We start from the raw sequence: 57671 nt of genomic DNA, 5'->3' as shown, positions 1-57671 counted from the left end.
GAGCAATTGTATTAATTGTAAAAGTAGCTTTCGGCTCGCCACAAAATTCAAATGTACTAGCAGAATTGCTCGAACCATTCTTGATAATACTTGAGGATGTAAGAGTAACCTCTCGTTTGGCATACTCAGTACCATTTTTACAACTCATAGCTAACACGCTACCAGTACTTGCTTGATTGCCTTGCAAGAGGGAATGAGTTATTGATAAATTTACTCCGCTACCACCAAGAAAAACAGCTCCACCTTTTGGAGCTTGAGAGTTTAAAATTTGAGAATTTAATAATGTAACATTACCACCCGCATAAATAGCCCCACCTTGATTTGAAGCTATACCATTTTCTATAATAATATTTTGCAGGAATAGAGCTTTTTGATTTTCCGCTGTGTTAAATATACGCGACTTGCCCGCAGCATTAATACGTGTTTTAAGTTCTGGTAGAGCAGGATAGTCATTTGTTAAAACATTCTTTTCTGACCAAATTTTATCTTCTTCACGTTCACCATAGCCATAAATAGAAATATTAGCATTGGGCACCAATTCTTTATTTAAAGTATAAGTTCCAGCTTTTAACTGAATTACCTGATCAGTATCGAGGCTAAATACAGTACACCCATAAGCGGATTTACGAGTTTCTGCAACTTTAATAGCTTCTCTTAATGAACATGCGTTCGTATTTTCACCATCTTCATCAGCAAAAGTTGTGACCTCAATTCTTTTATTTGTGGTATCAGCAAAAAGTGGCATATTTGCAAGCACAGCTAACGCTAATAATGCCTTCTTATAATTTTTCATAGTCTCATCCCTGATTATGACTTGAAACGGCGTAAAGCAATTAAACCTAATAAACCTAAAATAAAGGCCCCACCAACACTACCTCCACCTCCGGTACTGACAGATTTGTCTTCAATTCCAGATAAAGGATCCTGAACAATTCTTGTCGGGATAGTGATATATTGAAACTCTACGCCTTCATTAAATCGAGACACACTCGTAACAACCTGAATACTAAAAATATCCGCGCCATGCCAGTTCCCATTTGGCGTATAAATTACATTTCCATTTTGATCTAAAGTTATACTGCCTTTAGAAACTGGTGTGTCTGTACTTTGTTTAATTCTAAGGCATCCCGGTTGCCATTCTTTTCCATCAGCTCGCTCGCCAAACAATCGCTTACACGTAGCTGGAGTCACTAAATCTGCTTCACTTAGAGAACCAAGAATATTAAATTTTGCAACTTGGCCATATCTAATATCTTGACCTACTGAGGATATCTCAGTATCTAAAATATATTCAATCGCGCCAAGATCACATAGCTCATCATAACCGCTACGTTTTTTCCCACGTTGATCAACACTTTCACAGCTTGCTAATCCGACTGAAGTGCCGTCACTATATAAACGACCTTTATTAATAATTAAGGAGTCAGCTAAAGTATTATAACTTTCTAAAAGTCGAGGCTTAAAAAAACCTAAAAAACTATCTTTAGGAGTGTTAAAAGGACAAAATAAACCTTCTTTCGCTGTTACATCGCATACTCCCTCATCTGTACTACCTGCTATTAATTTTTCATTAGCAGGATAAAGAATATTAGGGAGCTTAGAGGTCGCATTTCTATTACATTCTGTTGTCACCAAATTACTTTGTATAATTGCTTTATCGGCACTAGTAGCCTGGCAGTTGATCGTATTTCCAACTAAAACACTATTTGAAATAGAAGCATTACCTTGGGGAGCATCTAGAAATAATCCTTTATCATTTTTAATCATCGTAATGTTATTAACAAACATCCCATCTTGAACATTTGCAATAAAACCTACTTTATTATGAAAAAAAGTACTGTTACTCAGACCGGTAGAACGCTGGCTTAAATATCCCCCTGTACTTTCATCATCAAATTTATTTGCACTGAAGAAAAGTGATCCAGCAGCAGAACTAACTTCATTGTCTCGAATCACAGACTGCGTGATCAAATACAAAGGCTGCTCACTATAAATTACTCCACCTTGTGTTGCTTTATTATTTTGAATAAGAGTATTGGTAATTGTGACGAACCCATAGGTCTGGCCACTTTTCGTGACCAATCCTCTATTATAAATTGCTCCCCCTTGAGCTGCGTATCCATCAATTAAACGAGAGTTTTGAATTTTCAATATTTCATGATTATCAATCAAACCACCAGTGACGGCTTTAAATTTTAAACCCGCACCTTGTAAATTAAGATCAGTTAGCGAAACAGAAATTGATGCTTTTTCAATACTTTCATCATCAATTTTAAATAACTGATCAGTACCAATCATTTTTATTGTAGCGTTATGCGAACCTGGTTGATCGGTATCAACTAGCGTAGAATCATTTTTAGCAGTACTAATTGTCAGAGGAGCTGTTATCTTTATTTTTTCATTAAGTGTGTACTCTTTATCTCTTTGCAAAATAATATTATTTGAGTCACCACTAGCACAGCCACGATAACCATCTTTTACAGACGCAACAACCTTAGAATCGCTTGAATTAAGTTTATTTAAAAGTTCGACAGCCTCGCGTAATGAACAGACCGTGTTATCGACGTCTTCATCAGTTGTAGTTGTGACTTGAATATCGGCAGAATAAGCGTGTCCAGCAGCAGCCAATAAAGCAAAAGCAATGCTCCGTTTGAGCATACCCATCTCCTTACATCTTTTTTCATTTTTCTTTGTCAATATTGCAAAATTTCCGCTTTTGCAATCGCATCCTTTGTGCGTACTTTGTCACAGGAAGTAGAATTTCTCAAGACATTTTGGTCGGTCTCTAGAGTCATTTTTGAGCTAGATTACAAAAAGCTTCGTAGACCTAAAAAAGTTTTTTAAATACAAAAAATTGTCGTATTAAAAAATTAAAAAAGAATTTATAAGTTATAAATATAGCTTTTCTGAAATGAAAAAAACTTATGTAGGGAAAGCCATTTTTTAAATTGTATGAGTTTAATTTAAGCAAAACAGCAAATTTAAGCTAGAAACTCTACTGTTGATACTCATCAATCAAAGCATAAATTTGTCTTAAAGTCGCATTAGAAAGTTTTGTTTTTTCACCTTTGAGTAGTTTTTCTAACTGAGCAACAGTTTGCAGTAAAAGAGATGCTTGGTGAGGACCATGTAATAATAAGTAATCAACAATTTGTTGGTCAAAGTGAATACCCCGTCTAGCCATTACAGATGTCACCAAGGCATAGCGGTCTGCATATAGACTTCCACTTGGCACTTTTACACTAACGGCTTGTGTAAGTCGTGATTGTAGGTCTGGTAATTCCAGCTTTAATTCAATCGGTGCTACACGCGACGAAAACACCAGTTGTCCTTCGTGATTATTCATTAAATGAAAAACAGCTTTCTGCCAGTGAGGCACACCACTAATCGATTCAATATCATCCAAAGCAACAAGATCATAATGTTCTAAAGAGGTAATTGCCTCAATAGGTGCATCAAGCAGTTCGAGCAAAGATACTTTAATAGCAGATTTGCCTATTTCTAAATAAGAATCACAAATTGCAGAAAGTAAATGACTCTTCCCCGTCCCCGCTCCACCGTAAATATAGAACCTACTCACCAGACCAGCATGTAGTTGACGCACGGCATCGACTACATGCCCCCAACCCGGTCCCGAAAAATCACTGATTCGGGCATCAAGTTGAGGTTCTATATCCAGTTGGAGTTGACGCATATATTGAATTAACCTTGAAATTATTTCTGGTTAGGAGATTTTAGTTCATCTGTATCTTGCTGTGTTTTAACTTCAAGATCAAGCTTAGTGCTTTCGGTTTGTACATGAATTTGCTCAATATCGCCATGTTGGATCACTAATGTAGATGGTGGAGCGTAAAGTGAGCTTCTTTCGTAATTCTCTCTTAAATGCTTCAACAACACTACAATAACCGCAGCAACAGGCAATGCAATTAACATTCCCAAGAAACCTGCAAGTTGTGCACCTGCCAATACTGCAAAAACAACTGCTACAGGAGATAAGCCAATTTTATCACCCAGTAGGAATGGCTGTAAGATATAGCCTTCTACCGCTTGACCAATCATAAAGACGATACCAACCAGTAATAGATGCATCCAATCCAAGCCAAACTGGAACAGGCTGGCAATAACAGCGGCAATAATACCTACGGCAAAACCTAAATAAGGAATAATACTAGCAAGCCCTGCCACCATACCAATAATCAGGCCAACTTCCAAACCGATGAGCTGTAAACCAACTGCATACACTACGCCAAGCAATAGCATGACAAGAAACTGACCTTTAACAAATGCCCCTAAAACGCTATGGCATTCACCAACGATCTGTAAAGTAGTTGCTTCATATGGACGTGGGATGAGACGGCGTAAGTTTTGTAACATACGTTCCCAATCAAGCAAGAAATAGAAAGCAATGATTGGAATTAAAACCACTGTTCCACCAATCTGAATAAAATTCAAACCAGATTGAGCCAGTTTTAATAACACTGCCTGAATGCTGTCTGCGCTATAGTTTGTTTGGACATATTCCATGACAGCTTTAGACAACTGCTCTGTGTCAATTTCCATTTGCTGGACATTAAATGTCGAAGACACCCAAGGTAAAAAGGTAGCATTAATCCAGTGAATACCTGCTGGAATACTATCTCGGGCATAAACTAATTGTTTCCAAATCAGTGGAACTAAATACCAGAGTGCAATAGTTAAGGTTACACCTATTCCGACGAATACCACGCTAATTGCTAACCAGCGAGGCAATTTCATTTTTACCAGCACATCAACAAGTGGACTGAATAAATAAGCCAGGAAAAAAGCACCGATAAAAGGAATGACTACAGGCTTGAGTAAGTACAACACCCATACCAGCAATACAATACCTGCGAGTAAAAAAATACGGCGCAGTATACGATCTTGCATAAAATCTAGCCTTTTTTGATTTAATCGTTATAAATGAAAAAATATTTTTATTAAAGATAGCATTTTCGAGCATAAATAACATAAGAGTTTCGTATATTCAGGTTATAATCTGCCGCCAATGCGGAGACTTCATTTATGAGCAACTCAACTTCTACCCCAAATACCGGTTTAAGCTACAAAGATGCGGGTGTCGACATTGAAGCGGGCGACGCACTGGTCGATCGTATCAAGTCAGTCGCTAAACGTACAAGTCGTCCTGAAGTAATGGGCGGGCTTGGTGGCTTTGGTGCACTATGCAAAATTCCTAAAGGTTATGAAGAGCCTGTTTTAGTTTCTGGAACCGATGGTGTAGGAACTAAATTACGTTTGGCCCTTAATCTCAATCGTCATGACACAATCGGCCAAGACCTTGTGGCTATGTGTGTAAATGACCTTTTAGTTTGTGGCGCAGAACCATTATTCTTCCTTGATTATTACGCGACTGGTCACTTAAATGTTGACGTTGCTGCAAATGTTGTTACTGGTATTGGTAAAGGTTGTGAGCTTGCAGGTTGCGCACTTGTAGGTGGTGAAACCGCAGAAATGCCAGGCATGTACGAAGGCGAAGATTACGACCTTGCTGGTTTTGCAGTTGGTGTTGTTGAGCAAAGCAAAATTATTGATGGCTCTAAAGTAAAGTCTGGTGACGTACTTATTGGTGTTGCATCAAGTGGTGCTCACTCCAATGGTTACTCATTACTACGTAAAATTTTAGACGTTAAAAACGTTGATTTAACTCAAACGATTGATGGTCGCCCGCTTGCTGATGTAGCAATGGAACCAACTCGTATTTATGTAAAACCAGTTCTTGAACTCTGCAAACAAGTTGATGTTCATGCTATGGCGCACATTACTGGTGGTGGTTTACCAGGTAACTTACCTCGTGTATTGCCAAATGGTGCACAAGCAGTTATTGATGAATCTTCTTGGGAATGGCCTGAATTGTTCCAACTTCTACAACGTGAAGGCAATGTAGAACGCTTTGAAATGTACCGTACATTTAACTGTGGCGTAGGTATGGTTATTGCTGTTGATGCAAATGATGCTGAAAAAACAATTGAAGTACTTAATGCTCAAGGTGAAAAAGCTTGGAAAATTGGATATATCCAAGAAAATGCTGAGTCAGTGGAAGGTGCAGACGAAAAAATTCGTGTGATCTTTGCATGATAAAAATTGCTGTTCTAGTCTCTGGGAATGGCAGTAATTTACAGGCCTTGATAGATGCAAATCTATCAGGGCAAATTGTAGGTGTACTGTCTAATAAAGCAGATGCTTATGCCCTAGAGCGTGCTCAAAAAGCCAATATTGCTACCGCTGTTATCTCCCATAAAGACTTTCCAACGCGCGAAGTGTTTGATGAGGCAATGCATCAGCAACTCTTAGCTTGGGAAGTAGATGTAGTTATTTTAGCTGGCTTCATGCGTATCTTAACACCAACCTTTGTCAACAAATGGCAAGGGAAAATGCTGAATATACATCCCTCGCTTCTTCCAGCTTACAAAGGTGTGAATACTCATCAACGTGTTTTAAACACAGGTGATCGTTTGCATGGTTGTACCGTACACTTTGTAACTGCTGAACTGGATTCTGGTCAATCTATTGCCCAATCAGCTATATCAGTTAAAGAACATGATACTGTCGCTTCGTTAGCAGATCGAGTGCACACACTTGAGCACTTTATCTACCCACAAGTTGCAGAGTGGCTGTGTAACGGTCAACTTACATGGAAAGATGGGCAAGCCTATTTCCGTAATCAAGTTCTAAAAGACCCTATTCGTTTTGCAAGTTGGTAAAGTATTTTACTAACAAGCAAAAATAAAAAAGGACATGCTGGCATGTCCTTTTTTATAAGCTTTAAATTAATTTAATTAATGATGAATCAATTTCTTTATAGAATTTACTGTATCAATAGGATGCTCTAGAGGGAACATATGACCCCCTTCAACCACAGTAAATGGGATTCCCATTTTTCGCTTTGCCATTTGAGGAAAGCCTCTTTTTAAGAAATCACTTCCTTTACCCACAACTAAATGCACAGGCATCTTAGGTTTTGGCATAGGCAGCCACCACCAAGAAGGATTTTTACGGAAAATTGCAACTTCATCTTCACGAGAAATCGTTAAAGTTACTCCACCGCGAATCGAATCTTCTTTCAAAGCATAATCAATATAAGCCTGAAAACAATCTTCATCAAAATCTTTATAAAATCCTTTAGGACGAAGTAACTCAGCCGCCTGCTCTCTCGACTCCCAATGTTCACGGCGACGTGCAGATAAGCCCGCCGGTGTCATCGCATCAACCAATTTAGGGCGAAATAACTTTGCCATATGAAAAGCAAACGAATATCGCCCTAAAATAAGAGGCGGATCTAACATAATGACTTGAGAAAACAGTTCAGGACGTCGAAAAGATGCCATCAATGTTAAAACCGAACCAAGAGAATGGCCTAATCCGATGACTTTACGTCCTTTCGCCTGACGCACAATACTATCAATAACTTGATCAACCAAAGCAGGCCAATGGTTAGTCACAGGATAACGTTTGTCAGGACCAATGAGTGGAACATAAATTACGTCATACTCATCTTTTAATTGATCAAACAATTTTTGATACACCATAGATGGCACACCATTGGCATGCGCAAAGTGTATAACCGGTTTCATTGACATACCGTTATCCTAAAAATACAGATTTATTGTAATTTTGCGCTTTGACTAGTCTGCACTTCTTGAGCAATAGATTCACTTACTCCTTGCCCGATTTGTGCCCCCATACGACCCAAAATGGATTGTAGTGGGTTACGCTCAATTGTGTAGTCAACTTTATTATCAAGGTTTAGTTCACGCATCAAGCTCGTAATATTACCTGAACGGTCAGCAACACCTAATTGAATTGCTTGTTCACCCGTCCAGAATAAGCCAGAAAAAATAGCTGGATCATTCGATTTTAAACGCTTACCACGGCCTTCTTTCACTGCGGTAATAAAGTGAGTATGAACATTATCAAGAACAGATTGAATATGTTGCTTTTGAGCAGGATCAATCGGTTTTGTCATACTTAAAATGTCTTTATTCGTTCCGGCAGTTAAAGTGCGGTCTTCAATACCGAGCTTCTGAGCTAAACCAGTAATGCCATAGTTAGGCATGATTACACCAATTGAGCCCACTAAACTTGATGGGTTGACAATAATCTCATCCGCAGCAGAAGCGATATAGTACGCACCCGATGCCCCCATATCACCAATAACGGCATAAACTTTCTTATCAGGGTGCTGTTTTTTCAAATAACGAATTTCCTGCCAGATTTCATCAGACTGAACTGGAGAACCGCCAGGTGAGTTAATGTTAAGTGCAACAGCCTTACTATTTGAGGCTTCAAAAGCACGTTTAAGCGCTTTATTCGTATCTTCACTATTTACCGCTTGATTACTCGAAGCATCAATTGTTCCAATAATATCCACCACTGCCAAATGAGCACTACTGCTACTTACAGCAGAGCCTTCTTTGCTGGTTGAACAGCCTTTGCCCATGAGTACAATAATGAATAATAGATAAATAAAAGTTAATGTTTTAAAGAAGATACCCCAACGACGACTACGGCGTTGCTCTTCTACTGAAGCAAGTACAGCCTTCTCAAGAATTTGCCATTCTGGTCCATTTTGTTTAGGGATTATAGGTTCATTTTGTGGTTTTGGTGGCCAATCGGACATAAAATTCCAATCCAAATCAATCTAAAATGATGTCATTATATACGTTGATTTGATAAAAACTGTCTAAATTATATGATTTCATTTATAATATTTTTATCTTTTTTTACTTGTTGCCTCCTTTTTACCGCGATAGATGACCAAACTAGATGTAAAAAGCATGAACTATTACTTACTCAAAACTTTTAGCCGTCAACCCATTCAATTTGGACGTTTTATTGCCCGTATGTTGGCAGGGTTAGTCAATACTTTAAAAATTACTAGAACATCAAAAAGTATAGAACTTAACTTACAAATTGCACTTCCCCACTTAACACCACAGCAACGAATAGATATTACACAACAAGCTATTCGTAACGAGTTAACCTCATACTTCGAGTTTTTAAGTATTTGGGGCTCATCAAATAGTAAGAATATTTCAAGAATTCACCATATTGAGGGTGAACATTACTTTCATGAAGCACTGGCAGCAAAAAAAGGTGTGGTATTGATTGTTCCACATTTTGGTACATGGGAAATCATGAATGCTTGGTGTGCCCAGTTCACTTCCATGACTATTTTATACAAGCCTGTAAAAAATGAAGATGCAGACCGTTTTGTTCGAGAAGCACGTAGTCGTGAACAAGCCAACTTGGTACCTACCGATGAGACTGGTGTTCGACAAATTTTTAAAGCACTAAAACAAGGCGAAACCACTGTAATTTTACCCGACCATACACCTAATGTTGGTGGGGATATGATCAATTATTTTGGTGTACCACTTGCCTCAAGTAATTTAAGTGCCAAGCTCATCCAAAAAACAAAAGCCAAAGCATTATTTCTTTATGCGATTCGTAATGAACACGACGGTTTTACAATGCATATTGAGCCTATGGATGAGAAAATTTACGAAGGTAGTGCCGATGATGGAACCTTTGTTATTCATCAAGCCATTGAGCAACTGATCCAACATTATCCAGAACACTATCACTGGAGTTATAAACGTTTTAAAGCAAATCCAGCTTTAGATAATATTTACAATATTGATCCAAATGAAGCACTTCAAATTGTAGATAGACTTAAAGCAGAAGCTTCACAAATTCCTGTGAAGCCAAGTACGCTCGAAACGTCGAGTGTATAAAACCATCTCTTGATTGCGAGATACAAAGCTTAATGTTCCTTGCTCAACTGTGCTTTTAAACGGAATATTAAGTTCTTGTACTCTCGCTAAAACCTCTTTGCTTGGATGACCATAACGATTATTAAAGCCAGCAGAAGCAACAACAAGCTTGGGGTTTAACGTCGCCAAGAAGTCGTAAGCCGAACTATGTTTACTTCCATGATGACCTAATACCAAAACATCTACCTTTAAATCAGGATACTCTTTCATGAGTTGATATTCTGCTTCCAACCCTGCATCGCCCATGATTAAATAATTTTGATAGCCATTTATCTGTTTTAAATGAATATAAATCACACAAGAATATTGATTTTGATTTGAAGAAACTAAGTTTAAATCTTTTTCTTTAGGCCAAAGAATTTCAATATCTAATTGTGGATATTGAAATTTTTGCCCTTGATGACAATAAGTAAATGGTTCTCTAATTTGCTCTTTCCATAATTCATTTGATATGACTTGTTTAATAGGAAAAGTCTGAGCAATAGAAGGAAATGCTCCGCTATGATCTTGATCAAGATGAGATAGTACGACGTGATCCAGTTGCTTAATTCCCTTTTGACGTAAATATGGAATTACCACATTTTGACCAATACTAAAAGCCTTCTCATCATAAGAACCACCCGTATCAATTAACCATGTCTGCTCTGGATGTTGTAGAAAAATCGCTTGTCCTTGGCCTACGTCTATAATATTTAATTGAACTTGCTGGGACGACTTATCTGGAATGATCAAGGGTAAACAGCATATTAGCCCCCAAGATTTGGGTAAAACCCCACGCGGTAAAAATAAGATAATAATAACGAAGCTAAGGCACACTAAATCAAGTGGTGTGAGGCTAAAACCTTGTAATGGTAGAGATAACTTTTCTAAAAGATTAAAACATGACAGTACTATACTAACCAGGACATCACTAATTTGAAAAAGTAAATTTCCGAATGAGTTAAAAATAAGCCATACACAAGCTGCAAAAATATTTAAAGGAACAATCACTCCTCCGAGTAAAGGAACTGCAATAATATTTGTAAAAGGAGCAACCCATGAAATCTGTTGAAAGAAAATCAACATTAGAGGACATAAGGCAATAAATATTTTGCCTTGAGATTCAATTAAAATTTTACTGAAAAGAATGATTCTAGATAACAGACTAGTTGAAACAACATTTGGAGCCTGCTCTATAGTTTGATAAATCCGTAATAAAATAAAGCAAGAACCATAAGACAGCCAAAAACCTGCGGATAAAACACTGAAGGGATCGAAAAGTAAAAGTAGACTTGCACTATAAACCAAGAGTGAAAATGGTTTAACAGGCACTTTAATCAATACCAAAGAAGCAAATAAAAATACTGAGAGTAAAGTTCTTAAGGCAGGAATTTCAAAACCAACAAATGCCGTATAAATCAAAACACCGAAACATAATGGAATCATGGTCCAAATTTGTTTAGGTTGACGCAAATAAAGCTGCGGATAATAACGTCTTATTAATTGATGTAATACCCAAGACAACATGATAGCAAAAATGAGTACATGAGGCCCTGAAATGGCTAACAGATGAGAGACTCCTAATTCTTTAAATTGATTTTTAATCTCATCATTTAAGAGACTTTCGTCCCCTGTTAACAAAGCTAATAACAGACCTTTATTTTGCAAAGGAGATTGTTTTAACATTAATCTAAATGTTAGGCGCAACTTTTCTACATTTAACTTTTGTCTGTTAAAGAATTTTTGTTGCTCTTTTAAATGATGTTGATAACCCAACTGATAAATTTCATCGGAGCTTAAAGGCTCAATATGCTGAACACTAAAAGCGGACATTATATTTCGTTGAATGAACCATTGTTCTTGGTCAAAAACACCAGCCACTGCGTAACTATGAGCAGGTTTGGTTTTGCCAGAAATTCGATAATAATGACCTAATTGTAATTTTGGCTCATCTATAGCTGAGATTACTTTTTGATTTTTTAAATATAATAGCCAATTGACGGGATGTAGGGACTGCCCTAGTACCTGAACGGGTTGTTGTGTTTTATCTTCTTTTTCTTCACTTATACGATCGACATACACGATAATATCTAAAGATTTAAGCTGCATTTGTCGCAGTTCTAATCTTTCATTTAAGGCATGCTGAGCATATTGATATCCTATAGTAAAAAGACTAATAGCACAGACTAGACAGTAAATAGCTTTTAATATGGGGCGATTTAAGAATAAATTTCTCTTAAAAATATAAAGAATAAAGCCGATAACAAGCAAGACTTTACCTAACCACCCATATTGCATTATTAAAGGGATATCTATCCCCATAAATACAATACCCCCAATCCACCCCATTAAAATAAGTTTTAACATTCAAGTCATATCGTTATCTTTTTAGGGGCAAAATTAAAGCCCAACTCAGTGGGCTTTAACAATGTGATTTAATGACAATTTTTAAGAACCACTCACCCATAGTCCATCTTGCATATGCAAAATAGAATCAGCAGCCTGAGCTAAATGCTCATCATGGGTCACAATTAACATCGCCATGTTGAGTTCTTTCTTCAGATCGGTCAGTAACTCAAAAATACCTAGAGCTGTTTTACGGTCTAAATTACCTGTAGGTTCATCAGCCAGAACAACCGCAGGTTTAGTGACTAAAGCACGCGCTAAAGCCACACGTTGGCGCTCACCACCCGAAAGCTCCCCTGGCTTATGATCCATACGATGAGATAACCCAACTCGATCAAGTAAATATTCAGCTTGCGCTTTTACAGATTTAAATTGGCTATCTGCACGAAGCATTAAAGGCATCGCGACATTTTCAAGCGCAGAAAACTCAGGTAATAAATGATGAAATTGATAAACAAAACCGAGGTATTGGTTGCGCTGAAAACCACGTTCAGCTTCACCTAAATTATCAAAACGCTGACCATTTAAAAATACTTGCCCTTGAGTTGGCTGCTCTAAACCACCTAGTACATGAAGCAAAGTACTTTTACCAGAACCACTCGCACCAACAATCGAAACAAACTGCCCTGCTTCAACTTGTAAAGAAAGACCTTTAATGACTTCAACTTTAGATTTACCGTCATCAAAATGTTTATATATTTCTTTCGCTTCTAAAACAATTTTACTCATAGCGCAGAGCCTCGGCAGGTTGAACTTTGGCAGCACGAAGCGCCGGATAAATAGTCGCCAAGAAGCTTAAAAGTAAAGAAACAATCACGATAATCGTCACATCTTGCCATCTCAAATAAGAAGGAAGGTAATGTACAAAGTAAGCATCAAATAGATTTAAGCCCAACACATTGTTAAACCATGAAATGATATCGCTAATGGTTAAAGCTAAAATTACACCTAAAACCGTACCTGCAACTGTACCAATCACCCCAATCACGGTACCTTGAACCATAAATATTTTAGTGATCATCGACGGCGAAGCACCTAATGTACGCAAAATTGCGATATCAGATTTTTTATCAGTCACCACCATGACCAATGATGAAACAATATTAAATGCTGCAACCACAATAATAAGGACAAGCAATAAACCGACTAGAGTTTTTTCCATTTGAATGGCATTAAATAAATTACCATGCGTATAGGTCCAGTTCGTAGCATAGAAATTGTTTGGTAAACTTTTTACTAAGTCGTCAGCAACTTGTGGCGCTGCAAAAATATCATCTAGTTTTAAACGGACACCTTGGGCACCATCTGGTAAGCGTAATAAGGTTGAAGCATCGTATAGGGCGATATAACCCACCATAGAGTCGACTTCAGCGCCTACACTAAAAATACCAACCACTTTAAAACGCTTGAAACGAGGTACAACACCTGCTGGAGATGGCGTTGCTTCTGGTAAAACCAATGTCACGCTGTCATTTAGACGTAAGCCCAATGAATCAGCCATATCTTTACCAAGCACAATACCAAATTCACCCTTTTTAAGTGAATCTAAACTCCCGGCAACAATATGATTTTGAATAATAGAGACATTCTTTTCATATTTTGGGTCAATACCCGTCACCATAATACCAGCGACTTGCCCTTGCGCAGTTAACATACCTTGCAATTGTGTAAAAGGTGCAACCCCTGTTACATGTGGATGATGTTCAACTCGCTTCACGAGTTCAGGCCAATCCGTGAGGATTTGTGTAGATGAAACTGTTGCTTGCGGCACCATTCCTAACACACGGTTTTTCAATTCGCGATCGAAACCGTTCATGACAGAAAGTACTGTAATCAGCACAGCGACACCTAGTGTCAAACCGACCATCGAAACCAATGCAATAAAAGAAATAAAATGATTACTACGTCTTGCGCGAGTATATCTCAACCCTATATACAGTGAGATTGGTTTAAACATACCTTCTAAATCCAAGGTCATTGATGGAAAATATAAGATGTTGATGGCAAATTGCACCCACATCTACTATTTGGCCATACCGTTAGATGCTGTATTAAGGTTTAAAAATCAGTAAGTTCTGACTTATCCTTAATAATCCTAATATTATATTGCTGCGCTATTTTCTACTAGTTAAGTTGGGAGATCAATTTGATCGTGCATTTCGCTACGAATTAGAACAATTTAATGAATAAGCTCAACAAATTACCCAAATCTTCTCCTATTTAGACTTCATATGTTGAGCAAAATTCCGGTTTGCCTGAATGTCTTTATAGAAATATAAAAAGAGTCCAGACAAGATAATGAAAGCGCCTACAAAAACCATAATTGAAAGTTGTTCATGGTTTAAAGCAGCCCCAATCATCATCGCTAACATAGGTGTAATAACCGTTGTTAAAGATAAAGTTGTTGCCTGAATATTTTGTATAAGTTTGAAATAACAGAACATGGCAACGAGTGATGCCATAAGTACCGTATAAATTAAGGCAAATAAAGATTTGGCTTCTGGCAAATGTGTTGGTGCATATTGCCAAATAAATGGAATAAAACAACTAGCAAAAATAGAAGACACTAAAATAGAGCCTGTTGCCTGAGCCATCGGCTGGATCTGTGCATTAACTTTCTTGACCCAGAAAATTGAAAATGAATAAACAAATACACTGATCAGCATAAGAACAATACCAAACGGGTGTACATGCTGATTCGCACCGCTCAGACAAATAATAGCTAACCCACAGACCGCAATTGCCATACCCAACCATTGCAGCTTATAAAGTTGTTGGCCAAAAGCAAACCGACCAATAAGCCCCGCCATAATCGGTGCTAAGCCAAACATAAGCGCAATCATGCCTGAACTTAAATATTGGGTCGCGGCATAAGTGAAAATTTGAGAACCAATTAAGCTAAAAGATCCGGCAATGTAGCTATGAACTGCTTGTCGATGCGTTGGAAAAGGTGTTCTCAAAATTAGTAATATGATGACAGCCAAAGGCAATGCAATAAAAAAGCGTAATAACAATGCCCACATCAGATGTAGATCAGACACACTCCAGACAATTGCCAACGGAGTTGTTGCCCAGATAAACACTAACAAGGCATAGGTTAGAGCCAAATTGGTTTGCGATGGCATGCGATGCTCACTTAGCTGTTTTACGTTTTTGCTTTAAAATCGTTTGATCTAATGAACTTGAAAATTCACGTTTATCTCGTTCGGAAATAGGAGGCGGTCCACCAGTTTGCACACCTGCACCACGGAGCGTATCCATGAAATCACGTAGATGTAAACGCGCTTTAACATTCGCCGTTGTATAGACTTCACCACGGGGATGAATAGCAACTCCACCTTTCTCGATCACCTGAGCTGCCAGTGGAATATCCTGCGTAATGACAATGTCATTTTCAACCATACGATCAACTATTTCTTTATCTGCCTGATCGGCACCACTTAAAACCTGTATTGATTTAATACGAACAGAAGGCGTAATCCCAACATTTTGATTGGCTACAAAAATGACTTCTAATTGATAACGATCTGATGCACGTAAAATCACTTCACGTAAAATTTTCGGTAAGGCGTCTGCGTCTACCCATAGCTTAAATGGCAGCACGTTATTCTCTATTTCCACTAAAAATATTAGTCTAACAGATGCTTTTCTAAGGTGAGTAAAAATAACGATTAAACTGATTTTTAATTTCAACATTTAAATTTTTTATAAGTTAAACGTACTTTTAACTTATAAATAGAAACGTTGCTTCCCATTAAATGACTAAATACGCGCTTTTACAAGAGAATTTACATATGGTGACTTGAAAAATAGCAAACACCCTCGATTTAATATAACAAGTAATGTGAACCCAACAGCATCGTGCTTATGAAAAATCAAAACAGTCCAGAAGTTATTAAAGTAAATGACCAAAATTTTGGTAGTCATGGAGAACATTGGAATCTATTGACCTCCCATCCCGAAACAGATGTACCAAAATGGTTAGGACTGGCACTTGATGCACCTGTAATGCCAATGGGTTTGTGTGAACATGAAGAAGACATGGATCAATCTTTTTGGCTCATTCAAGGTCCACAAGACCAAAAAGTTACCATCAATCAAATTATTGCTGTTGAAAATCAAAAACCTCGCGCGCTTAAAACAGCCTTCCCAAGTTTTGAAAGTCCATATCAATATAATGCGAAAATTGAACGCATCATTACTTGCGACTCTGCTACACAAGCCGTGTTAAGTTTAAGATTAAATAAAAATACAACTGTTTATGCATTTGATAATTTATTTAGTGTTAACTACTGTCAATATGATAAAAATCAAAACTATCAAGTCCAATTTAATGCATGGGCTTATGAATTAGAACCTGTTCCAGCAGGTGAAAAAATCATTGTTGATGACCCCGCTTCTATTAAACATCACCGTGCATTAAATGCAATTTTAACTGAACATAATGGTGTTGCTCCTGAAAACTTACAGGAACTCATTAATGAATGGCAACCAAAAACTCCAGAAGATCAAGAACCTGTAACCGTTGATTTTTCTAAAATGGTCGCTTATTTATATGGCGAAAATCTTGGTCAAGAAGATGAAGCATGGTTCCAAGGTAATATTGTTGGTAAAACTTCTATGACATTTATGGGGGCAGAATATACCCTTTATGATGTCACTTTGGTTTTAGAAGATGATCTTCCTGCCATATTAGTGCGCATTGCGACCAAAAACGATTTGTATAAAAACTTTAATATTGGTGAATATATTCGCGGTAATATCTGGATTCAGGCGACTATTTGTGCTAAAAAGGGTGAAACTAATTGAATTTCACTAATATTTTAATAATTAGGTTATTGAATGAAGATTATACCCGAACAAACTACCAGCCTCATTCAATCCAGTAGCCTGCGCGTAAAGGTCGATACTGGTGCGTTTTGCTTTTTTGTCTTGGGTATGTTCTTAGCTGCCCTATTCATGCACCAGTTTGGTTTAGTGCCTTTTTAATTTATAACTTATTCAATAAATAAAGCCCTCATTTGAGGGCTTTATTTATTTGATTTGCTTAACCATTACGCTTTGCAAAATCATCCATAAAGTTGATTAAAGCCTGTACGCCTTCTAATGGTACGGCATTATAAATACTTGCACGCATACCGCCGACAGAACGGTGGCCAGCTAAATTTAACAAGTGATTAGCTTCCGCTTCTTTTAAGAATTGCTTTTCTAAAGCTTCGTCTGCCAAGGTAAACGGTACATTCATAATTGAACGGTTTGGAATTGCGATCGGGTTATTGTAGAAATCACTTGAGTCGATATAACCATATAACAACTGAGCTTTTTCAAGGTTCACTTTATGAATAGCCTCTACCCCACCCTGCTCTAGCAACCATTCAAATACCAAACCAGACAAGTACCAAGCGTAAGTCGATGGTGTATTTACCATAGAACCATTTTTGGCTTGGTCACCATATTTTAAAATACTTGGAATTTCTGGTTTAGCTTGATCAAGTAAGTCATCACGAATAATGACAATTGTTAAACCAGCAGGACCAATATTTTTTTGTGCGCCAGCATAGATTAAACCAAACTTGGTGACATCTAATGGAGCAGATAAAATACTTGATGAATAGTCACAAACAAGTGGCGCTTTTACCTCAGGAATTCCTGCGAACTGTAAGCCGCCAATCGTTTCATTATCCGCATAATGTACATATGCTGCATCATCAGATAAGTTCCATTCGCTTTGTTCAGAAATTGCGAACTTGCCATCTACTTTAATGCCAGCTTCTACAACATTAATATCGCCATAACGTTTTGCTTCTTTTAACGCTTTTTCAGACCAGATGCCGGTGTGAATATAATCGGCTTTACTGTTCTTACCTAAAAGGTTTAAAGGAATAGCAGAAAATTGTAATGACGCACCGCCTTGTAAAAACAGTACTTTATAGTTTTCTGGAATGTTCATTAACTTGCGTAAATCTGCTTCAGCTTTTTCAGCCACAGCAACATAGTCAGCACTACGGTGACTCATTTCCATGATGGATAGACCTTTACCCTGCCAATCCAACAATTCTTGTTGAGCTTTTTCTAAAACGGCAGTAGGTAATGCAGCAGGACCAGCACAGAAATTGTACGCGCGCATGATTTTTCCCTTGTATAAAGTCAAACACAATAAAAATGGCATTTAACCACAGATTGCTTAAGCTTGCAGCAGCTTCTCAAGTAAATATTTCAATGCTGTACTGTATTTAGCTTTATTTTTTCAATTATTGTTGTCGTTATTTCTTTAGTTTTAATAATCAGCTTCCTCATTTAAAAAAATTTTTAAGCAAAAAGATCAACTTGACTTGTGATTATAATTTCACATACCTTGATAGCTATTACAAAAAAATATTGGCTTAGTAAATTCAATAATTAAAGGAGCTAAAAACCACTATGTTTTTATACAAATGTATAATAAACAAGATGATAATTGAATTTAATAACAAGAAATTTAAACTATAAGGGATGCCAAAAATTGTTATTTAAAATGCCAACACACCGATATAGACATTCTATTTTTCCATTTTCATTTAAACCAAAACATCTTGCTTTGGCTTTAGGCTTTTTTTTCACTAATCATTTATATGCCGGAAGCTTAAGTTATGCTGAAGCAGAACAACAAGCTTTAAAAAGTTCATACAGTACTCAAGCCAACCAAGCATTACAGCAAGCATCTCAATTAGAAGCTGAAGCAGTAAAGGGCCTCGGATTACCTAGAGTTGATTTGAATGTCAGAGCCTACGCTTTTCATAGTGAAACAGATGTACCTCTTGGGGCTTTTAAACAAAAACTTGAAAATGATTTAAGCCAAGGACTAAATGACAAACTTTCACAGTGGAGCAATGTCATTCCATCAGATGTGCTGGGACAAGTTCAAGAAGGTGCAAACCAAACCATACATGATGGTATAAATCGCTTTCCTGATTATGCGAATCTGACTATCGAAGATCAGGTGGTACGCCCTTCGATTTCAGTCGTAATGCCACTCTATACAGGCGGCTTAACCAGCAGCGCTAAAAAAATAGCTAATATACAAGCACAGCGCTCTGAGCTTTCAAGCCAACAACAGCAGGATATACAGCGATTTGAAGTAGTACAAAGTTACTTTAATGTGCAATTACAGCAGCAGCTGGTCGCAAGTAGCTTATTTAACTTTAATGCGATGCAAAAACATTACAGCAATGCCCTAAAGCTGGAACAACAAGGATTTATTAGTAAAGGGCAACGCATGCAGTTTGAAGTCGCTCGTAATAATGCAGAACGTACTTTACAAAATACTCAAGCTAACTTAAACGCCAGCCGGTTTAGCCTTAATAACCTTTTACATCAACAAAATAATGTAGATTTAAGTACACCTTTATTTGTAAATAACACTCCAAGCCAGTCTCTAGAATCACTTTTAACCAGTTATTCACAAAAATCTAGCCTTGTACAAAAAATGCAGATGGATACTCAACTGGCTAATGTCAATATTCAAGCTCAACAAGCCGCAAAAAAACCAAGTCTATTTGCATTTGGTGAATATGCGCTTGATGAAAATGAAAACTGGATTGTCGGTGTAATGGCAAAATACAACCTATTCTCTGGGATAGATAAAAATAAGAATATTCACGCCGCCGAATTAAAGCGTTACGCTTCAGAGCTCATGACTGAACGAACTAAACAAGAGATTGAAGCACTTTTGAATAAATCATATAACGAGCTTAACTCTGCTCAACAAAGTCATCAGCTTTTACAAAGAAACGTAAATGCTGCTCAAGAAAACCTACGTATTCAAGAACTTTCTTTTCGTGAAGGAATGGGTACAGCAACCCAAGTGATTGATGCACAAAATGCATTAAGTGCGTTAAAAACTGAAATGGCTTTAAATGCTTATAAATATGTCATGTCACTCGCAACTTTACTGCAAAGTCATGGCTCAATTGACCAGTTTAAAGCTTACGTTAATCAACCACATACCGACTATATTCGTTAAGGGGAGTATAAAATGAATCAAGACTCAGCTCATTCAGAACAAGATTCTCCTGTTGCGGATACAGCAGAAACCACCCAAGTTAAAAAAGATGATCAAGTTAGTGACCATCAAGAATCAAGTACAAATAAAAATGACGCCAATCCTCCTAAAAATTCCAAAATTAAACTGTTTATTGGTTTGATCATCATTGCCTTATTAGGTTTAATTATTTTTGGTTTGTGGAAAAGCTATCAACCGAAACCTATTGAACTACAAGGCCGTGTTGAAGCTGAAACTATTCACGTAAGTACAAAAGTCCCGAGTCGTATTGAAGAAATTTATGTACAAGAAGGCCAGAAAATTTCCAAAGGCCAACCCCTTGTTCGTTTGGTTAGTCCGGAAATAGAAGCTAAAAAGCAACAAGCTTTGGCTACCTTACAATCGGCTTTAGCATTTCAATCTACGGTAGATCGAGGTTCTCAACAAGAAAATATCGATACTCTTTATGCCAACTGGCAAAGCACGAAAGCACAAGCAAACCTTGCAAAAACTACTTACCAACGTGGTGAAAATTTATATAGACAAGGTGTCATTTCACGTCAAAGACGAGATGAAATGCTCGCAGCACAGACCTCTGCTCAAGAATTAAGTGAAGCCTCTTATCAACAATATGCTCGTGCAAAACGTGGAAGCACTAGCCAGCAAAAATCTACAGCAGATGCACAGGTTGAAATTGCAAAAGCTGCGGTAGCTGAAGCAAAAGCTTTAGAGGAAGAAACACGCTTACTCTCTCCGATTTCGGGTACAGTTTCAAAAACTTACGGTAAGCCTTCTGAATTAGTCGCTATGGGTGTGCCTGTTGTTAGCATTTTAGAAGATGATGATTTATGGGTAAGTTTAAACGTGGGTGAAAATCAATATGCCTCTGTTTATAAAAATAAAATCCTTGAAGGATTCATTCCAGCACTTAATCAGAATGTGAATTTTAAAATTAAGAATATAGATGCTGAAGGTGAATTTGCCACCATTAAAACGACTCGCCAAACTGGAGGCTATGATATTCGTAGCTTCAAATTACATCTGGTGCCTGAAAGTCCTGTCAAAGATTTAAAGGTTGGTATGAGTGTTCTATTTAAAATTAAAGAAGAAAAATAAAGCATGTTTGCCAGTATATTACGGGAACTAAACTATCTAAAAAGTAATAAATGGGATTTGTGTATGGTGACACTTATCCCTGCTTTTATCATTTTCATGTTTAGCAGCATGTTTTACGCAGGTAAAGCTGAACACTTACCAATTGCGATTATTGATCAAGACCAAAGTGAACTCAGCCGTAATATTGAAAAGTATCTTTCGTTGAATCATACAGTAGACATTAAAACAATTACGGCAAGCTCTGCTGAGGCTGAACGACTACTCAATGAAACTAAAATATGGGGTTATGTTTTTATTCCAGACGGCGCTGAAAAACGCTTTGTGAAAGCACAAGATGCTCAAATCAGCATTGCATTTAACCAGTCTTTTTTTAGTGTCGGAAATACCATTTCTTCCGCAATGTTGGTCAGTACCCTCAATGCTTTAGCAGACTATGCTGGTCAAAGTTATCTTGTAAATAGTATTCCCTATTTAGATGTTCCTACAGCTCATGTCAAAATCTCAACGCTTTATAATCCAAGTATGAGTTATGAGTTTTATTTAGAACCTTTCATGGTTCCTGCTGTATTGCACTTATTGTTATGTTGCTGTGTTGCCTTTGCTATTGGACAAGAGCTTAAACGTGGCACATTAACAGCATGGGTAAACCGAGAAAGTTTTATTCAAGGCTTACTGGCTAAAAATCTGCTTTATAGCCTTATATTTTGTGCATGGACATGGGTATGGATGTTTTGGCTAGTCGAAATCCGTGGCTGGTTCGTAGCAGGTTCTCTTAGTTTATTATTATGTGCACAGTTTTTACTTTATTTTGCTTACGCTTTGATTAGTAGCACCGTCATTCTTGCAACCAAAAATTTAAGTAAAACTTTTGGCTTTATCGCGGTATATGGTGGGTCTTCTTTAAGTTTCGCAGGCGTTACGCTACCTTTAAATAATGCACCTATTTTCACCAAGTTTTGGTCACTCATTATTCCTTATACCCCTTATGCCAAGCTTCAAACCGAACAATGGGTGATCGGCAGTCCAGTTTTCATTTCAATGATTCCTTTTTTAATACTCATCGGTTATTGCCTGATTTACTTCTTTTTAAGTTGTCTATTGCTTAAAAAATTAGTTCGAGGGGCAACACAATGAAAGAATTCTTTAAGGCTTATGGGCAAACATTTAAAGACATTGTAAGTAATAGCTCAGTTTTCACAACTCTGATTTTATCGGTCATTCTTTATAGCTTTTTTTATCCTACCGCCTATAAAGCTGAGCGTGCAGAATCTATTCCAATTGTGATTGTTGATGAAGAACAAAGCCTCTTAACTTCTCAATTGATTGGCCAAAGTGCAAATAGCCCCCATGTTCATATCGTTACCGTTACCAGCAATTTTTTACAAGCTGAACAAATGGTACGTGAGCAAAAAGCCGATGGTATTTTACTTTTACCAAATAACTTAACCCAAAGCTTACGCAGAGGAGAAACAGGTGGAATCGGCTTATACTTAAGCACAACCAACTTTTTAAAAACTAAAGAAATTGGTTTAGGTCTAGCAACCTCGATAGAAGCTACATTAAAAGAATATATTGAAAAATTTGGACAGCGCACTCATTTCCAGCCAGCGCTTTCTATTCATCAAGTGCCGTTATTTAATCCACTTTCAGGATATGGAAGTTATATTTTTCCGGCTGTGGCATCGTTAATTATTCATCAAACGATTGTGCTAGGTTTGGCAATGTTAATAGCTAGCTATAGTGAGCAACGTGAAAAGATTACAGCTGTTCGCCTCGCTGGAGTTTTCGCAAGTATATTTACGATTGGTTGTTTAGGGTGTTTTTATCTTTTTGGTTTTACCTTGTGGTTCAATGACTATCCACACGGTGGAAATTTTATAGGTCTACTCATTGCCGTTCCAATTTTTATTAGTTGTGTGATTGGATTAGGCATGCTGATCGGTTCACTTTTAGATATGCCGGAACGTGCCGGACATATTATTGTGTTTAGCTCAGTACCTTTATTCTTATTAACCGGAGCTGCTTGGCCTCATCAAGCCATGCCTGAATGGTTACAATGGCTTGCGTGGTGTTTACCTTCCACACATGGGGTACAAATGTTTGTGCAACTTAACCAGATGGGTGTTCCATTAGCCACGGTTGTACCAAAGCTGATTTTTCTTGGGACCCTTGGATTAATATTGGTGAGTTTATCTTATTATCGGCTTTTTTAAAAATCTTCTTCATAAAATAAAAAAGGAAGCTTATGCTTCCTTTTTTATTTAAGTTTTACTTACTCTTCAGAAGCATCTTCATTATTTGATACAACTTCTTCGCTATCAGTTTCAGTAGTATCTACTTCGCCTTCGAGAAACTCTTCTTCATCTTCGACAGCTTCAATAGACACAACACCTACTAGAGTTTCTTCTTCGCTTAAGCGAATTAGGCGTACACCTTGTGCATTACGACCAGTCATCGCAACTTCTGCTGCACGGGTACGAACTAATGTACCGCCATCAGAAATAAGTAACAATTCTTTGGTTTCGTCAATAGACACTGCACCAACAAGCTCACCGTTACGTTCGCTTGTCTTAATCGCAATGACACCCTTACCGCCACGTTTCTTAGTCGGGAAGTCATTTACTGGAGTACGTTTACCGTAACCGTTAGCACTTGCACACAGTACTTCACCTGTTTCAGGTACAACTACAAGCGATACGATACGGCTTACTAAATTTGAATCTGCTGAATCGTCATTGTCATCTGATTCATCATTTTCAACTTCTGCATCTTCTTCACTTAAAGTACTGCTTGCAAAGCTCACGCGCATACCACGAACACCTTTCGCAGTACGGCCCATTGCACGTACGTCAGTCTCAGCAAAACGAATTGCCTTACCTTCGTTCGAGAACAACATGATTTGCTGATTACCATCAGTAATCGCAACACCAATTAAGGTATCTTCTTCATTGAGTTCAATTGCGCGTAAACCATTTGAACGGATATTAGCGAATTGCTCTAAATCAACACGTTTAACCGTACCTGATGCTGTCGCCATAAATACGTAATGGTTTTCTGGGAACTCATTCAACGGCAAGATAGCTGTTACTGTTTCATTCGCATCTAAAGGTAACAAGTTCACAATCGGACGACCTTTGGCACCACGTGATGCTTGAGGCACTTCAAACACACGAAGACGATATACTTTACCTACGTTGGTAAAGCACAGCACAGTCGCATGGTTTGAAGCTACAATGAGATGTTGAATAAAGTCATCATCTTTCATTGAAGTTGCAGACTTACCACGTCCACCACGGCGCTGAGCCTGATAGTCTGAAAGTGGTTGAGTTTTTGCGTAACCTGTTTGTGAAACTGTTAATACAACTTGCTCTTCAGGAATTAAATCTTCACGGCTAAAATCAATACGTGATTCAATAATTTCAGTGCGACGTCCATCACCATACTGTTGTAGTACTAGTGCCAACTCTTCGCGAATTACAGCCATCAATAAATTGAAATCATTCAAAATCGCAGTAAGTTCAGCGATTTGACCTAAGATCTCAGTATATTCTGCATGTAATTTGTCTTGTTCAAGACCAGTTAAACGATGTAAACGTAATTCTAAAATTGCGCCTACTTGTGTTGGTGATAAACGGTAAATTGAATCGGTTAGACCAAATGGACGATTTGGATCTTCACCTTCGATTTCATCTGGACGAACAGAAATTGCGCCAGCTTTTTCAAGTAATGAAACGACACCACCACCTGCCCACTCACCTGCAAGTAAACGCTCACGCGCTTCAGCAGGGTTAGCAGAAGTTTTAATCGTCTCGATAATTTCATCGATATTGGCTAAAGCAACGGTTAAGCCTTCTAAGATATGACCACGTTCACGTGCTTTACGCAGTTCGAACATGGTACGGCGTGTCACAACTTCTTGGCGGTGACGGATAAATGCCGCAATAATATCTTTCAGATTCATCAATTTTGGTTGTCCGTTATCAAGACAAACCATGTTGATGCTGAATGAGTTTTCAAGTTGGGTATTTAAGAATAAGTTATTTACAACGACTTCAGCGTTTTCACCGCGTTTTAAGTCAATTGCAATACGCATACCTTCTTTGTCAGACTCATCACGAAGTTCTGAAATACCTTCAAGTTTTTTCTCTTTCACTAACTCGGCAATACGTTCAATAACTCTTGCTTTGTTTACTTGATATGGAATTTCAGTAAAGACAATCGTTGTACGGCCTGTCTTTTCGTCTTCTTCGAAATGGTACTTACCACGAATATGTAAGCGGCCTTTACCTGTACGGTAGGCATCAACAATACCTGATTTACCGTAAATAATACCGCCTGTAGGGAAGTCAGGACCAGTAATATATTCCATCAATCCTTCAATCGAGATATTCGGATTGTCAGCATAGGCTAAGCACGCATTCACAACTTCTGTCATGTTATGCGGTGCCATGTTGGTTGCCATACCTACGGCAATACCAGCAGCGCCATTAATTAACAAGTTAGGAACACGTGTCGGAAGTACTTCTGGAATACGCTCAGATCCGTCGTAGTTATCTTCCCAGTCAACCGTGTCTTTTTCTAGATCTGCAAGAAGCTCGTGTGCAAGCTTGGTCATACGGACTTCGGTATAACGCATCGCAGCTGCGCTATCACCATCAATCGAACCGAAGTTACCCTGACCATCTACCAATAAATAACGTAAGCTAAAGTCCTGAGCCATACGTACAATGGTTTCATAAACAGCTGAGTCACCATGAGGGTGATATTTACCGATTACGTCCCCAACAACACGCGCAGATTTCTTGTAGGCTTTGTTATAGTCATTGCCCAATTCGTGCATGGCATAAAGCACACGACGGTGAACAGGTTTAAGACCGTCTCTCACATCCGGCAATGCACGAGATACGATTACACTCATCGCGTAATCTAAATATGAATGCTTGAGTTCGTCCTCAATGGCAATCGGTCGGATTTCCGATACGCTCATGCATACTCCTTCTTACAGATAGAAATTTCCATCTGCTTATATGTCTTGATCTTGCAAAAAATTTAGTTCCGGAAACTGAACTAAAATCGAAAAAAATATAGCTGTATACTATAGCATAAAAGCACTGTGTAATGTGCGGAATCTACACCGCTAATCTGGTGATATTTGTATAATTTAATTGCATATTATTCTTATCACATCGCCATAACGAGCATGTTCTATTCTTAATAAAACTATGTGATTTTTATTCTATAAAAATCAAACCTCAAATGAGATAAAAGTCTCAGTTATACATTTCAGATCACTATTCATAATAAAAAACCCCTAGTAAAAACTAGGGGTTTTTTAGCTTTAATCAGTAAAGATTAAAGTTTAGATACCAATTCTGGTACTACAGTGTTCAAATCACCAACTAACCAGTAGTCAGCAACACTGTTGATTGGCGCTTCTTCGTCTTTGTTGATTGCAACAATAACTTTAGAATCTTTCATACCAGCTAAATGCTGGATCGCACCAGAAATACCTACAGCAACATAAAGCTCAGGCGCAACGATTTTACCAGTTTGACCAACTTGGAAATCGTTAGGTACAAAGCCTGCATCAACTGCTGCACGTGAAGCACCTTGTGCTGCACCAAGCTTGTCAGCTAATGGATCAAGTACTTTATGGTAGTTCTCACCAGAACCTACACCACGACCACCAGAAACTACGATGCGAGCCGCAGTTAATTCTGGACGATCAAGCTTAACGATTTCTTCAGATACGAAGTGAGAAATACCCGCATCTTTTACTTCGCCAACTGTTTCAACAGCAGCTGAACCTCCTTCCGCAGCAACTGGATCAAATGCTGTACCACGAACAGTACCAACAATGATTGCTTCGTCAGATTGAACAGTTGCAATCGCGTTACCAGCGTAGATAGGACGCTTGAATGTGTTCGCAGATTCAACAGAAATGATATCTGTGATCATGCTTACATCAAGAAGAGCAGCAACACGTGGAAGAATGTTCTTACCAGTCGTTGTAGAAGCAGCTAAAACGTATTTGTAACCTTTAGCCAAGTCAGCAACTAGGCCAGCTACGTTTTCAGCTAATTGGTTTGCATAAGCAGCGTTGTCAGCAAGTAAAACTTTGCTTACACCAGCAACTTTAGCAGCAGCATCAGCAACTGCTTGAGCACCAGAACCAGCAACTAATACAGTAATATCACCACCGATTTTTTGTGCTGCAGCAACAACGTTTAAAGTAGCACCGTTAAGTACTTGGTTGTTGTGGTCAGCGATAACTAAAATACTCATGATTTTATCCTTCCGTATTAGATCACTTTCGCTTCATTTTTCAATTTTTCAACAAGCTCATCTACAGATTTCACTTGTACGCCAGCTTTACGTTCTGCTGGAGCTTCAACTTTAACAGTTTTAAGCTTAGTACCAGCTGTAACGCCATAATCAGCAGGAGATTTAGTATCAAGTGGCTTCTTACGAGCTTTCATGATGTTAGGCAATGCTGCATAACGTGGCTCGTTCAGACGCAAGTCAGTCGTGATGATTGCAGGAAGTGTAAGTTCAACAGTTTGTAAACCACCGTCAACTTCACGAGTCACTTGTACTTTACCGCCATCAACTTTCACTTCAGAAGCGAATGTACCTTGACCAGCACCTAATAATGCACCAAGCATTTGACCTACTTGGTTAGAGTCATCATCAATTGCTTGTTTACCAAGAAGGATAAGTTCTGGTTTTTCAGCTTCAACAACACCTTTTAAAATTTTAGCAACTTCTAAAGCGCCAATTTCATCAGTAGTTTCAACCAAAATACCACGGTCTGCGCCTAGAGCCATTGCAGAACGGATTTGTTCTTGAGCTTCTTTAGGACCAACAGAAACAACAACGATTTCTGATACTGTTCCTTTTTCTTTTAAGCGAACCGCTTCTTCCACTGCGATTTCACAAAATGGGTTAATTGACATTTTTACGTTGGTAAGGTCAACCCCACTATTGTCCGGCTTAACACGAACTTTAACGTTGGCATCAACCACGCGTTTTACAGCAACAAGAGCCTTCATGTAATCCTCGGCTGTTCTAGCAAAAGTAAATGTTGAGAAAAGTATATTAACTCTTCAATTAAAATTTTTTAGGTACCCTATCTTGCAATGTGTTTGGCATTTCGGTCAAGTCACAATTTTCTGGAACAGCACAAAAAAAATGAAACCATCAGTTCATAAAAAAATTTTAGACTGCCATGAGGGTCTATTTTATTCTTTTTAAACTGTATTTTATACATTGATTTTTATTATCTTTTTATCTTATTTAGCATATTAGCTAGAAACATAACATTACTTTTAAAAACCATAAATCTGACGTTTTTTAGACCCAGTCGTCCACAAAATACCCAAAGATCAAAATGGTCAATTTGGCTGTTTTGACTATTTCTCTTAAACAAATTTGTAAAAAAATACAAATGATCTCTACATTCACCTAAAACTTATCAATTTAATTATCTATTTATTGAGTCTATTTTTAAATTTTAGTTTTTATGTGCCCTTGGATGAGCTTGATCATACACTTGTGCCAAATGATCGAAATCAATATGCGTATAAATTTGTGTCGTAGATAAATTACTATGGCCTAGCATTTCTTGTACTGAACGCAAATCACCGCTACTCGATAGCATATGGCTAGCAAAACAATGTCTGAGTAAATGCGGATGTAAATCGACATTTACACCTGCCCTTTGTGCTTGAAGCTTCACACGTTTTTCAATTTGCCTTGGAGTGAGCGTCCCTCCTCGTAAGGAAATAAAGACAGAATCATTTTGATCAAAATGTCCTTTCCAAATTTTATAAACTTTCAACCAGTTCAATAGACTTTCTTTTGCTTTTTTCCCAAATGGTACTATACGTGTTTTATTTCCTTTACCTGTAATACGAACAAGTTGGCGATTAAAATCTACATCTTTAACAGTTAATCCCTGCAATTCAGCCAGACGTAAACCACTTGAGTAAAGTAACTCGAGCATCGCTTTGTCTCTTAACCAAAGCTGCTGATCAATTGGTTTTTCAGGCATAGGTTGATCTAAAATTTGATTAACTGTTTCTATGTCGATCATGCCTGGTAAAGGTCTAGGTTGGCGTTTTAACTTAAAATCGTCAGTAGGATTAATTTCTAGATATTTGCCTTGTTCAGCCCACTTCATAAACTGGCGAATTGAAGTGAGATGGCGTTGCATACTACTTGAACTTAACTGGTCCTGTTCGACACGCTGCGCTAAGTACTCTCTTAAATCTGAAGCTTCAATATTTCTCAAATCTAGTTGTTTGTGCTCGCAGAACTCAAGAAAGCTTTTAACATCTCGTTCATAAGCATTAATCGTGTGCTCAGATTGATTCTGTATTTTTCTTTCTTTTAACCACATTGAGAGCAGTTGTAATGCAAAATCCAAATTGCTCTCCATTTATTTGCTCATTTTTTTGAGTGTACCAAAAACTATGTGATCATGAAAATTTGATATCGCACAACCTAATGCTGATCTAATTTATATATTACAATTTAAACCAAGTATTCATTGGACCATGCCGCCATGACCACCATACTCATCCCTTATTTAATTGCGATTACCTTACTTACACTGACCCCGGGTCTGGATACGACTTTAATTATTCGTACAGCAACACTTGAAGGTAAATCGAAAGCGTTTCAAACAGCGGTCGGCATTAGCCTTGGCTGTATTGTATGGGGAATTGTGGTTGCCTGTGGTCTAGGTGCTTTGCTCATGGCATCTGATCTCGCTTTTAATATTCTAAAATGGATGGGAGCAGCTTATCTAGCATGGTTAGGTTTAAATATGATTTTAAAACCACGTAGCCAGCTTGCAAACATGCAAGAAAGCAACTCAAATGTCCCCTCTTCACAGAATTGGTTTATTAAGGGTTTTTTGGGTAATTTACTTAATCCCAAAGTTGGTATTTTTTATATTTCATTTCTTCCACAGTTTATTCCACCACAAGCATCGGCAGTTACTTGGGTGATGGGACTGGTAATGATTCATGTGGTGATTGGAATGCTATGGTCAACTTTATTAATTTTGGCTATGCAGCCACTGTCACGTTATCTTAAGCAACCTAAATTTGTGAAATATATGGACCGAATTACTGGCAGTATTTTTGTGTTGTTTGCTTTGAAATTAGCTTTGAGTAAAAGATAATTAAATCAAATATTATTGTACATATAAAAGAAAGCCTCTTTTATCACTTTAGCTGATGAAAAGAGGCTTCTATTTAGGTAATGCTATTAACCTTGAAAATAACGTAAATCCAAACGCCCATCATATACATGAGTTGTTGGACCAGTCATCCAAACCACATCGCCTTCTTGCCATTCAATTTGTAACTTACCGCCAGCAAGTTCAACTTCAACTGAGTTCGCAAGTAAGCCACGGCGCATACCACTTACCGCAGCAGCACAAGCACCTGTACCACATGCAAGTGTTTCACCAACACCACGCTCAAATACACGTAAGCGAACATGTTTTTCATCAATTACTTGCATAAAGCCAGCATTAACACGTTCAGGGAAACGTTTATGTGACTCAACTTGTGGACCAATGCCAGCAACATCTGCAGTTAATACATCTGGAACAATAGTGACAGCGTGAGGATTGCCCATATTGACCACATCAATATTAATGTTCTGGTCGTTAGCTAACTCAAGTGTATATAAAGCTTCTGGTTGTTCTGCAATGAATGGAATTTCATTCGGCAAAAATTTCGGGTAGCCCATATTGACGCGAACCCAACCATTTTGTCCCAATTCAGGTTTTACAATACCTGCTTTGGTTTGGACAGTAATACTTGTTTTGGTTGTTAAATGGCGCTCATGTACAAAACGAGCAAAACAGCGTACACCATTACCACATTGTTCAACTTCAGAACCATCTGCATTAAAAATACGATATTTAAAATCTGCTTCCGGTAAATCTGGCGGTTCAACAATTAAAAGCTGATCAAAACCAATGCCAAAATGACGATCGGCTAAGCGTTGAATTGTTTCTGTATCCAAATAGGCACGTTGGCTGATTAGATCAACCACCATAAAGTCATTGCCTAGGCCATGCATTTTAGTAAATTCTAACAACATTTCATTTACTCCTCAGGCAATAAGCGTTCATTTTCCCAAAGGGATTCAACCGTTTCACGCTCACGAATCAAATGGGCTTTATCGCCTGATACCATCACTTCTGCAGCACGGCCACGTGTATTGTAATTTGAACTCATTACAAAACCATAAGCGCCAGCGCCAAGAACAGCTAACAAGTCATTTTCTTTTAAAGCCAATGAACGATCTTTACCAATGAAGTCACCTGTTTCACAGATTGCTCCAACGAGATCCCAAGTTTTTTCTTCAGTATCTGAACTTGGCACTACAGGTTGGATATCCATCCAAGCTTCATATAAAGCAGGGCGAATTAAATCATTCATTGCTGCATCAATAATGGCAAAGTTACGGTGGCTCGTTGGCTTGAGCAAATCAACTTTAGTTAAAAGCACACCTGCATTTGCACTAATACTACGACCTGGTTCCATATAAACCTTGAGACCTAATTTTTCTAAAGCAGGTTTCATTGAGTTGGCATATTCTTCAACACTTGGTGGTGTTTCATCTTTATAACAAACACCCAAACCACCACCAATATCGATGTGTTTAAGAGTAATACCAAGTTTTTTCAATTCTTCGATCATTAACATGACACGATCTAAAGCGTCAACAAACGGTTTAGTCTCGGTCAATTGCGAACCAATGTGGCAGTCAATTCCAATGATTTCAAGGTTTGGCAAAGATGCAGCATATTGATAAGTTTCATAAACGGTATCACTTGGAATACCAAATTTATTTTCTTTTAAACCTGTTGAAATATAAGGATGAGTTTTTGCATCTACGTCTGGATTTACACGTAAAGAAATTGGCGCTTTTTTGCCTATACGAGCTGCAACCTTTTGAAGACGGTCTAGTTCTGCATAAGACTCAACGTTAAAGCAAGCAATGCCTACATTTAACGATGTTTCGATATCGGCTTCGGTTTTACCCAAACCAGAAAAAACAACTTTAGATGCATCTCCCCCCGCTTTTAAAACGCGTGCAAGTTCACCACCTGATACGATATCAAAACCAGCACCAAGTTTTGCCAACACATTAAGAACAGCTATATTTGAGTTAGATTTCACCGCAAAACAGATTTGATGATCAATAAAATCAAAAGCACGGTCCATATCTAAGTAATGTTTTTCAAAAGCTGCTTTTGAATAAACATACAAAGGGGTGCCAAATTGCTGCGCAAGCTGCTCCATAGAACATTGCTCTGCATGCAATACTCCATTAATGCGAGTGAAACTCATGAATGTGTCCTTATTTCAAAGCTTAAGGTGAAGTTGTTTGGGTTGGGGCTGATGATTCAACTGGCTGTTCAGCCTGCTCATCCTGTTGAACAACTTGTTTCTGTTCTTTATTACGATAGAGCAAGTATTTCGCACGTTTGTCATAATTCGGATCAGAAGGTAGCTGTAATGCTCCTGACTGACCACAAGCGCTAAGCAAAATACTGCTGCTCAATAAACTGATGAGGCAAATGACACGACGCATCTGAGCACCTGATTTAAACAATTCGATGCAGTATACCGTGATCATGCAGGCGGCTAAAGAGTAAACTTAAAGAGAAAAACAATATGCATAAAAAACGCCAGCTTTTCAGCCGGCGTTTGATCATAACCAAATAAATTTAATTACTTTTTATGACGTGGTTTATAGAAGAAGAAATAACCAATGATCAAGATAACAAACCAAATTGGGCTGACTTTCAGCGCTTTGAACGTATCTGGTTCTAAAGACAGCACATAAATCATGCCAATAAAGAAAATAATCGTGATCCAACATGTAAATAAGCCACCTGGCAATTTAAATGTTGATTTTGCATGTAGCTCAGGACGCGTAGTGTAGTAACGGATATAACTCCAGATAATGAGTAACCACACGCAAATGAACAGAATCGTTGAAAGCGTTGTTGCAAGTGTAAATGCCTCAACTGTATTTGGTACAAAATACTGTAATGCCGCACCTAACAATAAACATGCCGCAGAGAAATACAATGCATTTGCCGGTACCGCACGTCTGTTCAATTTACCAAAAGCTTTTGGACCCTGATCTTCACGAGATAAACCAAATAACATACGGCTTGTTGAGAAGACACCACTGTTCATTGATGACATCACTGATGACAATACCACCAAGTTCATCAAAATCGCTGCTGCTGCCACACCTGCTTGACTAAACAAGTTTACAAATGGACTGATCGCTGGATCAATTTTATTCCAAGGTGTTACAGACATCACAATCAACAATGCCAATACGTAGAAAATAATGATACGGATTGGAATTGAGTTAATTGCTTTTGGTAAGTTACGTGCTGGATCTTTCGTTTCCGCAGCCGTTGTTCCCACAAGTTCCACACCAACAAAAGCAAAGATTGCAATCTGGAAGCCTGCCAAGAAACCATGTACACCTGTTGGGAAGAAGCCACCGTTAGCCCAAAGATGAGTAAATGATGCAACTTCACCTGTACTTGAGGTAAAGCCTGTAAAGATCATCCATAGACCCACAGCGATTAAAATAATAATCGCAAGAATCTTAATGAGCGCAAACCAGAACTCTAACTCACCAAATAGACGTACGGTTAATAGGTTTAAACCCATAATAAATACAATCGCGGCAACACTGATCATCGCCCCTTCGACAGGCGAGAAAGGTAAACCATTATTGAAGAACTGTAAGTAGTAGATAATTGCAGAGAGGTCAGCGATACCAATCGTGATCCAACATAACCAGTACGTCCACCCTACAAAATAACCTGCCCATGGACCGATTAAATCTGTTGTGAAGTCAATAAATGATTTATAGGCAAGGTTTGAAAGAAGTAATTCGCCAAGCGCACGCATGACAAAAAACACCATCACACCAATAATCAAATAAATGAATAAGATCGACGGACCAGCAAGGCTAATTGTTTTGCCTGATCCCATAAATAATCCGGTCCCAATTGCACCACCAATCGCGATCAGCTGTAAATGCCGATTGGAGAGGCTTCGATGGAGCTCACCTTGTTCATGAGGCTCGCTCAGATTTTGATTCGACATTTGATAAATACACTCCAGTAATTTTTTTAGTCCGTTAGCTAAATTCAAATCAAAAAGACGATATCGCACCATTTGCAGGTATCTTTTAAATGTATATTTTTTGACAACTTTTCAGCTAACCAATTTTGTCTGTATTGCTGATGATTCCAAGCTACATACAATTAGGGCCGATAATACGCACAAGCCCACTGCAATACAACGGACTCTCAAGTCAACTTTTGTCGTACTTGCTTAACTTTCGCATATATAAAAAGGCTACCAGTGAGGTAGCCTTTTCAATTAAGGATCAAGAAATAAATTTATCTTTTGAAAATTTACTTTTGCTTATTCTTCAGTTTTTCTTCCCAGAATGTCGCATTTTTAATTCCTAATTTAACAGGGTCAAATGTGTACTCTGTTACTCCAGCTTTTTGCTGCGCTTCATAATCTTTAAGAGCTTTAATTGTTGGCTTCCATACAAAATAAGTCACAATAATTCCGACAATATTAATCCATGCCATTAAACCGACACCAATATCACCAATACCCCATATATAACCGGTTGCACTTAAAACCCCATAAGATACAGAGAGAATAATAAAGCACTTCGTCACAAATAATAACGATGGAGATTTAGTAATATAGCTTAGATAAGTAATGTTAGTTTCAGCAATATAGTAATACGCAACAATCGTTGTAAAAGCGAAGAAGAACACAGCCAACGCCACGAAGATTTGGCCAAAATTACCAAACATTGTACTCACTGCCATTTGGGTAAAAGCAGGAGAACCTATTTCTACAGTAGCTCCAACATTTTGTACAATAAATTGACCAGCTTCTAATGTACCTTGTACGTTATACATACCTGTAATTAAAATCATAAATGCTGTTGCAGAGCAGACGAATAATGTATCGACATAAATCGAGAATGCCTGTACAAAACCTTGTTGAGCTGGATGTTGCACTTCCGCTGCGGCTGCTGCGTGTGGCCCCGTTCCTTGCCCTGCCTCATTTGAATAAACACCACGTTTTACCCCCCAGCCAATCGCAGCACCAAGACCTGCCATAGGAGAAAAAGCATCTTCAAAAATTAATTTGATTACACCAGGTAGCTCGTGAATATTCGCAATAACAATAACAACAGCCATTAGAATATAACCAGCTGCCATAAAAGGAACAACGAATTCAGCAAAACGTGCAATCCGTTTAATCCCACCAAAAATAATGATAGCGAGTAAACCAACAATCACCACAAGTGCTACAATTTTAAACAGACCAATATCACCAAAAATAATTGCCCCTTCACCTGTAATTTGTGTAAATGCCTTACCTACTGCATTTGCTTGAATTCCCGGTAAGAACAAACCACAAGAAATAATTGCTGCTATAGCAAATACGATGCCTAACCAACGCTGTCCTAGCCCTCTGTCAAAATAAAAAGCAGGGCCACCACGATATTGCCCTTGATATTCGACTTTATAGATTTGACCTAAAGTTGATTCTACATATGCCGTGCTTGCTCCTAAAAATGCAACCAACCACATCCAAAAGACAGCACCGGGCCCACCAAAGCCAATTGCTGCCGCTACACCCGCAATATTACCTACGCCTACTCGTCCCGATAATGAAACAGCTAAGGCTTGAAATGATGAAATCCCCTGTTCTGAAGAAGTACCTTTTATTAATAGTCTGGCCATTTCCTTCATTTGACGCACTTGAACAAATCTTGTCAAAATAGAAAAAAATAAACCCGCGCCTAAGCACAGGTAAATAAGTGCCTTACTCCAAATAATGCCATTAATCCAATCAACAATTTCTGCTGCACTCATAGATATCAACCTTTTGTATTTTTAAAATACAATACTCATATTATTTTGTTCGTTTTCACTTCAGCAATATCCATGCCATATCTATAATAAACAGCTAGATACATACTCCAGTAAAAACACCGTCCTTGGGGAATAGATTAGATTTTTTATATCCACTGAAAACAAACTTTATCTGACTTGTAAAAATCCAATATCGTGTTATTTTTGGTGTCTTTCCCTTATTAGTTCCTTAGAAGATCCCTTCAAATTTCCTCATTATCTTTTATGAAAATTTTAGGAAACAAGAATGAAGAACTTCCTAAGAACTATATTTATATAATATCGAGCAAAATTTCAATTTTTTATGAGCAAAGTCAAAACTGTTTACCGTTGCGAGCAATGTGGTGCCGATCATCTTAAATGGGCTGGTCAATGCTCAGAGTGTGGTGAATGGAATTCTCTGACTGAAGTTAAACTTGAGCCAACCACTGCTCACCGCGCACGTCCTAAAATTGGGGGCTATGCGGGTCAAGTTGCTAACATTACAACGCTAAATAAAGTTTCCGTTTCTCATGAAACTCGCTTACCTACAGGCATTAGCGAATTTGACCGAGTGCTTGGCGGCGGTTTGGTGACAGGTTCTGTGGTGCTGATTGGTGGTGACCCCGGTATTGGTAAATCAACCATTCTTTTGCAAACTGCAACGCACATGGCAAGCGCAAAAAGCTCTGCACTTTATATTACGGGTGAGGAATCTTTATCTCAGGTGGCGCTTCGTGCGCAACGTCTTGATCTGCCAACCGACCAATTAAAAGTCATGGCTGAAACCTGTGTAGAACGCATTTGTGAAGTTTTAGAACAAGAAAAACCTGTAGTCGCTATTCTAGATTCGATTCAAACACTTTATACAGAAACCCTCCAATCTGCTCCGGGCGGTGTTTCACAAATTCGTGAATCTGCTGCTTTATTAACCCGTTATGCAAAAAATAGTGGCACAGCGCTATTCATTGTTGGCCATGTGACCAAAGAAGGTGCACTGGCAGGTCCTCGTGTTTTAGAGCATATGGTGGACTGCGTACTTTACTTTGAAGGTCAATCAGACTCTCGCTATCGCATGATTCGTGCTGTTAAAAACCGTTTTGGTGCAGTGAATGAGCTTGGCGTATTTGGCATGACTGATAAAGGCTTACGTGAAGTGGCCAATCCTTCCGCTATTTTCTTAAGTCGATATGATGAAGCGATTCCCGGTTCAATTGTCATGATTAGCCGTGAAGGAACTCGCCCTCTTTTGGTCGAAGTACAAGCTTTAGTTGATGATGCTCAAGGACAACCACGACGTGTTGCACTTGGTCTTGAACAAAACCGTTTGAACATGTTGCTTGCTGTAATGCATCGTCATGGTGGGGTGCAAACCACTGGACAAGATGTATACGTCAACATTGTAGGTGGCTTAAAAATTACCGAAACAGGTTCTGATTTGGCTGTTTTACTTGCATGTGCTTCAAGTTTACGTACTAAAGCGTTGCCCCAACAGCTTGCAGTTTTTGGTGAAGTTGGTCTTTCTGGTGAAATTCGCCCTGTTCCTAACGGTCAGGAGCGCTTAAAAGAAGCAGCAAAACATGGCTTTAAATATGTCATTTTACCAAGAGGAAACGCCCCTCAAAAGGCAATTCCAGGCGTACAAGTTATTGCTGTTGCGCGCTTGCATGAAGCATTGACAGAAGCTATGCAACTCAGTGATGAATTGACATAAAAAAACATACTTTTATAGTTGAAATTTAGAGTAAAAGCCTGCATAAATACTATTACAAATTAACTTTAAACAGGAATTTCCTATGGAAGTACACCAGCGTGGCTTGATTACCGGTATTTTAATGGCTGCTTTAGCAATTTCTCCTCTTGCTGAAGCTAAACGTGCAGGTGGTGGTAAAAGCCACGGTATGGCACGTTCTACTACTTCAAGCCAGTCTTATCAACAACCTCGTCAAGTGACTCCAGTTCAACAAACCACTACAGCGCCTCAGAAATCTGGTCCAGGCGTCGGTTCAATGGTTGCAGCTGGTGTGGCTGGTGCTGCCGTAGGTGCTGTTGCAGCAAATGCTTTAGCTGATGACAAACCGACATCAACTGAGCAGCAAGCCACTCAGGCGCAAGCTCAAGAAGAGAAAAAAGGTGGAATCCCAGGTTGGATTTGGGTATTGCTTGCCGCAGCTCTTGCTTTCTTTGTATTCCGTAAATTGGGATCAAAAAAAAAATTAGTAGGTAACAACCCTTACGCACCAAATAGTAACGGTCAAAACCCATTTGGCCGTTCTGCTGCGCCACAAGCAGCTCCACGTAATGCTGGCGATAATACAAATATCTTTGGTCAATCTGTGGGTGGCGGTGCAGCAACGCAAGCGCCTTTTGGTGGTGTAACCACAAGCAATGGCAATCAACTTCCAGATGGTAGTGAACCTGCTGCGTTCTTACGTATTGCACGTCAACGTTTTAATCACATCCAATCGATGAATACTGCAAGTAATATTGAAGAAATTCGCCGTTACTTAACACCAGAACTTTATAGCTCTATGTATAACGACATCATGGAAAACCAAGATCAAGACGTTGCTGAATTTAGTAACTTGAATGCGATGGTTGTAGACAGTGCAACTGAAAATGGTCAATACGTAGTAAGCGTACGTTTCACTGGTACAGTAAGTGAAGACCTAAACAGCTTGCCACAACCGTTTACCGAAATCTGGCACTTTGTTAAGCCTGCTGGCTCTCAACAAGACTGGGTTGTTGCAGGTATTCAACAAGCTTAAGCTAAATAAATCCTAAATAAAAAAGCCACAATATTGTGGCTTTTTTATTTGTCAGCTTTTAAGCAATTTCTGCTGGAAAGGTCACTACTTTTTCAATTTTGACCTGATCCATTGCAACCATGAGTAAACGGTCTATACCTAAAGCGATACCTGAACATTCCGGCATATGAGGCAATGCTGCTAACAGATGCTCATCTAAAGGCATAACATGAAGCCTTTGCTTAGCCCGCTCTGCATTATCTGCTTCAAAGCGTGAACGTAACACGTCTGCATCGAGTAATTCATCGTAGGCATTGGCTAGCTCTAAGCCTTCAATATAAACCTCGAAACGCGCCGCGACCTCTTCCCCATCTTCATCTACTTTCACTTTTGCCAAAGAGGCCATTTCTGGTGGAAAGTCAGTTAAAAAAACTGGAGCATCAAAACCTAAACTTGGTTCAACAAAATGAGAAAATAACAAATCTATATAAGCTAGGCGATCATCGCCCAAGTCGAGATTTAACCCCACACGATTTGCCGTACCTTTGAGTTGTTTCAAAGTTGCCTGCAAAGGGTTGATATCAAGACGATCTTGAAAGGCATGCTTATAACTTAAAATAAATGGACGAACTTCGCCAAAACAATGCTGCAAACATGTTTGCAATAAATCGGCTGTTTCATGCATTAACGCTTTTAAGTCTAGACCGGGGCGATACCATTCAAGCATAGTAAATTCACTGTTGTGTTTACGCCCGTGTTCATCATCACGGAACACCTTACAAATCTGGTAAATCGGCCCACTACCGCTCGCCAATAAACGCTTCATGGCAAACTCTGGTGAAGTCTGTAAATATTGAGTTTGCAATTTGCCGTTAATATGACGCAAAGCCTGAACCGAAGCTAAATGTACATCGGTGACACCTGCCTGTGAAACGATTGGTGTCTCGACTTCCATAACACCACGTTCAGCAAAAAACTGACGAATTTGGGTGTAGAGCTTGGCACGTGCTTTTAAGGCATCAATTGAACAAGTAGGTTGATAACTTAAACTCATGCCTGTGGTCCCCCATGTGCTGCCCATTCACGGCGCAGCGGATAATTCTTACGTAATAAATCAAATGCTTTTTGCTCTACTTTGCCGTCTTTAACACAGGCACGGATGTTGGCATCATCTTGAGCAATATCATAAATTTGAGATAGTTTTTGCTTTAACACCACTTTTAAATCATGCCCTGAAAAATAGTCTTCGCATGCAGGTAGTTGAGTTTCAAACCGCTTATTAATGTCGTATCCAAATTTTTGGCAAAACGCTTCATAAATCATTTGTGTACCGCGGGCTTTTCCTTCAAGGCTATAACCAGCAATATGCGGTGTTGCTAAAGCCAACATGTCTATGAGTTCTTCTGATATGACTGGTTCATGCTCAAATACATCAAGCACCACTTTACGCTGGGTACGCTGAATATCTTCCATTAAAGCGGTTTCTTTCACGACTGGACCACGTGCACTATTAATTAAAATCGTGTCAGGTTGAAGCGCTGCAAAAGCTTTTTCATCAAACAAATGATATGTCGGATGTTGACCGTTTTTTGTAAGCGGCACATGAATTGAAATGGCATTAGCTTGTTGCAACAGAGTTTCTAAGCTTACATTTTCAATTGTGTCTAGTTTCACATATGGGTCAAAGCCAATTACGTTCCAGCCCAACAACTGGGCCATATAAGCCAAGCGCTTACCGACGTTGCCAAGACCGACAATGCCTAGGGTAAATTTTTCTTGTTGTTCTAAAAGGTTTGCATCTAAATGAAGTAAAGCTGTAATGACATATTCAGCCACCGCTTGGGCATTACAACCAGCCGCATTTGCCCACGTAATTCCTTGTTTTTCTAACGCTGCAATATCTAAATGATCGGTCCCGATTGTGGCACTGCCCACATATTTTAATGCTGTGTTTTCAATTAAACTTGCGTTAACCGTAGTAACCGAGCGGACTAACAATGCTTGAGCATCTTTTACATCTGCATGGGTTAAAGTACGCCCTGCTTTGTGTTGAATATCGCCAAACTCAGAAAAAAAGTAATCGGTAAACGCCAAATTTTCATCTGCGACGATTTTCATTGTCTGCAACCCATAGCTTATAAAAACGTTATTATCCTTTGAGTTGTAGCAAAGCACAATGTTAATGCCTTTAAATTCACGATTCTAAACTTTGACGGTTTGCAAATTACAAGCCACCACCAAAGTAGAAATAGGCCATCACGGCCAGTGTGATCCAGACTAGAATAATCAACACAGCAACCAAATAATTTTGAGGTCGACGCTCCTGTTGATCTAGCCATTCTTCAGCTTGTTGTTCCGCATCTAAAATGACTTGTTGAGGTGTAAAACGAACAGCTAACCAAATGAGCATCGGTAGAATGATGGCCTCATCTAAAAGGCCTAAAATAGGAATAAAATCTGGAATTAAATCGATTGGACTAAAGGCATAAGCCACAGCCACCACAGCAATAACTCTTGGGAACCATGGCATTTGAGGATGCTTTGATGCAAACCAAAGCATAATAATCTGTTTTTTTAGACGTTTTGCCCATTCTTTTAGTGATTGTAACCAAGACATTTGGACAGACTCTGAACCTTTAGAGTTTTATAATAATCCATAAAACCTATCCTTAGCTTAAAAGCCAAAGAAATGTTAGATGAGCTTCATTTTAGGTCCATCATCTTGAACAATATATTTTAAATTTCTGTATATAAAACAAATCTGTCTCCCCTACAAAAACTTGCCAAAGTCAGGCCAGATTGCTTGGCTAATTGAATGGCCATGCTGGTAGGTGCTGAAATTGACGCCAATAGGCTGATGTTCAGCTGAGCACATTTTCGTATAAGTTCATAACTTGCCCGACTGGTCATCACCACAAAACCTAAACTGGTGTCGTAGTTTTCTTGCGCTAAATAACCGAGTAATTTGTCTAGGGCATTATGGCGGCCAACATCTTCAAATAAAGCGACGATGTGCCCATCAACCACCCATGCTGCCGCATGTGCGCCACCCGTTAAAGCGGTAATTTCTTGTTGGGCTTTTAAATGGGAAATAGCACTCGGAATTTGCTCAAGCCAAATTTTTGATGCATGTGTTGTAATTTTGGGAGCATCTAACTGAAACTGCTCTAAGCTTTCAATTCCACATAAACCACAGCCTGTACGGCCTACCATCATGCGGCGGTGTTCTTTTAAGGCAGCAAATGCTCTCGATGAAATGGTCATTTCTACCGTAATGCCCAGTTCATTTTGATGTACATCAAGTGCATATAGCTCTTTTAAGCTAGTTAAAATTCCTTCCGAGAGACTAAAACCTTTAGCAAATAATTCGACATCGGTCGGTGTCGCCATCATTACCGCATGCGAAATGCCGTTATACACCAAGGCAATTGGGTACTCTTGCACAATATGATCTAGAACATTTTCAGAGTCGGTTTTGTTAAACCGTTGAACTGGTAATGTTTCAACCCCATAAGAATGTGGTGTCAAAATTATTTCCTTTATTTCAAAATGGCGCTTGTTTAGAGCGCCATTTGTTTGGATGACATTTTTTAATATTGCCTTTGATTAAAGATTGCTTACTTTCTTATCAGCGTCTTCAGGCGCAACTGCCGTTGCCAAGTTAAAATGCTCCGGCGCATTTCCGGGATGCAAAATCACAGGAACACTTTTTGAAGCAGGAATCTTGGCATATTTGTCATGACTGCTTAATGCCACCAAAGGATTGGTTTCCGGATAGTAAGCGGCTAAGCTGCCGCGTGGAATGTTGTACGGCACAATACGGAAACTATGCACGATACGCTTCACACCATCCGAGAAAACACTTTCAATATCGACCCATTGATTTGCTTCAAAGCCTGCTTCATCAATATCAGCTTGGTTCATAAATAACACACGGCGCTGACCAAAGACTCCACGATAGCGGTCATCTAGACCATATAGTGTCGTGTTGTATTGGTCATGAGAGCGAGTGGTCATTAAGGTATAAACCTTACTGTCGGTATAAGCGGCAGCATATTGATTTTCTTTATCGCCATAGACTTCACTCAGTGGTGTAATCATAAACTGCGCTTTACCACTTTTTGTGTTCCAAATGTGCTGATTAGCTGGATGCTCTAGATGGAAACCACCAGGGTTATAGACACGTAAATTAAAATCATGGAACTCATCAAAGACCTCAGCAATTGAGTCACGAATACGGTCATAGCTTTCGATATACCATTTCCATTTAATCTGACTGTCTGGAAGCACTGCTTCGGCCATTCGGGCGACGATATCTGGTTCAGACAAAATATTGTCAGAAATTGGAGCGTTACGCCCTGCTGACAAATGAATATTACTCATCGAATCTTCGACTGAAATTGCCTGTGGGCCATGAAGCTGCTCATCAATTTCGGTACGGCCTAAACATGGCAAAATAAGAGCATCTTTACCACAAACCAAATGGCTACGGTTTAACTTAGTTGCAACATGAACGGTTAAATTACACTTTCTAAGTGCTTCTTGGGTATACGGCGTATCTGGCGTTGCAACTGCAAAGTTCCCACCTAAACCAATAAAGACTTTGACCTCGCCTTCAGCCATGGCTTTAATGGTTTCAACAACACCATGCCCATTTTTTCTCGGTGATTTAATTCCAAACACGCGGTCAATGTTGTCGAGTAATTTAGGGCTAGGCAGTTCATTAATCCCCATGGTTCGGTCGCCTTGCACATTACTATGCCCGCGAACTGGACATAGCCCTGCACCTGGCCTGCCAATTTGACCACGTGCCAACAATAAATTTGCCAGCATGTGTACATTGGCTGTTCCGTGACGATGCTGGGTAATACCCATTCCCCAACAGAAAATTGAACGCTCTGATTCTAAAAAGAGTTTGGCGAGTTTTTCTAAATGTTCAGGCGATAGGCCTGAATGTTTATAAAGATCTGCCCATTCAGTTCTTTCAACCTCAGCAATCATTTCATCAAAACCAACGGTATTCACCGCAATAAAGTTTCGGTCAAAAATACTTGGTTTACCTGAAGCTAGCGCTTTTTTATCCCACTCATTTAAGTGTTTTAACATACCCAACATGAGTGCATAGTCACCACCAATTTTAGGTTGGAAATAATAGCGACTAATTGGTGTACTGCCGTTAGTCATCATTTCAAGCGGTGCTTGCGGATCTTGGAAACGCTCAAGACCTCTTTCTTTAATTGGGTTAATCGCAATAATGTTACCGCCGCGTTTAGATACTTCACGTAAAGTACCTAACATACGTGGATGGTTGGTGCCGGGGTTGTGCCCAAAACTAAAAATAGCATCGGCTAAGTCAAAATCTTCTAGGGTGACTGTGCCTTTTCCTAAACCAATCGAGTCAAGCAAACCAACACTTGTGGTTTCATGGCACATGTTCGAGCAGTCTGGAAAGTTATTTGTACCAAAGCTTCGCACAAATAATTGATATAAAAATGCTGCTTCGTTACTGGCACGGCCAGAGGTATAAAATGCCGCTTGGTCTGGGTTGTCTAGCGCATGTAAATGTTCAGCAATGAGTTTAAACGCATCGTCCCATGAAATAGGCAAATATTTATCGGTTGCAGCATCGTAGCGAACTGGGTCTGTTAAGCGACCTAAGTCTTCGAGGAAAAAGTCACTTTGCTCTGACAGCCAACTAACGGTATGTCCTGCGAAATATTCAGGAGTCACTGTTTTACTGGTTGCTTCAAAGGCAACTGCTTTTGCACCATTTTCACAGAAGTTAAAGGCATGAGCATCTTTCTTTTCTGGCCATGCACAGCCGGGACAGTCAAAACCTGTAGGCTGGTTAATATTGAGTAAGGTAATTGAACCTTTACCTAAAATATCTTGTCGCTTTAAGTTTCGAGCAACACTTAGCAGTGCACCCCACCCGCCAGCAGGATGAGTGTATGGCTCAATTCGCGCAAAACCGTTATTTTCCTGTATGTGCTTTTGTTCTTCTGAATTATCCACTTTGTCATCCTCTTAATTCTTCTTAGGCATTCAACAAATCCAATAAAACCACAAATTTAATTATGCTTATATTAAGAATCGCTGCTGTCTAGCTTGGGGGTAGAGTCCACTTGGTATATTATTCACCATATTTTAAAAAGCTGGCTCAACTGTTCTTATAATATGTGCCATATTTTTTACAATTACAATCATTCAAGCCAACCACGCTATTTATATAAAAATATATAAAACAATGAGTTAAAAAGATAGAAACTCCGCCTTTTACAGATCAAAACATTATTAGTTTTCATTCTTAACAGAAGAGAAACTCTTTAAAATTGATGCTTACATGTCTTTATGTATGGTTTTTTTGGATTAAGCAGTATAAAACTATTAAAAATCTATCCACATTAGAGCACTTATGAAGGTTGTGATCGCTCCTGACTCATTTAAAGACAGCTTATCTGCTTTAAACGTAGCTCAGGCCATTGCCAAAGGATGGCAAGAAGTTTTTCCTCATGCAGAAACGATTTTATGCCCTATGGCCGATGGCGGCGAAGGAACCATTGAAGCTGTTTTAGAAGTCTGCGAGGGGCAATGGCGTGAAAAAACTGTGGTTGGGCCATTAAGTCAGCCTGTTCAGGCAAAATGGGGCTGGTTAGAAAAACAAAAAATCGCCATCATTGAAATGGCTCAAGCCAGCGGTATACAGTTAATCCCACCGGCTGAGCGTGATGCTTGCCACAGCACAACGTTTGGAACAGGCCAGCTCATTTTGGATGCTTTAGACGCAGGTGCAAAAGACATTATTTTAACTGTGGGCGGTAGTGCGACTAACGATGGCGGCACAGGATTACTGAGTGCTTTGGGTGCTGTTTTGCTCGATGCCAACCAAAAGGTTTTACCCGCAGGTGGCCTCGCTCTCGGCAACCTATCAAAAATTAATTTAACACACTTTGACACACGTATTCAGCATACACGGTTTTTACTGGCTGCCGATGTAACCAATCCGCTTTGTGGCCCAAATGGCTCATCACATATTTTTGGCCCACAAAAAGGGGCTTCCCCTACTCAAGTAAAGTTACTTGATCGAGCGCTTGCTCATTTTGCCGATGTCTCTGCGCAAATTTTAGGTTTCGACAAACGAAATGAAGCAGGTTCTGGTGCTGCTGGTGGTTTGGGCTTTGCAGCCAAAAGTTATTTAGATGCAGATTTTAAAGCTGGAGTTAAAGTCGTAGGTGAACTGAATCAACTTGAACATAAAATTGCTCATGCAGATTGGGTTATTACAGGCGAAGGTAAATTTGACCAGCAAACCTTAAGCGGCAAAACAGTTTTTGGGGTAAGCCAAATTGCTAAAGCACATAACGTTCCGGTCATTGTGATTGCAGGAACTTTAGGCCAAGGCTATCAAGCACTTTATGAGCACGGCGTTACGGCTGCTTTCTCATTAGCAAATGGCCCGATCACATTAGAACAAGCCTGCGAACATGCGGCAGAACTCATTTATGAAAGAACAGTGGATATTGCGAGGTTAATTCAGCTTAGCCAAACCAGTTTGAGAGATAAAAAAGTTTAATCGACTAACTTTAAAAGACTCTCTTTACAACTTTCCAATATTTCATCGCTAAGCAAGGATTGGTCTGGGCATGCGCGAGACAAGGCAATTGCCCCCACAGATTGAGCAAGAATATTGATGGCTTGCTTTCTCAACTCTTCTGTTTCTAAAGAAACTTGTTTTGCTCGTTCATTCATAATGAACTGAATAAGTTGCTCAATGCTCTCTTCAAATTCGACTTTTACTTCGTCTGGTTGTCTTGCAGCATCACAAGATAGCGCTGTTAAGGTGCAGCCCAAATCTCGGTTGTCTCGATGAGTACGAGACACATAAAGCTGAATAAATTGAGTTAAGTTTAAGCCTTCTATTCTTTTTAAAACCTGCTCAAGCCCATGTTTAACAGTAATTGAGACAAGGTCTGTTTTCGAGCTGAAATGTTTATAAAACCCACCGTGGGTAAAGCCTGCGCTAGACATTAATTCAGCAATGCCGACACCGTCGTAACCTTTGCTACGAAACAGTTGAGTCGCCTTCTCGACAATTTTTTCTCGGTTTTCTTTTACCTGAGTTTTACTGACTTTCATGTTGGCTACCAACTTTTACTCACCCTATTCGTCACAATTATACATTGATTATGGTTGACATCAAAACTTGCATATTTTAGATTATATTCATAATCTAAAAATTAAATCGTGGAGACATCACATGTCAGCTCAATCAAAAGTACTTATTACAGGAGCTTCGTCAGGAATTGGTTCTGTCTATGCAGACCGATTTGCTCAACGTGACCATAACTTAATCTTGGTTGCACGAGACACAAACCGCCTAGATAAAATCTCAAAAGATCTTCAAGAAAAATACGGCGTACAAGTCGAGTTCATTCAAGCCGATCTATCAAACGATCAGGACATCAGTAAAATTGAAGATGTACTCAAAAACGATGTTGATATTGAAATTCTGGTAAATAACGCAGGCATTGCATTAAACGGAAACTTTTTAACTCAAGATATTAAAGACATTGAAAAACTTATAACTTTAAACATGACCGCAGTTGTTCGGTTATCTCATGCAATTTCGCACCCCCTTCTACGCAAAGGTAAAGGCGCCATTATTAACTTAGGTTCAGTGCTTGGATTAGCGCCTGAATTTGGTTCTACCATTTATGGCGCAAGTAAATCTTTCATCCAATTTTTTAGCCAAGGCTTATATTTAGAATTAAAAAATCATGGCGTGCATATTCAAGCCGTATTGCCTTCGGCAACTAAAACCGAAATTTGGGAACGTTCTGGCATCGACTTAAGCCAAGTTCCACCATTAATGGATGTCAATGATTTGGTCGATGCCGCTCTGATTGGTTTTGATCGTAAAGAAACAATTACAATTCCTGTGCTGAAAGACGAAAATCAATGGAATAATTTTGAAAAATCACGTATCACATTACTACCAAACTTTTCTTCGGCTGATGTAGCCCAACGTTATAAAAACTAACGAGTACCGCTACCCAACTCTTAAGTAGGAAAATCTTATGAATGTTATTGATGCCATCCGTAACCGCCGCGCAGTTAAACGCTTCGACCCTGCTTTTCAACTTTCTGAAGATAACAAAAAGCAGTTGTTGCAAGAAGTTTTAGCAAATGCGCCAAGCGCTTTTAACTTACAACATTGGCGTCCAGTCATCATTGAAGATACTGAGTTAAGACAAAAAATTCGCACCATTGCTTGGGATCAACCACAAGTTACAGAATCATCATTACTAATTGTGTTGTGTGCAAAAGTAAATACATGGGAAGTTGATGCTAAGCGTGTGTGGGATGGCGCAACTCCAGAAGTACAAAATATTATGGCTGGCGCAATTGACCAATATTACCGTGACCGTCCACAAACCCAACGTGACGAAGTTATGCGTAGTGCAGGTATTTTTGCTCAAACCTTGATGCTTCTTGCTCAAGAGCATGGTTTAGACAGTTGCCCTATGGATGGTTTTGACTTTGACGCGATGGCAAAGCTCATTAACTTACCTGAAGATCACGTGGTATGTTTAATGATTGCTGTTGGTAAGTCAGCTTCCGAGCCTTACCCACGCGTGGGCAAACTTCCTTACGACGATGTCATTATTCAAAATACATTCTAAGTTTTTAGTCAGATTTTAGCCCCTCATGCTATTTATAGCATGAGGGGCTAATTGTTAATGACATTCTGTTTTGTAAAATCATTTTGCCTTTTTGGTGTTTAACTTATTGGTTAAACGACGAACTAAAAGAAAAAATAAAGGCACAAAGAAAATAGAAAGTAGAGTTCCCGAAATCATCCCACCAGTTACGGCGATACCAATTTCTTTTCGGCTGACAGCTCCTGCTCCTGTAGATACAGCTAATGGAAGAACACCTGCAACAAAAGCCAGAGATGTCATAATAATTGGCCGTAATCGCTGACCAGCACCTTCAATAATGGCATCCATTAATGCCTGACCAGCCTCTAACTTAGCTGCCGCAAATTCAACAATCAAAATAGCATTTTTGGCAGAAAGCCCAATGGTGGTAAGCATAGCGACCTGAAAGTAAATATCGTTAACAAAACCTGCCAGACTTGCAGCAACTACAGCGCCAATAAGACCTAAAGGAATCACTAGCATGACAGAAACAGGAATAGACCAACTTTCATAAAGTGCTGCCAAACATAAAAAGATAAAGATGATTGAAGCCAAATATAACCAGATCGTTTGGCCACCAGCTAGTTTCTCTTGATAAGACAACCCACTCCACTGAAGATTAAAACCTTGTTGCTGGTCAACTAACTGCTGCATCTTATCCATAGCCCCACCAGAACTCTCACCTGCCGCCGCAGAGCCTTGTATTTGAACGGCTGAAAGACCGTTAAAGCGTTGCAGCATTTGAGGGCCCATCTGCCATTTCACAGAAGAGAAGCTAGAAAATGGCGTCATCTCACCAGTAGCACCGCGAACATACCATTGCCCAAGATCTTGGGGTAAGGAACGATAGATTGCCTCTCCTTGCAAATAAACTCGCTTAACACGTCCCTGATCTATGAAATCGTTAATATAAGATCCGCCCCACGCCGATGACAGCGTATTACTAATATCTGCTTGGGCCAATCCAAGAGCACTGGCTTTTCTTTGATCGATATCGACTTGTAACTGGGCTTTATCTTCTAAGCTATTTAAACGTACTGCAGCTAGGCCAGAATCAGCATTTGCTACTTTTAACACATTATTTTGTGCTGCGAGTAAAGCATCTCGTCCTTTATTTTCAGCATCTTGCAACCAAAATTCAAAGCCACTAGATTGCCCAAGGCCTCTTACAGCAGCGGGTGAAAGTACCTGAACACGTGCGTTACGCAGTGACTTAAAATGTGCATTTGCACGAGCAATCACAGCTTCGGCTGTATTTTCACTACCTTCTCGGTCATCCCAATGTTTGAGTCCGGCAAATGCCATTCCCACATTTTGCCCACTGCCTGCGTTATTTCTACCCATCACCATGAAAATCACATTGAGATTATTCTTTTCTTTCGTCAAAAAGTAATCTGCAATCTGATTACCAACCCGCTCTGTTTCAGCTAGTGTCGTGCCTACAGGCGTACTAAATTGAACCATAACCGAGCCTTGGTCTTCTTGTGGTAAAAACCCCGTATTCATACGCGTATATTGCCAACCTAACAAAGCTGTAATACCTACGAATATGATCATAAAGACTTTGGGTTTACCTAAAACAGCAACTAGCTTTATGCGGTAGCCTGACTGCCCTTGTTCGACTTTACGATTGAACCAAGTAAAGAATTTTCTCTGCTTATGTTTTTCATTTGCAGGTTTGAGTAATGTTGCACATAACGCAGGTGAAAGTGTTAAAGCAACAATTGCAGAAAGTACCATTGCCGATACAAGCGTTACCGAAAACTGCCGATAGATAATCCCGACAGAACCACCAAAAAATGCCATAGGTAAAAATACCGCTGCGAGTACCATGGCAATACCCACGAGCGCACCCGATATTTCTTGCATTGAAATTAAGGTGGCTTGCCGAGCATCAACATTTTGCTCATGCATAACCCGCTCGACATTTTCTACAACGACAATCGCATCATCTACAAGTAAACCAATTGCGAGTACCATCGCAAACAAAGTCAGTGTATTAATGCTATAGCCAAGTACGCTCAACACACCAAATGTTCCTAACAATACAACTGGAACAGCAATTGCCGGTATTAAAGTCGCACGCCAGCTCTGTAAAAATAAGAACATGACAATAATGACGAGAACAATCGCTTCAGCTAAAGTTTTAATCACCCCATTTACAGAAGCTTCTACAAATGGCGTACTGTCGCGTGGGTATGCAACTTTTAAACCCGCTGGCATAGAGGCAGTTAACCGTGTGACTTCAGTTTTAACTCGTTCAGCCGTTTCTAATGCATTGGCACCAGAAGCAAGTTGAATAGACATACCCGAAGCTGGCTTTCCATTCAAACGTGTAGAAGTCTGATAACTCTCTGCACCACGCTCGACTCGGGCAACATCTTTAAGTAATACAACCGCACCATTGGTTTGTGTCCGCAAAATAATATTTTCAAATTGGCTCACGGTCTGTAACCGAGATAATGCTGTTACTGTTGCATTTAAAGCCTGCCCATCACGCGTGGGTAATGCGCCCAATTCTCCCGCTGTAATTTGAGTGTTTTGTGCTTCAATTGCAGTTCTAACGTCTGATGGCATTAATCCATAACTGTTCAATTTATGAGGATCAAGCCAGATGCGCATTGCATATTGAGCACCAAATACGGTGATTTCACCCACTCCATCGACCCGACTTAATGGGTCTTGCAGTGTACTCACCATATAGTCAGATATGTCGACAGAAGATCTAGTCCCTCTTTCATCGTAAAGCGCAAAGACCAGTAAACTATCGCCTTGTGACTTTGTCACAGTGATCCCTTGCTGCTGAACCTCTTGAGGCAATCGACTCAGTGCCTGATTCACAGCATTTTGCACCTGCACCTGAGCAGTGTCAGGATTGGTATTCTGATCAAAACTAAGACTTATCCGTGCTTGACCCGCCGAACTACTACTCGATGAAAAATAAAGTAGACCATCAATCCCTTTAATTTGTTGCTCCAAAATCTGGGTAACACTGTCTTCAACAGTTTTAGCAGATGCTCCCGGATAATTTGCAGTAACATTTACACCCGGTGGTGCAATGTCAGGATACTGCTCAATGGGTAACGTTAAAATCGAAATCGTCCCCAATGCCATAATACAAATAGAGAGGACCCAAGCAAAAATAGGTCGTGCAATAAAAAAACTCGACAACATACGCAATCCTCAACTCATTGGGGTAGGTTTAATCGTCATGCCGGCACTTAAGCCTTGCAGACCCTCAACAATGATTTGATCTCCTGCTTTCAAGCCAGAGGTCACTAACCAACGATTATCAATTGCATCGCCTAGAGTAATTTTTCGTTGCTCGGCTTTATTATCTTTTCCAACAATCCAAACAAGTGGATTTCCTTCTGCGTCTCGGAACAGCGCACCTTGAGGAATTAAGACGCTGTTAGGACGTGTTCCCGTTCCAAGTTCTGCCCGCACATACAGGCCGGGCAATAACGCATTATTGGGGTTGGGAAATGCTGCACGTAAGGTGACACTTCCTGTCGCCTCATCTACAGCAACATCACTAAACTTAAAAGTCCCCTGTTCTGCATAGGCAGTGCCATTCTCAAGCTTCAAACGTACTGAAAGTTCAGTCGGTTTTATTCCATTTTCAGTAAGCTGTTTACGCAGTGCCATGTATTCATCACTCGACTGAGTCAAATCGACATACATGGGGTCCAGTTTTTGAATCGTTGCTAAAGGATCTGTTTGAGCAGAGGTGACTAAAGCCCCACGTGTAATAGATGAACGCCCTATCCGTCCTGAAATTGGCGCACTAACTTGTGTGTAACGTAAATTGGTTCGTGCTGTTTTCAGTACAGCTTCATTTACGGCAACAGTCGCTTTCGCTTGCTCATATGCACTTTGAGCATTATCAAGCTCCTGTTGACTCACCCCATTTACTTTAATTAATTCTTTATAACGCTCGGCTTGAAGGCGAGTCGAATTTACAGTGGCTTTTGCTAATGCAAGATTACCAGCGGCTTCATCCACGCTATCTCGATAGAGGGATGAATCAATTTTATAAAGTGGCTGCCCTTTGCTTACTTGCGTGCCTTCCTTAAATAATTGCTCTATTACTACTCCATTGACTTGTGGACGGACCTGAGAAATTTCAGAGGCCACCGTTCTTCCAGCCAATTGATAGGTAGATTCAATCGTCTCTGGTTTTATAGTGATAATGCCCACCTGCTGAATATTTTTAGGGGCAGGCGGATCAGAATCACATCCATTAAGAAAAAGTAGCAAAGGCAATAACCACAAGTACTTATGATTAAAAAAAACCGAACCAAACATATTTTGGCACCCTAGACTTATAGACAATTTATTTACTTTACTGTAAAGTAAATAAATACGATGTGCAAGAAAACCGATATGCTAAAAAAATCACCAGGTCGTCCGTCTCGAATTCGCCCTACTATTGTGGCAGCAGCCCGTGAACTATTCCTTGAGCATGGATTAGAAGTCCGTTTAGAGGCTGTTGCCACGAAAGCCGGTACAAATCGACAAACTTTATACAACCATTTCCCGACAAAGACAGCGTTACTTATTGAAGTCTTTGATCATTTAAAAGCAGAAATGGAAGCACCTTTCATTGAGCAGCATGAATTGAAAAATAAGCGACTAGATCAATTATTGTTAGAAATTGGACAGTCTGTACAAAATCATTTTTATCATATTGACGTCATTCGCCTGCAAAGATTGCTGATTATTGCCTTAGTTGAAATGAAAGAAATTCTTCCTAAAATTCAGCAACGTACTCAAGGTAATATTAAAAGATCTTTAACCGATATTCTTGCAACTGCACACAATGCTGGTATTGTTAAAATTGATCAGCCAGAGGAGGCAACAAAGGCTTTCCTCGGGGCAGTGATGGGCTATACATATCCAGCTACGTTGATTAGTGGAAATATTCCAACTCCAGAAGAACTACAGCGGTTAAATCAAGAAGTTTGCCAAACCTTTTTAAAAGCATGGCAATATAAAGAATAGCTCCACACAAAAGCCCTTATGATAAAAAGGGCTTTTAAAATAGATTAATAACTAAAATATATTAAATAATTCAAGCTATAACAATATAAGATGCTTCAAAAGAACTATTTTAAAACTTACTCCTTTCCTGGTATGAGCTAGGCTTAGAAACCAAATAATTGCCCCTCAGTTAAATACCATATCCCCCATCAATATTGATGTTTGCACCTGTGATATAACCGGCATGTTCACTACACAACCATGAAACTAATGATGCAATTTCACTTTTATGACCATAACGCTTAATCGCCATAATATCTATAAGCGAACTTGCCATTTCACCATCTGCTGGATTCATGTCGGTATCAACTGGGCCCGGTTGAATATTATTGACCGTAATAAATCGCTCACCTAAGTCACGTGCCATACCTTTAGTTAAACCTTTAATAGCTGATTTTGTCATGCTATATAAAGTCAAACCTTCTGTAGGTACTCGTTCGGCGTTAATACTACCTATGTTAATAATACGGCCGTAGTCTGGCATATGTTTTAGGACTTCATTTGCAGCGACAATTACACTCTTGATATTTACAGCGATCATTTTGTCAATTTCATCTAATGTCACATCTTGTATTTTGTTCATCACAAAAATACCGACATTATTCACTAAAATATCAATTTTCCCGTATGCAGTAACAACATGATTAATCGCCTCTATGATTTGCTCTGGAGAGCCACTATCAGCTTTTAATGCAGTTACCTTTAAACCATTTGCACTCAACTCTTCAACCAATTGATGTGCTGCTTGTTCAGAGTTTGCATAAGTAAAGGCTACTGTTGCACCTTGCTCTGCTAATTTAGAAACAATTGCAGCTCCTATACCTCGTGATCCCCCTTGCACAAACGCAATTTTATTGTCTAAATCATGCGATAAAATATTACTCATAACTGACTCCTTTTATAAGCTATATATTGGACTTTAAATAAAGTATTTTCAGCTAAACTACAGATTCAAATAATTAATCGTATTTCTTTAGAGTTTTGATCAACGCCTCATGAAATAGTTTCGGGTCTTGCATTTGTGGTGAATGTCCCATACCTGCAAATTCAATTAATTCAGCATTTGGAATTGTTTTCGCGGCCTCTTTACCCAGAACGCTATATTGACCAATTTTTTGTTTAACTTCAGGTGGAGCTATATCACTACCAATTGCAGTCGTGTCACCAGTACCGATATAAAGCACGGTAGGCACTTTAAGATGAGAGAATTCATAATAGACAGGTTGAGTAAAAATCATGTCGTAAATAAGTGCTGAGTTCCAAGCGACTTTTTCATGTCCCTTCCCTGCATTTAATCCAGCTAACATATCTACCCATTTATCATATTCAGGCTTCCATTGCCCCTGATAATAAGTTTTTAATTCATAAGCTTTAATAGACTCAGCACTCACTTTCAGTTCACGCTGATACCATTGATCAATACTGCGATATGGAACTCCTTTTGCTTTCCAGTCCTCTAAACCAATTGGATTGACCATTCCTAATAATTTTGTTTCTTTCGGATACATCAAAGCATAGCGGGTTGCCAACATACCACCCGTTGAATGCGCCAATAAAATAGGTTGTTTAACCCCTAATTTATCGAGTAAAGCATGTGTGTTCTCTGCAAGCTGTTGGAAACTATATTGATAATGATCTGGTTTGCTAGAAGTACAGAAACCGATTTGATCGGGAGCAATCACCCGATAGCCATTTTGTGTTAGAAAACTAATGGTTTCTTCCCAAGTTGCACCACAAAAGTTTTTGCCATGTAAAACCACCACTGTTTGTCCATTAGGTTTTTTGGGTTGAACATCCATATATCCCATTTTTAAATTTTGCTGTTGGGATGAGAAGTTAAAATATTGGAGCGGATAAGAATATTTAAATCCTTCTAAATGCTCTCCATACACATTATTTGCAGAACTGACTGTTGATGTAGTAAGACAAGCAAAAAATAAAGACAAGAATGGCAGTTTATTTTTCATCTTTCATTTCTCTCGAACAAATAGGAATAAGGATGTTTTAGCTGAGTTACATCCGAGTTCAACATCGATTCGAATGTAAAATTTTTACGGATTATTTAAATAGAAAATTGGATAAACTTTTCTCGACGCCTTCAGGGTTTTCTTCAATTAGCCAATGACCTGTGTTAGGTAAAATTACAGCTTCTAACTTAGCTGGATCTTCAACAAACTTCGCTCTCATTTCTTTAATCAATACGTCATTCACTCCCTTTTCACCACTAAGTGCCATTGCAGGAATAAATAACTTTTTGTTATTTGCTAAAAGTGCTTCATTTTGTAAGGCTGAGTCTTTCTTTGAACGGTAATAACCAAAGGCTGCTTTTAAGTTATCTCGAGTCGAATACGGCTCAATCAACTCAGCAAGGAGTTCAGGTGTAAAAATGTCTTTTTTACCTGCATAAGTTTTAATAAAGTACGAGAGAAATAAATTTGGGTCATTTGCAATTTGCTTTTCGGCAATATCACCAAAACTAAAATAACCAAAATGCCACCCTAAACCCGGCCCTTTTGGAGAATAACCCGGGTGATTGAATGTCTCCATATCTGGAATTGGAGAATCCATAAAGACAACTTTTTTAACGTAATCTTGATTATTTGCAACTAGAGGATAAGAAGCAGTATTTCCAATGTCATGACTAACATAATAAATAGGCTCATTCTTGGTAATTTGTTTTATCGCGCCAATCAAAATTTTTGAGGTATTTTCTGCCGAATAATCATCGTTAAGTATGGGAGATGATTGACCCAAACCCGGTAAATCAATTGCAATCACTTTATGGTCTTTCATATAAGAAAGCATGACTGGTTCCCACATTTTCCATGTCGAACCAAAACCATGAATAAATACAATCGGTGTGCCTTTAGATCCGCCTTCAACATAATGGAGTTTTACGCCTTCAGACTCGATAAATTTACTAGATAAACCTTTTGCATAAGCATATTGTCCTAACCCTTCAGATTTCACTTTATTAAACATTTGCTGTGAAACGGCTGGTGGTGTATCTATCGACTTTAAGTTTGGGTCATATTCTGCATTTGCATATGAAGAACCAACCAAAATAAAAGCTGTAGAAATGGATATATTTTTAAAATATCTATTCATATTAATGACTCATTTAAAATAAATAATTCATTACACCCAACCCTTAAGCCTGAGTGCGATGAATTTCATATTTATTTAAATAAAAAGTTCGATAAACTTTTCTCGACGCCTTCAGCGTTTTCTTCCACCATCCAGTGTCCTGTATCTGGCAAAATAATGGCTGAGTATTGGGCTGGATCAGCTACAAATCTTGCCCGCATCTCTTTAACCAAAACATCATTTACGCCTTTTTGGCCGGTAAGTGCCATAGAAGGTATGGTTAACTTTTTACCATTAGCAAGTAATGCTTCATTTTGACGAACTGAATCAGCATGAGAATGGTAATAACCAAAAGCTGCTTTTAATTTATCTCGAGTTGAATATGGCTCAATCAACTCAGCAAGTAGCTCAGATGTAAAAATTTCTTTTTTCCCTGCATAGGTTTTAATAAAGTACGAGAAAAATAAATTTGGGTCATTAGCAATTTGCTTTTCAGCAATATCACCAAAGCTGAAATAACCAAAGTGCCAGCCCAGACCTGGACCATCAAGTGTGTATCCTGGATATCCAAACATTGCACGATCTGGAATTGGCGAGTCCATAAATACTACTTTTTTGATATAGCCTTGATTATTGGCAACCAGTGGATAAGAAGCCGTATTGCCTAAATCGTGACTGACATAATAGATAGGCCCTTTACCAGCAATTTTTTTAATCGCACCAATCAAGATTTTTGAGGTATTTTCTGCCGAATAATCATCGTTA

48 protein-coding genes and 1 pseudogene (1 of these 49 running past the window's edge) are annotated in these 57671 nt (G+C 39.0%); 16 read left to right on the top strand and 33 right to left on the bottom strand.

What is annotated here, in order from left to right; all coding sequences use genetic code 11:
• The 4 genes from F928_RS06150 to cxpE all read right to left on the bottom strand — a co-directional run.
• Positions 1–793: the start of a CSLREA domain-containing protein gene (locus F928_RS06150; RefSeq protein ID WP_005073087.1), read on the bottom strand. Its footprint begins 1625 nt before the window's first position; only the first 793 of its 2418 coding nucleotides appear in the window; its start codon is at positions 791–793; the stop codon falls past the left edge of the window.
• A gap of 14 nt (positions 794–807) precedes the next feature.
• A complete protein-coding gene (rbtA, locus tag F928_RS06145; RefSeq protein WP_002118838.1) occupies positions 808–2658 on the bottom strand; it encodes a rhombotarget A in 1851 nt (616 codons plus the stop codon).
• Between the two features lie 337 nt (positions 2659–2995).
• Positions 2996–3694, bottom strand: coding sequence for a DnaA regulatory inactivator Hda (gene hda, locus F928_RS06140; RefSeq protein ID WP_002118656.1), 699 nt, complete (start codon positions 3692–3694; stop codon positions 2996–2998).
• Between the two features lie 20 nt (positions 3695–3714).
• On the bottom strand, positions 3715–4908 hold the full coding sequence (cxpE, locus tag F928_RS06135) for a chloramphenicol efflux transporter CxpE (protein ID WP_002118385.1): 1194 nt from the start codon (positions 4906–4908) through the stop codon (positions 3715–3717).
• 135 nt (positions 4909–5043) lie between these two features.
• Here cxpE and purM point away from each other — a divergent pair, with 135 nt between their 5' ends.
• Positions 5044–6114, top strand: coding sequence for a phosphoribosylformylglycinamidine cyclo-ligase (gene purM, locus F928_RS06130; protein ID WP_005073084.1), 1071 nt, complete (start codon positions 5044–5046; stop codon positions 6112–6114).
• Positions 6111–6740 carry a phosphoribosylglycinamide formyltransferase gene (gene purN / locus F928_RS06125; protein WP_005073082.1) on the top strand — a complete coding sequence of 210 codons (630 nt, stop codon included), beginning with the start codon at positions 6111–6113 and terminating at the stop codon, positions 6738–6740. Before purM ends, purN begins: the two co-directional genes overlap by 4 nt.
• 75 nt (positions 6741–6815) lie before the next feature.
• Here the strand turns inward: purN and F928_RS06120 are convergent, their stop codons facing one another.
• Both F928_RS06120 and sppA read right to left on the bottom strand, forming a co-directional pair.
• Positions 6816–7616, bottom strand: coding sequence for an alpha/beta fold hydrolase (locus F928_RS06120; RefSeq protein ID WP_002118584.1), 801 nt, complete (start codon positions 7614–7616; stop codon positions 6816–6818).
• Positions 7617–7639: 23 nt separating this feature from the next.
• Positions 7640–8656, bottom strand: a complete 1017-nt coding sequence (sppA, locus tag F928_RS06115; protein ID WP_005067744.1) for a signal peptide peptidase SppA — start codon at positions 8654–8656, stop codon at positions 7640–7642.
• 133 nt (positions 8657–8789) lie between these two features.
• On the opposite strand from sppA, the gene F928_RS06110 reads away from it, so the two are divergent.
• A complete protein-coding gene (locus F928_RS06110; RefSeq protein ID WP_002118440.1) occupies positions 8790–9773 on the top strand; it encodes a lysophospholipid acyltransferase family protein in 984 nt (327 codons plus the stop codon).
• Here the strand turns inward: F928_RS06110 and comEC are convergent.
• The 3 genes from comEC to lolC form a co-directional block, all read right to left on the bottom strand.
• On the bottom strand, positions 9726–12158 hold the full coding sequence (gene comEC, locus F928_RS06105) for a DNA internalization-related competence protein ComEC/Rec2 (RefSeq protein ID WP_005073076.1): 2433 nt from the start codon (positions 12156–12158) through the stop codon (positions 9726–9728). The two genes, F928_RS06110 and comEC, sit on opposite strands and share 48 nt — an antisense overlap.
• 81 nt (positions 12159–12239) lie before the next feature.
• Positions 12240–12926 carry a lipoprotein-releasing ABC transporter ATP-binding protein LolD gene (lolD, locus tag F928_RS06100; RefSeq protein WP_002118798.1) on the bottom strand — a complete coding sequence of 229 codons (687 nt, stop codon included), beginning with the start codon at positions 12924–12926 and terminating at the stop codon, positions 12240–12242.
• Positions 12919–14154: a lipoprotein-releasing ABC transporter permease subunit gene (lolC, locus tag F928_RS06095; RefSeq protein ID WP_031944989.1), complete on the bottom strand. Its 1236-nt coding sequence runs from the start codon at positions 14152–14154 to the stop codon at positions 12919–12921. Before lolC ends, lolD begins: the two co-directional genes overlap by 8 nt.
• Before the next feature lie 128 nt (positions 14155–14282).
• Here lolC and F928_RS22585 point away from each other — a divergent pair.
• A pseudogene (locus tag F928_RS22585) lies at positions 14283–14384 on the top strand (PilZ domain-containing protein); the annotation flags it as partial.
• Between the two features lie 29 nt (positions 14385–14413).
• Here F928_RS22585 and F928_RS06090 read toward each other — a convergent pair.
• The gene (locus F928_RS06090) at positions 14414–15322 is read right to left on the bottom strand and encodes a DMT family transporter (RefSeq protein ID WP_002118971.1); all 909 of its coding nucleotides are present in this window, start codon (positions 15320–15322) and stop codon (positions 14414–14416) included.
• 7 nt (positions 15323–15329) lie between these two features.
• Entirely contained in the window at positions 15330–15818 is a 489-nt protein-coding gene (locus F928_RS06085; protein ID WP_078210287.1) for a YaiI/YqxD family protein, read from the bottom strand.
• Between the two features lie 246 nt (positions 15819–16064).
• Here F928_RS06085 and F928_RS06080 point away from each other — a divergent pair, with 246 nt between their 5' ends.
• Complete coding sequence (locus tag F928_RS06080) at positions 16065–17006, top strand: hypothetical protein (RefSeq protein ID WP_002118998.1); 942 nt, start codon at positions 16065–16067, stop codon at positions 17004–17006.
• Between the two features lie 238 nt (positions 17007–17244).
• Here F928_RS06080 and serC read toward each other — a convergent pair whose 3' ends face one another.
• Positions 17245–18324, bottom strand: a complete 1080-nt coding sequence (gene serC / locus F928_RS06075) for a 3-phosphoserine/phosphohydroxythreonine transaminase (RefSeq protein WP_002118825.1) — start codon at positions 18322–18324, stop codon at positions 17245–17247.
• A 387-nt stretch (positions 18325–18711) separates the two neighbouring features.
• Between serC and F928_RS06070 the strand changes: the two genes are divergently transcribed.
• Genes F928_RS06070 through ybhR form a run of 4 tightly spaced genes read left to right on the top strand, consistent with a single transcriptional unit; the run spans position 18712 to position 23546 of the window.
• A complete protein-coding gene (locus F928_RS06070) occupies positions 18712–20199 on the top strand; it encodes a TolC family protein (protein ID WP_005073068.1) in 1488 nt (495 codons plus the stop codon).
• A 12-nt stretch (positions 20200–20211) separates the two neighbouring features.
• On the top strand, positions 20212–21333 hold the full coding sequence (locus F928_RS06065) for an HlyD family secretion protein (RefSeq protein WP_002118647.1): 1122 nt from the start codon (positions 20212–20214) through the stop codon (positions 21331–21333).
• Between the two features lie 3 nt (positions 21334–21336).
• Positions 21337–22467, top strand: a complete 1131-nt coding sequence (locus F928_RS06060; RefSeq protein ID WP_174435331.1) for an ABC transporter permease — start codon at positions 21337–21339, stop codon at positions 22465–22467.
• Positions 22464–23546, top strand: coding sequence for an A1S_2622 family ABC transporter permease subunit (ybhR, locus tag F928_RS06055; RefSeq protein ID WP_005073063.1), 1083 nt, complete (start codon positions 22464–22466; stop codon positions 23544–23546). The genes F928_RS06060 and ybhR overlap by 4 nt, the downstream gene beginning before the upstream one ends.
• 59 nt (positions 23547–23605) lie before the next feature.
• Here ybhR and gyrA read toward each other — a convergent pair whose 3' ends face one another.
• From gyrA to xerA, 4 genes are all read right to left on the bottom strand, one after another.
• Positions 23606–26320 carry a DNA gyrase subunit A gene (gyrA, locus tag F928_RS06050; protein ID WP_002118662.1) on the bottom strand — a complete coding sequence of 905 codons (2715 nt, stop codon included), beginning with the start codon at positions 26318–26320 and terminating at the stop codon, positions 23606–23608.
• 365 nt (positions 26321–26685) lie between these two features.
• Positions 26686–27618, bottom strand: a complete 933-nt coding sequence (locus tag F928_RS06045) for an electron transfer flavoprotein subunit alpha/FixB family protein (RefSeq protein WP_002118921.1) — start codon at positions 27616–27618, stop codon at positions 26686–26688.
• Positions 27619–27635: 17 nt separating this feature from the next.
• Entirely contained in the window at positions 27636–28385 is a 750-nt protein-coding gene (etfB, locus tag F928_RS06040) for an electron transfer flavoprotein subunit beta/FixA family protein (protein WP_002118903.1), read from the bottom strand.
• 461 nt (positions 28386–28846) lie between these two features.
• Positions 28847–29734, bottom strand: coding sequence for a site-specific tyrosine recombinase/integron integrase (xerA, locus tag F928_RS06035; RefSeq protein ID WP_080632657.1), 888 nt, complete (start codon positions 29732–29734; stop codon positions 28847–28849).
• A gap of 165 nt (positions 29735–29899) precedes the next feature.
• Here xerA and yrhP point away from each other — a divergent pair, with 165 nt between their 5' ends.
• The gene (yrhP, locus tag F928_RS06030; protein ID WP_002118658.1) at positions 29900–30523 is read left to right on the top strand and encodes a LysE family translocator; all 624 of its coding nucleotides are present in this window, start codon (positions 29900–29902) and stop codon (positions 30521–30523) included.
• Positions 30524–30609: 86 nt separating this feature from the next.
• On the opposite strand, the gene dapF is transcribed toward yrhP, so the two are convergent.
• From dapF to acp, 5 genes are all read right to left on the bottom strand, one after another.
• A complete protein-coding gene (gene dapF, locus F928_RS06025; RefSeq protein WP_002118553.1) occupies positions 30610–31455 on the bottom strand; it encodes a diaminopimelate epimerase in 846 nt (281 codons plus the stop codon).
• A gap of 5 nt (positions 31456–31460) precedes the next feature.
• Entirely contained in the window at positions 31461–32711 is a 1251-nt protein-coding gene (lysA, locus tag F928_RS06020; protein WP_002118492.1) for a diaminopimelate decarboxylase, read from the bottom strand.
• A 22-nt stretch (positions 32712–32733) separates the two neighbouring features.
• Complete coding sequence (gene lptM, locus F928_RS06015; protein WP_002118887.1) at positions 32734–32955, bottom strand: LPS translocon maturation chaperone LptM; 222 nt, start codon at positions 32953–32955, stop codon at positions 32734–32736.
• Between the two features lie 140 nt (positions 32956–33095).
• The gene (locus F928_RS06010) at positions 33096–34502 is read right to left on the bottom strand and encodes an amino acid permease (RefSeq protein WP_014207418.1); all 1407 of its coding nucleotides are present in this window, start codon (positions 34500–34502) and stop codon (positions 33096–33098) included.
• Between the two features lie 314 nt (positions 34503–34816).
• Positions 34817–36310: an alanine/glycine:cation symporter family protein gene (gene acp, locus F928_RS06005; RefSeq protein ID WP_005073055.1), complete on the bottom strand. Its 1494-nt coding sequence runs from the start codon at positions 36308–36310 to the stop codon at positions 34817–34819.
• A 343-nt stretch (positions 36311–36653) separates the two neighbouring features.
• Here acp and radA point away from each other — a divergent pair, with 343 nt between their 5' ends.
• Both radA and F928_RS05995 read left to right on the top strand, forming a co-directional pair.
• A complete protein-coding gene (gene radA / locus F928_RS06000) occupies positions 36654–38042 on the top strand; it encodes a DNA repair protein RadA (protein WP_005073053.1) in 1389 nt (462 codons plus the stop codon).
• A gap of 82 nt (positions 38043–38124) precedes the next feature.
• Entirely contained in the window at positions 38125–39096 is a 972-nt protein-coding gene (locus F928_RS05995) for a Tim44 domain-containing protein (protein ID WP_005073052.1), read from the top strand.
• A gap of 58 nt (positions 39097–39154) precedes the next feature.
• Here the strand turns inward: F928_RS05995 and epmA are convergent, their stop codons facing one another.
• The 5 genes from epmA to ydeP form a co-directional block, all read right to left on the bottom strand.
• Positions 39155–40129 (bottom strand): EF-P lysine aminoacylase EpmA, encoded by a 975-nt coding sequence (epmA, locus tag F928_RS05990; RefSeq protein ID WP_005073050.1) that lies wholly within the window; start codon positions 40127–40129, stop codon positions 39155–39157.
• Positions 40126–41193 (bottom strand): 4-phosphoerythronate dehydrogenase, encoded by a 1068-nt coding sequence (gene pdxB / locus F928_RS05985; protein WP_005073049.1) that lies wholly within the window; start codon positions 41191–41193, stop codon positions 40126–40128. The genes epmA and pdxB overlap by 4 nt, the downstream gene beginning before the upstream one ends.
• 106 nt (positions 41194–41299) lie before the next feature.
• Complete coding sequence (locus F928_RS05980) at positions 41300–41692, bottom strand: YkvA family protein (RefSeq protein ID WP_005073046.1); 393 nt, start codon at positions 41690–41692, stop codon at positions 41300–41302.
• Positions 41693–41811: 119 nt separating this feature from the next.
• A complete protein-coding gene (gene fdhD, locus F928_RS05975; protein ID WP_005073045.1) occupies positions 41812–42603 on the bottom strand; it encodes a formate dehydrogenase accessory sulfurtransferase FdhD in 792 nt (263 codons plus the stop codon).
• Between the two features lie 78 nt (positions 42604–42681).
• Positions 42682–45090, bottom strand: a complete 2409-nt coding sequence (gene ydeP, locus F928_RS05970; RefSeq protein WP_005073042.1) for an FdhF/YdeP family oxidoreductase — start codon at positions 45088–45090, stop codon at positions 42682–42684.
• Positions 45091–45490: 400 nt separating this feature from the next.
• Here ydeP and glxK point away from each other — a divergent pair, with 400 nt between their 5' ends.
• Positions 45491–46648, top strand: a complete 1158-nt coding sequence (gene glxK / locus F928_RS05965) for a glycerate kinase (protein ID WP_005073040.1) — start codon at positions 45491–45493, stop codon at positions 46646–46648.
• On the opposite strand, the gene F928_RS05960 is transcribed toward glxK, so the two are convergent.
• Positions 46645–47211, bottom strand: coding sequence for a TetR/AcrR family transcriptional regulator (locus tag F928_RS05960; RefSeq protein ID WP_005073038.1), 567 nt, complete (start codon positions 47209–47211; stop codon positions 46645–46647). The two genes, glxK and F928_RS05960, sit on opposite strands and share 4 nt — an antisense overlap.
• Positions 47212–47332: 121 nt before the next feature.
• Here F928_RS05960 and F928_RS05955 point away from each other — a divergent pair, with 121 nt between their 5' ends.
• Positions 47333–48115 carry an SDR family NAD(P)-dependent oxidoreductase gene (locus tag F928_RS05955; protein ID WP_005073035.1) on the top strand — a complete coding sequence of 261 codons (783 nt, stop codon included), beginning with the start codon at positions 47333–47335 and terminating at the stop codon, positions 48113–48115.
• Positions 48116–48152: 37 nt separating this feature from the next.
• Positions 48153–48758, top strand: coding sequence for a nitroreductase family protein (drgA, locus tag F928_RS05950; RefSeq protein WP_002118380.1), 606 nt, complete (start codon positions 48153–48155; stop codon positions 48756–48758).
• A gap of 78 nt (positions 48759–48836) precedes the next feature.
• Here the strand turns inward: drgA and adeE are convergent, their stop codons facing one another.
• Entirely contained in the window at positions 48837–51950 is a 3114-nt protein-coding gene (gene adeE, locus F928_RS05945; protein WP_005073031.1) for a multidrug efflux RND transporter permease subunit AdeE, read from the bottom strand.
• Between the two features lie 9 nt (positions 51951–51959).
• Positions 51960–53084 carry a multidrug efflux RND transporter periplasmic adaptor subunit AdeD gene (gene adeD, locus F928_RS05940; protein WP_005073028.1) on the bottom strand — a complete coding sequence of 375 codons (1125 nt, stop codon included), beginning with the start codon at positions 53082–53084 and terminating at the stop codon, positions 51960–51962.
• 78 nt (positions 53085–53162) lie between these two features.
• On the opposite strand from adeD, the gene F928_RS05935 reads away from it, so the two are divergent.
• On the top strand, positions 53163–53780 hold the full coding sequence (locus F928_RS05935; RefSeq protein ID WP_005073026.1) for a TetR/AcrR family transcriptional regulator: 618 nt from the start codon (positions 53163–53165) through the stop codon (positions 53778–53780).
• A gap of 169 nt (positions 53781–53949) precedes the next feature.
• On the opposite strand, the gene F928_RS05930 is transcribed toward F928_RS05935, so the two are convergent.
• The 4 genes from F928_RS05930 to F928_RS05915 all read right to left on the bottom strand — a co-directional run.
• Positions 53950–54705 (bottom strand): SDR family oxidoreductase, encoded by a 756-nt coding sequence (locus tag F928_RS05930; protein WP_005073024.1) that lies wholly within the window; start codon positions 54703–54705, stop codon positions 53950–53952.
• Positions 54706–54778: 73 nt separating this feature from the next.
• Complete coding sequence (locus F928_RS05925) at positions 54779–55786, bottom strand: alpha/beta fold hydrolase (protein WP_005073022.1); 1008 nt, start codon at positions 55784–55786, stop codon at positions 54779–54781.
• Positions 55787–55877: 91 nt separating this feature from the next.
• Complete coding sequence (locus F928_RS05920; protein WP_005073020.1) at positions 55878–56927, bottom strand: alpha/beta fold hydrolase; 1050 nt, start codon at positions 56925–56927, stop codon at positions 55878–55880.
• Positions 56928–56998: 71 nt separating this feature from the next.
• Positions 56999–57671 (bottom strand): alpha/beta hydrolase (locus F928_RS05915; RefSeq protein ID WP_005073018.1); only part of this gene is annotated, 673 nt, incomplete at its 5' end.

The sequence above is a fragment of the Acinetobacter pittii ATCC 19004 = CIP 70.29 genome, assembly GCF_000369045.1.
Classification (GTDB): domain Bacteria; phylum Pseudomonadota; class Gammaproteobacteria; order Pseudomonadales; family Moraxellaceae; genus Acinetobacter; species Acinetobacter pittii.
This window is presented reverse-complemented; position numbering and strand designations above follow the sequence as displayed.

Coding starts and splice junctions, on each gene's coding strand:
- rbtA (WP_002118838.1), bottom strand. CDS start 2,658: ATGCTCAAACGGAGCATTGCTTTTGCTTTATTGGCTGCTGCTGGACAC.
- hda (WP_002118656.1), bottom strand. CDS start 3,694: ATGCGTCAACTCCAACTGGATATAGAACCTCAACTTGATGCCCGAATC.
- cxpE (WP_002118385.1), bottom strand. CDS start 4,908: ATGCAAGATCGTATACTGCGCCGTATTTTTTTACTCGCAGGTATTGTA.
- purM (WP_005073084.1), top strand. CDS start 5,044: ATGAGCAACTCAACTTCTACCCCAAATACCGGTTTAAGCTACAAAGAT.
- purN (WP_005073082.1), top strand. CDS start 6,111: ATGATAAAAATTGCTGTTCTAGTCTCTGGGAATGGCAGTAATTTACAG.
- F928_RS06120 (WP_002118584.1), bottom strand. CDS start 7,616: ATGTCAATGAAACCGGTTATACACTTTGCGCATGCCAATGGTGTGCCA.
- sppA (WP_005067744.1), bottom strand. CDS start 8,656: ATGTCCGATTGGCCACCAAAACCACAAAATGAACCTATAATCCCTAAA.
- F928_RS06110 (WP_002118440.1), top strand. CDS start 8,790: ATGACCAAACTAGATGTAAAAAGCATGAACTATTACTTACTCAAAACT.
- comEC (WP_005073076.1), bottom strand. CDS start 12,158: ATGTTAAAACTTATTTTAATGGGGTGGATTGGGGGTATTGTATTTATG.
- lolD (WP_002118798.1), bottom strand. CDS start 12,926: ATGAGTAAAATTGTTTTAGAAGCGAAAGAAATATATAAACATTTTGAT.
- lolC (WP_031944989.1), bottom strand. CDS start 14,154: ATGTTTAAACCAATCTCACTGTATATAGGGTTGAGATATACTCGCGCA.
- F928_RS06090 (WP_002118971.1), bottom strand. CDS start 15,322: ATGCCATCGCAAACCAATTTGGCTCTAACCTATGCCTTGTTAGTGTTT.
- F928_RS06080 (WP_002118998.1), top strand. CDS start 16,065: ATGAAAAATCAAAACAGTCCAGAAGTTATTAAAGTAAATGACCAAAAT.
- serC (WP_002118825.1), bottom strand. CDS start 18,324: ATGCGCGCGTACAATTTCTGTGCTGGTCCTGCTGCATTACCTACTGCC.
- F928_RS06070 (WP_005073068.1), top strand. CDS start 18,712: ATGCCAACACACCGATATAGACATTCTATTTTTCCATTTTCATTTAAA.
- F928_RS06065 (WP_002118647.1), top strand. CDS start 20,212: ATGAATCAAGACTCAGCTCATTCAGAACAAGATTCTCCTGTTGCGGAT.
- F928_RS06060 (WP_174435331.1), top strand. CDS start 21,337: ATGTTTGCCAGTATATTACGGGAACTAAACTATCTAAAAAGTAATAAA.
- ybhR (WP_005073063.1), top strand. CDS start 22,464: ATGAAAGAATTCTTTAAGGCTTATGGGCAAACATTTAAAGACATTGTA.
- gyrA (WP_002118662.1), bottom strand. CDS start 26,320: ATGAGCGTATCGGAAATCCGACCGATTGCCATTGAGGACGAACTCAAG.
- F928_RS06045 (WP_002118921.1), bottom strand. CDS start 27,618: ATGAGTATTTTAGTTATCGCTGACCACAACAACCAAGTACTTAACGGT.
- etfB (WP_002118903.1), bottom strand. CDS start 28,385: ATGAAGGCTCTTGTTGCTGTAAAACGCGTGGTTGATGCCAACGTTAAA.
- xerA (WP_080632657.1), bottom strand. CDS start 29,734: ATGTGGTTAAAAGAAAGAAAAATACAGAATCAATCTGAGCACACGATT.
- yrhP (WP_002118658.1), top strand. CDS start 29,900: ATGACCACCATACTCATCCCTTATTTAATTGCGATTACCTTACTTACA.
- dapF (WP_002118553.1), bottom strand. CDS start 31,455: ATGTTGTTAGAATTTACTAAAATGCATGGCCTAGGCAATGACTTTATG.
- lysA (WP_002118492.1), bottom strand. CDS start 32,711: ATGAGTTTCACTCGCATTAATGGAGTATTGCATGCAGAGCAATGTTCT.
- lptM (WP_002118887.1), bottom strand. CDS start 32,955: ATGCGTCGTGTCATTTGCCTCATCAGTTTATTGAGCAGCAGTATTTTG.
- F928_RS06010 (WP_014207418.1), bottom strand. CDS start 34,502: ATGTCGAATCAAAATCTGAGCGAGCCTCATGAACAAGGTGAGCTCCAT.
- acp (WP_005073055.1), bottom strand. CDS start 36,310: ATGAGTGCAGCAGAAATTGTTGATTGGATTAATGGCATTATTTGGAGT.
- radA (WP_005073053.1), top strand. CDS start 36,654: ATGAGCAAAGTCAAAACTGTTTACCGTTGCGAGCAATGTGGTGCCGAT.
- F928_RS05995 (WP_005073052.1), top strand. CDS start 38,125: ATGGAAGTACACCAGCGTGGCTTGATTACCGGTATTTTAATGGCTGCT.
- epmA (WP_005073050.1), bottom strand. CDS start 40,129: ATGAGTTTAAGTTATCAACCTACTTGTTCAATTGATGCCTTAAAAGCA.
- pdxB (WP_005073049.1), bottom strand. CDS start 41,193: ATGAAAATCGTCGCAGATGAAAATTTGGCGTTTACCGATTACTTTTTT.
- F928_RS05980 (WP_005073046.1), bottom strand. CDS start 41,692: ATGTCTTGGTTACAATCACTAAAAGAATGGGCAAAACGTCTAAAAAAA.
- glxK (WP_005073040.1), top strand. CDS start 45,491: ATGAAGGTTGTGATCGCTCCTGACTCATTTAAAGACAGCTTATCTGCT.
- F928_RS05960 (WP_005073038.1), bottom strand. CDS start 47,211: ATGAAAGTCAGTAAAACTCAGGTAAAAGAAAACCGAGAAAAAATTGTC.
- F928_RS05955 (WP_005073035.1), top strand. CDS start 47,333: ATGTCAGCTCAATCAAAAGTACTTATTACAGGAGCTTCGTCAGGAATT.
- drgA (WP_002118380.1), top strand. CDS start 48,153: ATGAATGTTATTGATGCCATCCGTAACCGCCGCGCAGTTAAACGCTTC.
- adeE (WP_005073031.1), bottom strand. CDS start 51,950: ATGTTGTCGAGTTTTTTTATTGCACGACCTATTTTTGCTTGGGTCCTC.
- adeD (WP_005073028.1), bottom strand. CDS start 53,084: ATGTTTGGTTCGGTTTTTTTTAATCATAAGTACTTGTGGTTATTGCCT.
- F928_RS05935 (WP_005073026.1), top strand. CDS start 53,163: ATGCTAAAAAAATCACCAGGTCGTCCGTCTCGAATTCGCCCTACTATT.
- F928_RS05930 (WP_005073024.1), bottom strand. CDS start 54,705: ATGAGTAATATTTTATCGCATGATTTAGACAATAAAATTGCGTTTGTG.
- F928_RS05925 (WP_005073022.1), bottom strand. CDS start 55,786: ATGAAAAATAAACTGCCATTCTTGTCTTTATTTTTTGCTTGTCTTACT.
- F928_RS05920 (WP_005073020.1), bottom strand. CDS start 56,927: ATGAATAGATATTTTAAAAATATATCCATTTCTACAGCTTTTATTTTG.